The sequence below is a fragment of the Sharpea porci genome (genome assembly GCF_009695655.1).
In the GTDB taxonomy this organism is placed as follows: domain Bacteria; phylum Bacillota_I; class Bacilli_A; order Erysipelotrichales; family Coprobacillaceae; genus Sharpea; species Sharpea porci.
In genome coordinates this window covers 1-55,690 of the sequence record NZ_VUNM01000009.1, presented here as the reverse complement: position 1 = coordinate 55,690, position 55,690 = coordinate 1, and the positions used below count along the sequence as shown (strand labels likewise).

Here is a 55,690-nt window from a genome sequence, read left to right as displayed (position 1 = left end):
AAAGGCTTTGGTTCTGAGAATATGAGTCGTATTAAGATGATGAAGCCAAGTGATGGTATTGAAGGCGTTAAGCGTTTTATTCTTGAAACGGTTGAAGAAGCTGGTCCTAATCCTTGTCCACCTATTGTCATTGGAGTTGGCATTGGTGGCAGCTTTGACACAGTTGGTCTGTTAGCGAAAAAGGCGATGCTGGAAAATGCTAAAGCCCATCATCCTGATCCACGCTATGCAGCAATAGAAAAAGAAATGCTGGAGAAGGTTAATGCCCTTGGCATTGGACCTGCTGGCTTTGGTGGAGGGACAACCGCACTCGCATTGCATATTCAAACTGCGCCAACACATATTGCTGGAATGCCTGTGGCTGTTGCTATCTGTTGTCATGTCGCACGAAAGATGGAGGTGGAATTATGATCAGACTTACTACACCCCTGACTGAAGAAATGGTGCAATCGCTTAAAGCTGGCGATCAGGTCTTACTTTCAGGAGTGATCTATACTGGCCGTGATGCAGCTCATAAGCGTCTTGTTGAAGCACTTGATCACAATGAACCTTTGCCATTTGATCTTCAGGATGCAGTGATTTATTTTGTTGGACCGGCACCAGCCGCACCGGGTGAGATTATTGGGAGTTGTGGTCCAACAACAAGCTATCGTATGGATGCCTATTCCCCACGGCTTTTAGAAGTGGGCTTAAGAGGCATGATTGGTAAGGGAAAACGTAATCAAGAAGTCGTTGATGCAATCGTTGCTCATAAGGGAATTTATTTTGGGGCAATTGGTGGAGCAGGGGCCTTAATGGCTCATTGTATTAAGAAGGCCGAAGTGATTGCTTATGAAGATCTTGGTACTGAAGCCATTCGCCGTCTTGTTGTTGAAGATATGCCTCTTACTGTCATCATTGACACGCAAGGGCATGATTTATATCAGTTAGGAAGGGAGGCTTATTTACACTATGCGCGTAAAGACTGAAGTAAGAGACTATAATGAAATTGATATTCTCTATACCTTGATGACTTATATCAATGTCTCAAGTGTTGAAGATATGCATTATGTCATTGCTCATACTGTTTTGACTAATCTTGAACGTATTCCTTCAATCTCAATTAATGATCTTGCAGATCTTTGTTTTACATCGCCAGCAACAATCTCCCGTTTTTGTAAGGATATGAACTGTAAGAATTTCGCAAGCTTCAAGAAGGAACTTGCTATTGCATTAAAGATTGCCAGTGATGAGATTCATATTGATACCAATACGCTTCAGACAATTCAAGAAGATCCCCAGGAACTTATTCATAAAATCTATAAGGATACAAAGCTTTCTTTGATTGAAAGCCAGCAAAATGTGAAGATTGAAGATGTTGATCAGATTTGTCAGTATATTCATGATGCAAAGAATGTGCATATGATGGGCTATCAGTTCTCTAAGATTGTTTGTACTGATTTCCAGCTGAAGATGCTGAAGCTGAAGAAGTTTGTCTATGCTTTTGTGAATCGTGGGGGAGAAATTCAGAAGCTTGATATAATTAAGAAGGATGATCTGGTCATAATTGTGACTGTAGGAGCCCGTGAAGAACTGATGAATGCTCTTGTTAAGAAGATTAAAGAACGTGAAGCAAAGATTCTTATGTTGACGATGAATCATACATATAATAATCCAAGTGTTGATTATTATTACTATTTAGATGGTTATGAATCAAGCTATACCCAATCTTCCATCATGGGTTCTATTGATATGGTAAGTTTCTTGAATTGTATTTATGTACGTTATGGTTTACTCTATGATAATCATAAGTAAATATTGTCATGCTATTGGGGCAATGGTATAATGTTAATAAAGAATTTTTGATATAGAAATGGAGAAATGAAATGAAAAAATCTGATTTAGTTGCGAAAATTGCAGAAAAAGCAGACATCACAAAAACAGCTGCTGATGCGGCTCTTGTAGCACTTGCTGAAATCGTAGGTGAAGAGTTAAAGGCTGATGAAAAGGTTGCTCTTCCAGGACTTGGTACATTTGCGGTTAAAGAAAGAGCTGCAAGAACTGGTAGAAATCCACATACTGGTGAAACAATTGAAATTGCAGCTGCTAAAGTCCCATCATTCAAAGTCTCTAAGACTTTAAAAGATGCATTGAAATAATGATGTAAGAACAGTATGTGATGCTGTTCTTTTCTTATAGAGGGGGAATCATCATGATTGTTATCTTGTATCATAGTCGACATGGATCAACAGCTAAAATAGCAAGAGTCATTAATTCCTACTTGGAGGGGAAAGCTTATTTGATGGATCTTGAGGCAATTGAGTATGAAAAGCTAGATTGCGCTTCAACCATCGTTTTAGGTATGCCTATTTATAATGGTAAATTGGATGAAGATATGGTGAACTTCATTAAACATAATCAACCATTGCTTATTCCGCGCCATTATGCCATGTATATTGTCGGTTTACAGGCCAGTGAGTTTATGAGCTTTGTGAGTGCTGAGTTTGACTATCAGCTTTTAAAGGATGTTAAGGTTATTGCTGGGCTAGGGGGAGCTCTGTATTTTCCAAAACTTTCTTTAACGGAACGCTTAAGTCTGTCCGTCTTTAATAAACGCTATCCTATTATACCTAAGGCACATGATGATACAATATATGAGAATTTTAATAATGAAGAAATTGAAATTTTCGCAAAAAAAATAGCCCGTCTCGAAGAAGCTTCGAGATAGGGCCTTTTTTCTTACTTGATGATTTCGCCTTCCTTAGGTGCACCAGCAGCATTAGCTTCATCTGTATCAATATGCATAGCTAAAGCATATTTATCAGATACACGACATACCACGTCACCAAATGTTAATGAACGATCTGCTGTTTCTACCTTTACAGAAACAATCTGGCCATTTTCTACACCAAAGTGCTTTGCATCTTCAGTTGAGAAGTGGATATGACGCTTAGCGATGATTACACCTTTATCAATAGTGATTTCACCTTTAGGACCTCTAAGAACACAACCAGGTGTTCCATCAAGGTCACCAGATTCACGGACAGGTGCCTTGAAGCCAAGACCTCTTGCATCAGTTGCTGCTAATTCAACCTGGCTTTCTTTTCTAACAGGACCAAGCACACGCATTGTTGCTTCGCTTCTTGGACCAACAACTGTAACCTTTTCTTCAGCCGCATATTGACCTGGCTGAGAAAGATCTTTGAACTTTGTCAGTTCGTAGCCTTTACCAAATAATGCTTCTAGATCAGCTTGTGATAAATGAATATGTTTTGCTGAAGTTTCAACTAATATTTTTTCCATACATAACCTCCATAATTATTACAACTGTAGTGTACACCTCTTTTCATCATTTGAAAAGGTTTTCATTTTTTCACAAGCCTTAGGAAAGATAGCACAAGCAAAATACTGGAAACACCGGTAAACGTGGACATAATATAGCTTTACATCCCATAAAACAAAAAAAGAAAGCTATAGTCATGAAAAAAGTTAAAAAAACACTTGCAATGGGGATTTGATTTATGTATTATAAGCGTGTTGTGAAACGCAGGGATGTGCGAGGTTGCTGAAACGCTGATAGCCGTTGTCATGAACGGAAGAGCCTTCAGGGAATTCGTGCTGAGCGTTGTCTAACAAATAGACAAGGAGGAATAATCATGGCAAACAACAAAATCAGAATCAGATTAAAATCATTCGATCACAAGATTTTAGATGATTCAGCAGTAAAGATTGTAGAAGCAGCAAAGAAGAGTGGAGCACAGGTCGTTGGACCAGTACCTCTTCCAACTGAAAAGGAAATCTACACAATCTTAAGATCAGTTCATAAGGATAAAGATTCTCGTGAACAGTTCGAAATCCGTACTCACAAACGTCTTATCGACGTAGTGAACCCAACACCTGAAACTGTAGACGTATTAACTCGTTTAAGTTTACCATCAGGCGTTGATATTGAAATTAAGTTATAAGAAAGGTAAAAGGTGTAACTCATGAAAGGAATCTTAGGTCGTAAGATCGGTATGACTCAGGTTTTCACAACTGACGGTAAGTTAATCCCAGTTACTGTTGTAGAAGCAGCTCCTAACGTAGTTCTTCAGAAAAAGACAACTGAAACTGATGGTTACAATGCTATCCAGGTTGGGTTTGAAGACAAGAGAGAAAAATTAGCAAACAAACCAGAAATGGGACATGTTGCTAAAGCTAACACAGCTCCTAAGCGCTTCATCAGAGAATTTCGTTATGACGAAATGATGAGTTATGAAGTTGGCCAGGAGATCGCAGTAGACACTTTCACAGCAGGTGAAGTTGTAGATGTCACTGGTACAAGTAAAGGTAAAGGCTACGCTGGTACTATCAAGCGTTATGGTCATTCAAGAGGCCCTATGGGTCATGGTGCTGGTCCAGTTCATAGACATGCTGGTTCTATGGGTCCAATCGCGCCAAACAGAATTGCTCCAGGTAAGAAATTACCAGGACATATGGGTGCTGTAACAAGAACAGTTCAGAATTTGGAAATTGTTGCTGTTTACCCAGAAAAGAACGTATTATTAATCTCTGGTTCTGTTCCAGGACCAAAGAAGGGCTTAGTTGTTGTTAAGTCAGCAATCAAAGCTAATGGCAAAGTAAATGAAGCAGCAGATTTAGTTTCTTATGAAGCTAAAGAAGCTGAATAATGAAGCGGAAGGAGGAAAAACTAATGTTAAATGTTGCATTATTTAACCAAAATGGTGAAAAGATCAATGATCTTGAATTAAATGAAAATGTGTTCGGTATCGAACCAAATAACCAGGCAATCTTTGATATGGTCTTACTGCAGAGAGCTTCATTAAGACAGGGAACTCATCAGGTAAAGAATAGATCTGCTGTCCGTGGTGGTGGTAAGAAGCCTTACAGACAGAAAGGTACTGGTAGAGCTCGTCAGGGTTCAACAAGATCACCTCAGTTTGTTGGAGGTGGCGTTGTATTTGGCCCTACAACAAAGAGAAACTACAAGTTCAAATTAAATAAAAAAGTTGGTAAGTTAGCATTAAGATCTGCATTATCTCAGAAGGTTATTGATTCTGAATTAACTGCAATCGATAATATTGCTTTCGATGCACCAAAGACTAAGTCAATGGTTGCTGTATTAAAAGCTTTCAATGAACCAAGAAAGACATTATTAGTTGTTGATGAATTTGATCAGAACGTAGTACTTTCAGCTAACAATATTCCTAACTTAAAGGTTATTGAAGCTAAGGGTATTAATGTTTATGACATTCTTAACTGCACAAACTTAATGATGACTGAAAAAGCTATCAAGACTGTAGAGGAGGCTCTTGCATAATGGCACATATTACTGATGTTTTAAGAAGACCTGTTCTAACTGAAAAATCAATGAAGTTAATGCAGGAAGAAAATAAATATACTTTCTTCGTAGATACAAAATCAAACAAGACTGAAATCAAGCAGGCTGTTGAAGCTATGTTTGGTGTAAAAGTTACTTCAGTTAACACAATGAACGTTCATCCAAAGAAAAAGAGAGTTGGACGTTATGCTGGTAAGACTGCAGCTAAAAAGAAAGCTATTATTTCTTTAGCAGAAGGTCAGTCTATTAACTTATTTGGCGACGAAGCTGAATAAGACATTTCATTATCGGAGACTATCCGGAGAACAATAGGAGGAAAAGAAAATGGCTATTAAGACTTATAAGCCTACGACAAACGGTCGTCGTAACATGACAGCTCTTACTAAAGATGAGTTGACTGCTACAAAGCCTGAAAAGTCATTAACTGTTGCTTTCAAGAAAAAAGGTGGCCGTAATAACCAGGGCCAGATCACTACTAGACATCATGGTGGTGGACATAAGAGAAAGTACAGATTAATTGATTTTAAGAGAAATAAAGATAATGTACCTGGTAAGGTAGCAACTATCGAATACGATCCAAACAGATCAGCAAACATTGCTTTAATCCATTACTTAGATGGTGAAAAGAGATATATCTTAGCTCCTAAGGGATTAGAAGTTGGTCAGATGATCGTTTCTGGCGATACAACTGATATTAAGGTTGGTAACGCATTACAGATGGGTAATATGCCTGATGGTACTTTAATCCATAATATTGAAATGCATCCTGGCAAGGGTGGACAGTTAGTAAGATCAGCTGGTACAAGCGCTCAGATCTTAGGTAACGAAGGTCGTTATGTAACTGTTCGTTTATCTTCAGGTGAAGTTAGAAAATTCTTATCTGTATGTCGTGCAACAGTTGGTGTTGTTGGTAATGAAGACCATTCATTAGTTAACATCGGTAAAGCAGGACGTAACAGATGGAGAGGTATTAGACCTACTGTTCGTGGTTCTGTAATGAACCCTAACGATCACCCTCATGGTGGTGGTGAAGGTAAGACTTCAGTCGGCCGTAAAGCTCCACTTACTCCTTGGGGTAAGAAAGCTCTTGGTGTTAAGACTAGACCACACAAGAAACATTCTAACAAGATGATCGTTAGAAGAAGAAACGGTAAGTAAGGAGGATAGACAATGTCAAGAAGTTTGAAAAAAGGCCCTTTCGTCGATGAATACTTATTAAAGAAAGTTGACGCTTTAGACAAGGCTGGTAAAAAAGAAGTTATTAAGACTTGGTCAAGACGTTCTACTATTTTCCCAGCATTTATCGAACATACATTCGCTGTATACAATGGTAGAGAACATGTCCCTGTATATGTTACTGAAGACATGGTTGGTCATAAGTTAGGAGAATTCGCTCCTACAAGAACATTCAAAGGCCACACTGCTGGCGATGACAAGAAGGCCTAAGGAGGTAAAACATGGAAGCAAGAGCACAGGCTAGAAACATTCGTGTTGCCGCTCAGAAGGCTAGATTAGTCGCTGACTTAGTCAGAGGTAAAAGTGTTAATGAAGCACTTGGTATGCTTGACTATGTTAATAAGAAGGCAACACCTGCTATTCAGAAAACAATCAAATCTGCAGCCGCTAACGCAGTTGAAAACGAAGGCGCTGAACAGGATAAATTATACATTAAAGAGATCAGAGTTGACGAAGGTGTCACTTTAAAGAGATTCCGTGCGAGAGCAAAGGGTCAGGGTACTCAGATCTTAAAGAGAACTTGCCACATCACTGTTGTGGTTGAAGACAGATAATTAGGAGGAAGAAGCAAATGGGTCAGAAAGTAAGTCCAGTTGGATTACGTGTCGGCGTCAATCGTGATTGGAGTTCACGTTGGTATGCTGATAAGAAAGATTTTGCAACTTTACTTCATGAAGATATCAAGATTCGTAAGTTCTTAGAAGAAAAGTTAGCTAATGCTTATGTAGCTAAGATTGACATCGAAAGATCTAAGAAGAGAATCAACATTTTCGTACATACATCAAGACCTGGTGTAGTAATTGGAAGAAATGGCGAAGCCATTGATGCTTTAAGAAAAGAAGTTGTTAAGTTAGTAAATGACAAACAGGTTTATATCAATGTAGTTGAAATCAAGAATGCGGATACTAATGCAACATTAGTTGCTAAGAGAATCGCTGAACAGTTAGAAAACCGTGCCTCATTCAGAACAGTTCAGAAGAGAGCTATTCAATCAGCAATGAGAGCTGGTGCTAAAGGTATCAAGACTAAAGTATCTGGTCGTCTTGGTGGCGCAGATATCGCTCGTGCAGAAGGTTACTCAGAAGGTAACGTCCCTCTACACACATTAAGAGCAGACATCGACTACGCACAGGAAGAAGCTAATACTACTTATGGTAAGCTTGGTGTAAAAGTCTGGATCTGTAAGGGAGAAATTCTTCCTGGAAAGAATAAGGAGGCTGAATAAACCATGTTAATGCCTAAGAGAACTAAATATAGAAGACCTCATAGAATTAAATATGAAGGTAAAGCAAAGGGCGGTAAGTTCGTTGCATTTGGTGAATACGGTTTACAGGCACAGGAAGGTGCTTGGATCACTTCAAGACAAATTGAAGCAGCCCGTATCGCTATGAATAGATACATGAACCGTGAAGGTCAGGTATGGATTAGAATTTTCCCACACTTAGCTAAGACTAAGAAGCCATTGGAAGTCCGTATGGGTTCTGGTAAAGGTGCTCCTGAAGAATGGGTAGCAGTAGTTAAGCAGGGTCGTATCATGTTTGAAATCGGCGGCGTTTCAGAAGAAGTTGCCAGAGAAGCTTTAAGACTTGCATCTCATAAGTTACCTATCAAGTGCAAGATCGTTAAGAGAGGTGAGTAACTCATGAAAGTACAGGATTTAAGAGAATTAGAAACTGCAGAACTTAACAACAAAGTTGAAGAGTTCAAAAAAGAGTTATTTGGCTTAAGATTCCAGCAGGCAACTGGTCAGTTAGAAAATACTGCTAGAATTAAAGAAGTCAGAAAATCAATCGCAAAGATTAAGACAGTTATTAGAGAAAGAGAATTAAATAAATAGGAGAGATTATGGAAAGAAATAATCGTAAGGTTTATACTGGAACAGTTGTCTCTACTAAAATGGATAAGACTATAACTGTTCTTGTTGAAACTCATGTTAAACATAAATTATACGGTAAGCGTATGAAATCATCTAAGAAGTTCCATGCTCATGATGAAAATAACGAAGCTCGTGTTGGTGATGTTGTAACAATCATGGGTACAAGACCTTTATCTAAAACAAAACGTTTCCGTTTAGTAGAAGTTGTAAAGAAAGCAGACGTAATTGAGTAATTTCGAAAGGAGGCCAACTAAATGATCCAGAACGAAAGTAGAATGAAAGTTGCCGATAACTCAGGAGCTCGTGAAGTCTTAGTTATCAGAAACTTAGGTGGTTCAAATAGAAAAACAAGCAACATTGGTGATGTTGTTGTAGCTACAGTAAAACAGGCCATTCCTGGCGGTAGCGTTAAGAAGGGTGAAGTTGTTAAAGCTGTTATCGTAAGAACAAAATATGGTGTTAATAGACCTAATGGTTCATATATTAGATTCGATGACAATGCTTGTGTAATTATCAAGGATGATAATACACCAAAGGGAACACGTATCTTTGGCCCTGTTGCAAGAGAGTTAAGAGATCACGATTTCATGAAGATCGTATCATTAGCTCCTGAAGTATTATAGGAGGAAAAGAAACGATGAAATTACGCGTAGGTGATACAGTCATTGTTATAGCAGGTAGCGAAAAAGGCAAGACTGGTAAAATCTTAAAGATCAACCACAAAACAAACCGTATTATCGTTGAAGATGTCAATAAAGTTACAAAACATGTAAAGCCTTCACAGTCAGATCCTGATGGTGGCATTATTACTGTTGAAGCTGGTATTGACGTATCTAATCTTGCTTACTATGATTCAAAACTTAAGAGAGGCGTAAAGCTTGGTTATAGATTTGAAGATGGTAAGAAAGTACGTTTCAACAAAAAAACTGGTGAAACAATTAAGGAACAGAAGAGATAGGAGGCTAAATAATGAATAGATTACAGGAACGTTATAAGAACGAAATCAGTAAGAACTTAATGGAAAAGTTCGGCTATAAGTCAGTTATGCAGCTTCCTAAGATGGAAAAAATCGTTATCAACATCGGTGTTGGTGATGCAACTACAAACTCTAAGTACTTAGATGAAGCTGTAGAAGAATTAACAGCAATCGCTGGTCAGGCACCAGTTGTTACTAAAGCTAAGAAATCTATCGCAGGTTTCAAGATCCGTGAAGGTCAGCCAATTGGTTGTAAAGTAACTCTTCGCGGTGAAAAAATGTATGAATTCTTAGATAAATTAGTATCAATCTCTTTACCTCGAGTAAGAGACTTTAGAGGTGTACCTAAGAACTCATTCGACGGTAGAGGTAACTATACTTTAGGTATTAAAGAACAGTTAATCTTCCCTGAAATCGATTTCGATAAGGTTAACAAGACTAGAGGTATGGATATCGTATTAGTTACTACAGCTAAGACTGACGAAGAAGGTCGTGCTTTATTAACTGAACTTGGCATGCCTTTCGCTAAGTAAGGAGGACTAAATAATGGCAAAAAAATCAATGAAAATTAAGCAGATTCGTCCTCAGAAATATGAAGTTCGTGAATATACAAGATGCGAACGTTGTGGACGTCCACACTCAGTAATGAGAAAATTCAAGCTTTGCCGTATCTGCTTCAGAGAATTAGCTTATAAGGGTGAAATTCCTGGAGTAAAGAAAGCAAGCTGGTAGTCAATATATAAAGGAGGACATGTAGAATGGTTACAGATCCAATTGCAGATATGTTAACAAGAATTCGTAATGCGAATTCAGCACGTCATGATGAAGTGTCAATTCCTTATTCTAATTTAAAGAATCAGTTAGCTAACATTCTTCTTAATGAAGGTTTCGTAGCTGACGTTAAGGTAACTGGTGACACACCAGCAACAAAGAATATTGTTGTAACTTTAAAATATAAAGGAAATGAAAGAGTCATCTCAGGTTTAAAGAGAGTATCTAAGCCTGGTTTACGTCAGTATGCTAAGTGCAATGAAATTCCTAAGGTATTAAATGGTTTAGGTATCGTTGTTATGTCAACTTCAGAAGGTCTTATGACTGGTAAAGCTGCTAAGGCTAAAGGTCTTGGTGGAGAAGTATTAGCATACATCTGGTAATTAATAAAGAAGAAAACAGGAGGTCATACGATGTCTCGTATTGGTTTAAAGACAATCACTGTACCTGCAGATGTTGAAGTCACTATTGCTAGCGACAACACTGTTACTGTTAAAGGTCCTAAGGGAACTTTAGTAAGAGCTTTCTCTCCATTAATCACAATTAACCAGGAAGGTAACGAAATTAATTGTGTGAGAGCTAATGATCAGAAAACTACAAAACAGTTACATGGTACAACAAGAGCTTTATTAGCAAACATGATCGAAGGTGTTTCAAAGGGATTTGAAAAGAACCTTGAAATCGTCGGTATTGGTTACCGTGCTGCTATGAAAGGCAATACATTATCACTTCACATTGGTTATTCACATGAAGTTGATATTGAAATTGAAGATGGTGTTAAGGTAGAATGCCCAACTGCAACTACAATCAAAGTTTCTGGTATTTCTAAGGAACGTGTTGGCCAGGTTGCTGCTAACATCAGAGAAGTAAGAAAACCTGAACCATATAAGGGTAAAGGTATTAAATATGTTGATGAAGTTATCATCAGAAAAGAAGGTAAGACTGCTGGTAAGAAGTAGTCTCTGATAGGAGGAAAATCGAGTCATGGCAAACAAAGAATCTCGTAATGATGTACGTTTAAGACGTCACCTCAGAGTTCGTAAGAAGATTTCTGGTACACCAGAACGCCCTCGTCTTAATGTCTTCCGTTCTAATACTAACATTTATGCTCAGGTGATTGACGATGTTAATGGTGTTACATTAGCATCTGCTTCATCACTTGACATGAAGTTAGAAAATGGCGGAAACGTAGAGGCTGCTACAAAAGTCGGTGAAGAAGTAGCTAAGCGTGCTTTAGCTAAGAATATTGAAACAGTAGTATTTGATCGTGGTGGTTATATCTATCATGGTAGAGTCAAAGCTTTAGCAGAAGCTGCTAGAGAAGCTGGCTTGAAATTCTAACAGGAGGTTAAACAATGGAGCGTAATCCAAATACTAATGGTCCTAAAAACGATAAATTTAATAATAGACGTGGACCAAAGAGAAATGGACGTAACAATAAAAGAAGACCTAGAGAACAGAAGGAATTCGAAGAACGTGTCGTTACTATCAACCGTATTACTAAAGTAGTAAAGGGTGGTAGAAAAATGCGTTTTGCAGCTCTAGTTGTTATTGGTGATAGAAAAGGTAGAGTTGGCTTTGGTACTGGTAAAGCTAATGAAGTCCCAGATGCAATTAGAAAAGCAAGTGAAGCAGCTAAGAAGAACCTTATTACAGTTCCTATGAAGAATGGTACAATTCCTCATGAAATCACAGGTTCATTCAAGTCTGGTCATGTATTCTTAAGACCAGCTGCTAAAGGTACTGGTATCATCGCTGGTGGTCCAGTTCGTGCGGTTGTTGAATTAGCTGGTTATTCTGATATCTTATCTAAATCTCTTGGTTCAAGAACACCAATTAACATGGTAAGAGCTACAGTTAATGGTCTTGCTGAAATGAAGTCAGTAGAAAAAGTTGCTGAACTTCGTGATAAGACTGTTGAAGAAATTTATGGTTAAGGAGAACTAATATGGCAAAGGTTACAATTACGCTGACAAAGAGCCCTATTGGTGCTAAGAAAAACCAGAAGGATACTTTGAAAGCTTTAAAACTTACAAAAATGCACAAGAGTGTCGAATTAGAAATGAACGATTATGTTAAGGGTCAGATCCAGACAGTATCTCACTTAGTAACAGTCGTAGAAGAACAGTAGGAGGTGTATTTATGAAATTAAACGAATTAAAGTACACTGAAGGTTCTCGTCCAAAGAGAAACCGTGTAGGACGTGGAACAAGTTCTGGTAATGGTAAGACTTCTGGTCGTGGTCAGAAAGGCCAGGGCGCTAGAAGCGGTGGAGGTAAGAAACCTGGATTCGAAGGTGGACAGACTCCATTATTCATGAGATTACCAAAACGTGGTTTCACAAACGTAAACAGAAAAGAATATGCAATTGTGAATATTGAATCTTTAAATGCATTTGAACCTAATTCAGTTGTAGACTTAGAAGCATTAATGAATGCTGGCTTAGTTAAGAAGTCTTTAGATGGTTTAAAGATTTTAGGTGACGGTGAATTAAAGGTTGCTTTAACTGTTAAAGCAAACAAATTCTCTAAGAGCGCCGTAAAAGCAATTGAAGCAGCTGGTGGAAAAACTGAGGTGATCTAAGATGCTTAACTTTTTAAAGAGTGTCTTTAAAAAAGGAGAATTGCGTCGTAAGGTCGTCTTTACGTTAGGATTACTATTTGTATTCCGTTTAGGAGCAGCTATTACTATTCCGTATATTAACGCTGATGCCATTAGTGCATCAGCTACTAATAGCGGAATATTTGGCATTATGAACCTGCTCGGTGGTGGTACTTTAGAAAGATTCTCATTATTCTCTTTGGGTGTCTCTCCTTATATCACTGCTTCCATCATCATTGAATTACTTTCAATGGACGTTATTCCTGTTCTTGCAAGATGGAACAAAGAAGGTAATAACGGTAAGAAAAAGAAAGATAGAGTAACGAGATACTTAACCCTTGTGCTTGGTCTTATCCAAGGTGGTAGTTTAACATATGCTTTTGATAAAGGTTATGGTATCTTGACAAACCCTAGTTTCTGGACATATGCTTATGTTGTAATTATTATGATTACTGGTTCGATGTTTGCCATGTGGTTAGGTGATCAGATTACTGAGAAGGGTGTCGGTAACGGTACTTCTTTATTGATCTTCACTGGTATTGTGGCAAACTTACCACAGCAATTCATTGCTAGTTACAATTCTATGGTAAGCTGGAAGTCTACACAGGCTGCCATTACTTCAACTTTATGGTATGTACTGTTTATTATTGTTTATATAGCTATTGTGGTATTCGTTGTCTTTACAGAAAATAGTATTCGTAAGATTCCTATCTTCTATGCAACAAACAATACACAGACAGTTATGCGCACAAAGGAAAGTACAAACTTGCCATTAAAAATTAACTCTTCATCCGTTATCCCAGTTATCTTTGCGGCTTCTGTCTTAGCAGCTCCAAGAACTATTATTAGTTTTATGGACAGCACAAAGACAACGCAAATGATTGATAACATTCTTAATTATCAGAAGCCTGTTGGCTTTATTCTGTATGTTGTGATGATTGTGTTATTCACATTCTTCTATTCTAACTTACAGATTGATACAAGAAGAATTGCGGATGATTTAAAGAAGAGTGGCGGTGCCATTCCAGGTATCCGTACAGGTGATGATACAAAGAAGTTCATCGGAACTGTTCTTAATAGAATAACTGTTGCTGGTTCATTATTCTTAACAATCATCGCAGCTATTCCTATCATTGCTCCATTGATCTGGAGTGCTACAAGTGATAACCAATTAACACTCGGTGGTACTGGTTTAATCATTGTAGCTGGGGTTGCACTTGAAACAGTACGTCAGATCAGAAGTATTCTCACAAGAAGAGAATATCATGGATATATCAGACAGTAATAAAATCACATAAAAGAAGGAGCGAAATTATGAACATTATCTTAATGGGCCCTCCTGGTGCAGGAAAAGGGACACAAGCGGCAAAATTAGTAAAGGAATTCGGTTTAACGCAGATTTCTACGGGTGATTTATTCCGTAAGGCTCATCGCGAACAGACAAGTATTGGAGTTATCTCTGATTATTTCTCAAAGTTTGGTCGACTTGTTCCTGATGACTTCACTAATGAAATGGTTTATGACTATCTTAAAGAAAACATGAACAATTTCGGGAATGGATTTATTCTAGATGGTTATCCTAGAACAATTCTTCAGGCTAGAGAACTTGAATACTTCGAAGAATCATTAGGCTTTAAGATTGATGCAGTTATTAATCTTGATGTGGATTTTGATGTTTTGAAGAAGAGATTATCTGGAAGAAGAACTTGTAAGAACTGTGGTGCTACATTCCACATTATGTATAAACCACCTAAAGTTGAAGGTGTCTGTGACAACTGTGGTGGTGAATTGTACCAGCGTGAGGATGAAACAGAAGCTGCTGTTAAAGTCAGACTGAGTACTTATGAAGGACAGACAAGACCTTTGATCGATTACTATAAGATGAAAGGTATGCTTACAAACATTAATGGCGATCAGTCAATGGATGATGTCTACAAAGATATCAAGAAATGTTTGGAGGCTTTATAATGATTACAATCAAAGATTCAAGGGAAATTGAATTGATGAGACATGCCGGTCATGTGGTGGGACTTGTCCATAAAGAACTGGAAAAGTTCCTCCGACCAGGCTTAACAACGCAGGAAGTCGCTGATTTTTGTGAAAAAATCATAAGAAATGAAGGTTGTACGCCTTCCTTCTTGCATTTATACGATTTTCCTGGTAGTGTATGTACGTCGGTTAATGATACGGTTGTTCATGGCATCCCATCTAACTATGTTTTAAAAGATGGAGATATTCTCTCTGTTGATGTAGGAGCATGTTGGAAAGGTTATCATGGCGACAGTGCATGGACATATGCAATCGGCAATCCATCTGATGATGTGAAACGTCTCATGAAAGTATGTGAAGAGTCTCTCTATGCAGGTTTAGCGCAAGTTAAGCCAGGAAATCGTGTAGGTGACATTTCGCATGCAGTACAAGTCTATCTTGAAAGTCATGGCTGTACCACACCTAGAGATTATACCGGTCACGGAATTGGTACTGAAGTTCATCAGGATCCTAGTATTCCTAACTGGGGTGCTGCCCATAGAGGGCCACGCTTAAAGAAGGGAATGTGTCTTGCCGTAGAGCCAATGGCTCATCTAGGCGGTGAAGAAGTTGTTGTGCTTCGTGATGGTTGGACAACAAAGACAAAAGATCACTCTTTAGCAGCCCATTATGAACATACAGTAGCCATCACTGATGGCGGATATGAGATCATGACTAAAGTTTAGAAGGAGTAGAGTATGGCAAAGAAAGATGATGTAATTGAAGTAGAGGCAACAGTTGTTGAGACTCTGCCAAATGCGCAGTTTAAAGTTGCCCTAGAGAATGGTGTTACTATTTTAGCTCACGTTTCTGGTAAAATCCGTATGAATTACATTCGCATTTTACCAGGGGATAAAGTAACCGTTGAAATTTCTCCATATGATTTAACACGTGGGCGCATCACATTCAGAAAGAAGTAAATTTTACTTAGAGGAGTGAAGCAAGATGAAAGTAAGAGCATCTGTAAAACCAATCTGCGATAAATGCAGAGTAATTAGACGTAAGGGTAGAGTAATGGTCATCTGCGAAAACCCTAAACACAAGCAGAGACAAGGTTAATAGGAGGAAATTTAGCGAATGGCTCGTATAGCAGGTGTAGATATCCCACGTGATAAACGTGTTGTGGTATCATTAACTTATATTTATGGTATTGGTAATACTACAGCAAAGAATATTTGTAAGGCTGCAGGCGTATCTGAAGATACAAGAGTTAAGGACCTTACTGAAGCTGAAGAAACAAAAATCAGATCTGAAGTTGAGAAGATCAAGGTTGAAGGTGACCTTCGTCGTGAAACTCAGTTAAACATTAAACGTTTAATGGAAATCGGTTCTTATAGAGGTATGCGTCATAGAAAAGGCTTACCTGTAAGAGGACAGAGAACAAAGACAAATGCCAGAACAAGAAAAGGTAAAGCAAGACCTATCGCTGGCAAGAAGAAGTAGGACAGGAGGTTAAACAATGGCTCAGAAAACAACTCGTAAGAGAAGAGTAAAGAAGAATATAGCTAAAGGTGTTGCTCACGTTCATTCAACATTCAATAATACAATCGTAACAATCGCTGATGAACAGGGTAATGCTGTAACTTGGTCTAGTGCTGGTGCATTAGGTTTCAAAGGTGCAAGAAAATCAACTCCATATGCTGCTCAGATGGCTGCAGAAGCTGCTGCTAAGGCTGCAATGGTACATGGTATGAAGTCAATCGAAGTTGACGTTAAGGGTCCAGGCCCAGGTCGTGAAGCTGCTGTTAGAGCATTAGCTGCTGCTGGCTTAGAAGTTACTGCCATCACTGACGTAACTCCAATCCCACATAACGGTTGCCGTCCACCAAAACGCCCTCGTGGATAAGAATTTCTCATTCGCACTAATTGGATTAATTTCTTAGGAGGGAAATATGCAAAAGTTCGAAAAAGCAAACTTTTCAGTTGAAACTTATAATGAAGATGATAATTATGCAAAGTTTGTTGTTGAACCTCTAGAAAGAGGTTTCGGGACAACTATTGGTAACGCTCTGAGAAGAGTAATGTTATCATCTATGCCAGGTGCAGCTGTCTACGCTATTAAGATGGATGGAGCAATCCATGAATTCTGCGCCGTAGATGGTATTGTAGAAGATGTGACTCATATTATCCTTGCTATCAAAAAGCTTGTCTTTGAATTAGATAGTGATGAAGATGTGACAATGGTTGTCGATGTAGACGGACCTGCAACAGTCACTGGTGCTGACATTCAGTGCCCTTCTGAAGTGAAAATGATCTCTAATGACCTTGTCCTTTGCCATGTTGCAGAAGGTGGACATTTACACTTAGAAATGTATGCACGTAAGGATAGAGGTTATATGAGTAGTGACCAGAATAAGAAGTTTGTGGATACTGTTGGTGTTATTCCAACTGATTCCATCTTCTCACCTGTTGTTAATGTTGCATATGAAGTTGTTCCTACAAGAGTAGGTCAGACAGCTAAATATGACAAACTAACAATGGAAGTTACTACTGATGGTTCTATCAAGCCTCATGAAGTCTTAGCTTTAGCTGCTAAGATTTTAGTAGAACATTTAAATATGTTCGTTGAATTAACTGATGAAGCCATGAATATGGAAGTCATGAGTGAAGAAGAGGAAGATACAACAAATAAGGTCTTAGATATGACTATTGAAGAACTTGATTTATCAGTACGTTCTTATAACTGTTTAAAACGTGCTGGCATTCAGACAGTTCAGGAATTAGCTAATAAGACTGAAGACGATATGATCAAGGTAAGAAATCTTGGTAAGAAGTCTTTAAAAGAAGTCAAAGAAAAATTACTTGAATTAGGGTTAGGCTTCAAGCCTGTTGACTAATTCGTTAATACTTGAGAGGAGTTAGTTATGGCAAAGAATAGAAAATTAGGTTGGACTCAGTCTCACCGTAAAGCAATGTTACGTAACTTAGCTACTGATGTCATCATGTATGGTAAGATTGAAACTACTGATACAAGAGCTAAGGAAGTTAAGAGTGTTGTAGAACAGTTAATCACTTTAGGTAAGCGTGGCGATTTACACGCTAGAAGACAGGCTGCTGCAGTACTTCAGGACGTTGTAGATCCAAACACTGGTAAGACAGCTGTTCAGACTTTATTTGATGATGTTGCTCCTAAGTATGCAGATCGTAATGGTGGTTATACTAAAGTTGTTAAGACTTATAACCGTCGTGGCGATAATGCTACTATGGCAGTTTTACAGTTATTATAATCTTTAAGCGGGAATATCCCGCTTTTTCTTTTGGAGGAAAAATGAAATACTATTTTGCACCGATGGAAGGTATTACAAATTATATTTATCGCAATAGCCATCATTGCCTGTATAAAGGCATTGATCAATACTATATGCCTTTTATAGCCCCACATCACCATCACCACCTGAAAACAAGAGAAACATCTGATATAAATCCGGCTCATAACCAAGATATTAATGTTGTCCCACAAATTCTCTCAAATAATGCAGATGATGTGATTTATACATTGAAACAATTAAATGAACTTGGTTATCAAGAAGTCAATATCAATCTTGGATGTCCATCACCAACTGTTACTAAGAAGCATAAGGGGTCAGCTATGCTTGATGATCTTGATAATCTTGATGACTATTTAAAGGCTATTTTTCAGGCCCAGTTACCAATAAAAGTCTCTATTAAGACAAGAATTGGCTATCAGGATACAAGTTGCTTAGAAGCCCTTATTAAGCTCTATAATAAGTATCCTATTGAGAAGCTCATTATCCATCCACGTACTGGTATCCAGATGTATAAGGGCACAGTTGATCTTGCAGCATTTGAGGCATTCTATCAACATTCTACGATTCCTCTTGTTTATAATGGTGATTTGAAATGTATTGCCGATATTAAATCCATAGAAGAACATTATCCTCAACTTGAAGGCATTATGGTTGGTCGTGGACTGATTGCAAGACCTTATTTAATTGATGAATATGTGACGGGCAATCAAGAAACGCTTGAGCATTTTAAAAAATTCCATGATCAATTAGAAAGTGGGTTAATAGAAACATTAAAACATGAAAAAGATGTACTCTTTAAGCTTAAGGAACTTTGGGCACATATGTATGTCATGTTTAATGATAGTAAGAAACCACTTAAACATATCCGTAAGGCACAGAATTTAGAAGATTATCATAAAGCCCTTGATGAAATGTTGGATTGTGGTATTAATTATAGTGATGAATTTTAGAAATATTTAAGATTTATGTATGATATTTCTTAATACTTAGCATGTAAGATGAAAGCGGAAAGGTGACATATGGAACATACAGTATTAGTAGTAGAAGATGAAAAAGGTATTCGAGAAAGCTTGAAATTATTCTTAAAAAGCCATAATTACGAGGTCGTGGAAGCAGAAAATGGTGAAGAGGCATTAAAGAAGCTCTCACCAGAAATCCATTTAGCGATCGTTGATATTATGATGCCAGTCATGGATGGAATGACATTTGTCTCACGCTTAAGAGAAAGCTACGATTTTCCCGTTATTTTTCTTTCAGCTAAAGATGAAGATATTGACAAGATCACGGGTTTGAATATGGGTGCCGATGACTATGTTACAAAACCGTTTGAACCACTTGAACTTATGGCTCGTGTCAATGCACATTTAAGACGTTACGAAAAATTCTTAAATCAACCTACAGTAACAAAAAATGATAAACAGTATTTAGTGGTTGGTAATCTCAAACTAGATCTTTATAGTAGAGAAGTGAATGTCAATAACCAAATGGTACATCTCACAAAAAAAGAATTTGAAATTCTTAAGCTTTTAATGGAATCTCCTGGACGTGTTTATTCAGCAGAAGAAATCTATGAAAGAGTCTGGAGTCAAGATGCTATTAATACGGAAACAATAATGGTCCATGTGCGTAAATTAAGAGAAAAAATAGAACAAGATCCCAAACATCCACAATATCTTAAAGTTGTATGGGGGATTGGCTATAAAATAGAAAAACTCTAAGGTGAATACATGAATAAAGCAAAAAGAATCTATGTCCTCATCCTTTCATTACTTATTGCCTTTAGCTCATTTATCATGCTATCGACCTACTTTAGCCGTGAAAGCCAGACTAAATTTGATATCACCAACAGTATGATTTCAGATTTCTACGCCAGTTTTATTCTTTATGAAACAAAACAAGTAGATCCAGCATATGAATATCTCAGCTTTACTGATAATGTCGATGAAGTTACCAGAGCAGCCATTACAAAAGAATTCCAGAAACAGCTAGCCACAAGAGCTAAAGAAATTGAATTTAATGGGGATATTCTCTATCACGTCACAAATACCAAGACAAACAAGAGTGATATCTATACACGTAAACACAAAGGAGAATATTACAAGCTGACAGTCACATTTAATAGTGAAGGTGATGTGACAAGTACAGGCAATAATCTTAGCTTCTATGATTTTGATCTTGTCAAAGAAGATCTTGGTGATCAACTCGTTGATACTTATCCTGATTTAGGCAAGAATTTTGTTTCCATCAATAGACCTAAGAATATCTCTTTGACAATAACTATTCCTAAGGACTTAAAAAATGCCCAGACAAGAGATATGCTTTTCTATAATGAACATGATACATCGTTGACAAGTGCCTTGATAGCCGCAGCTATTTCTATGATATTGATTGTCATATTTGTCCTTCTATATCCATTGGAGATTGTTGAAAATATTAATCCTTATAAGAGCATCAAAGACTGGTATTTGCTTGGACATCTTATAGGCATTGGGATTATGGCTACAATAAGTGTTCTCTTGTTGATGGCGACAGGAAGCCTAGGCACTTCTGCAAATTATGCTGATCTAAAAATCACCGTCTATGCTTTCCCAATGCTCTCAATTATGAGTATTGCGATTATTTCTCTCGCCCTCTCTATTGTGACTTTTATCATCAAATATGTATTACAAACAGGATTGTTGCAATATTTAAAGACAAAAACTGTGATTGGGACAATCATTAAGAATACAAAAACAACCATTCATGATATTACTGTTATGCCAATATCAAAGATGAGAAAAAAACAAATAGGGAAATTAGTCAGTACCCAGATGGTGATTATTTTGCTTATTATCTTTTTACCCAAAGTGAGTGTTGTTGGCTATTCATATTTCAATGATCTGAATATCTATAAACGCTTATGGCTTGTGGCATGGGTTTTAATTAACCGTTATGCGACATTGGTGAGTATTGTAGGTCTTGTTATTTATGGTATTCTGCTTTATAAATGGCTTTTACATATCTATCAAGACTATCAAAGTGATTATAAAAAGCTAATTCAACAGGCTGAAGCCATGAGTGAAGGAGACTTTAGGGCCAATACAGATAGCTGTCGTCAATTCGATGATTTACGTGATGCCATGAATGATGTGTCAGAAGGCTTTAAGAAAGCTGTTGATCGTGAAACAAGGGCAGCCCGTTCAAAGAGTGAACTGATTACTAATGTCTCACATGACTTAAAAACACCTATTACAGTCGTTAAGAACTATACAACCCTATTAGAGGCTACACCACTTAATGACATCCAGCAAAATTATGTCCAGCAGCTTCTAAAATATACGAATCATCTTACAAGCTTGCTTGATGATTTATTGGATATTGCTAAAGCTTCTACAGGTAAGATGAACTTTGATCGAGTACAGCTCGATATTATTGCTTTATTAAAACAATCCATTGTGGAAAACAATGAAATCTTATTAAGTAAGAATATTGAAGTTGTTGAGAACTTTGATACCAATAGCTATATGTTGAAGCTTGATGGTGATAAGACATATCGTATTTTTGAGAACTTGTTAAGCAATGTCGCCAAGTATGCTTTAAATGGTACACGTGTTTATATTGATGTAGTAAGCAACGAGGAATCCATAACAATCAGTTTTAAAAATATCTCAGCGACTAAGATGGACTTTGATGAAAAAGAGATTGTTGAAAGATTTGTCCGTGGGGATAGCTCACGTACACAAGAGGGAAGTGGAATTGGTTTAGCGATTGTTAAAAGCTTTGTTGAAGCTCAAAATGGACATCTTGATATTTCCATTGATGGAGATCTCTTTAAGGTTAATCTGACGTTCGCGAAATCATAGCTGCGTTAATGCGATTAACAGAAAAATGTAAAATAAAGTTGAAGTTTGTAAATGGTATTAAAGATGTTAAGAGGTCTATTTACAAGGACATTTTCTTAGGTTATAGTACGGGTGTACTTGGAAATAAGTATTTAACTCATAAGTGTTATGTCTAAACTTCATACAAACTCCACTTTATATATCTTTCGACCACATCAATAAGGACATGACATGCAAGTGATTAGAGAGCAGCCTTGACCATCTGCTCTTTTTCATTACAAAAATCTGTGAAAATAGCGAAGAATAACGAATTTTGTTTGCGAAAATTTACACAATTAGATATAATAATCCCGTTTGAAAGGGAAAGATATATATATGATTATCAATAAGATTCAGAATACTCACTTTTCAGAGAGTGAGGAAGTTATTTTACGCTATATTCTAAGTCAATCAGAAGCCATTGAACCCATGACAATCCAAGATATTGCCAATGCCACATATACTTCCGCACCATTACTTGTGCGTATTTCTAAAAAGTTAGGCTACAAGGGCTGGAGTGATTTCAAAAAGGCCTTTTTAGAAGAACTTCATTATATGTTTCAGTCACAGGATATCGATGCGACAATTCCCTTTGTTGAAGATGATGATGTTGTGACTATCGCCAACAATATTCTTACACTTCATAGTGAAACAGCTGAAGATACAAGAAAACTGCTCAAACATGATGAACTCAATAAAGCGATCACTTTGCTTAGTGAAGCTGAAGTGATTGATGTTTATGCCAAAGCCTGCTATGAATACACGGGGCGTTTATTTCAAAATAAGATGCATACCATCAATAAAAACGTCCTGATGATGAGTGATCCTATATTACAGGCTGCCATGAGTAATGAAAAGCATGCTGCAGTTGTTGTAAGCTATAGTGGTGAAACGAGTAGAATGGTGAAAGTTGCACATATGTTGAAGGAACGCCATACACCAATCGTGGCCATTACTTCAATTTCACAATCAGAACTCTCACATCTCGCTGATGCCATCCTGCATATTTCTTCTAGAGAGATGCTGAATACGAAGATTGCTGACTTTGCTTCAACAGAAAGTATCAATTGTCTCTTTGATATTCTTTATGCCGGTATTTTTGCGAAAGACTATAATAAGAATTTAGACTATAAAATGACAATTGCGGAAAATATCGATGATAATTTCTCAGAATATGCATTTATTGATGAAGATAATTCTAAGCTTTAGACAGGTTCGCCTGTCTTTTTTGGTTTGACATAAAGATATGAAAATAATACAATTTAATGGCAATTAAGGGGATTAATATGGAAAACATGATTGAAGTCAAACATCTCTCGTTTGAATATGAAGCAGGTGCAAAAACAATAGAAGATATCTCATTTACTATTCCTAAGGGAAGTTATACAACAATCCTAGGACATAATGGTTCTGGCAAGAGTACTATTGCGAAATTACTTATAGGATTACTTGAAGGCCAGGGTGAGATTATCGTGGATCAAATACCTCTGACAATAGATCATCTTTATGAAGTGAGAAGTAAAATAGGCATTGTATTCCAGAATCCAGACAATCAGTTTATTGGTTCAACAGTCAGGGATGATATTGCTTTTGGTTTAGAGAATCTTTGTATTGAGCCTGATTTAATGCCAGGTATTATTGAAGAATATGCCCGAAAAGTGAATATGTATGACTTCCTTGATCATGAGCCTACTAAGCTGTCAGGAGGACAAAAACAACGTGTTGCCATTGCTGGTATTCTTGCTATGTCACCATCCATCATTATTCTTGATGAAGCAACGAGTATGCTCGATCCACTTGGCAAAAGAGAAATCAATGAACTGGTCCACCAGCTCAATAAAGAAAAGGGAATGACGATTCTTTCTATTACCCATGATATTGAAGAAGCAGCCATAAGTGATCAAGTCATTCTCATGGGAGATGGACATATTATTCAGACAGGTGCACCCGATGTTGTTCTTAAAGACGTAAAGACACTTGAATCATTAGCCCTTGATGTTCCTTTTGCCTACAAGATTACATCTGCCCTTAAGAAAAAAGGTTTTCCTATTGAAGAAACAATTGACCAGAAAGGACTCGTCGAAACATTATGGCAATTACATTCAAAGAAGTAGAATATACATATTCTCCCGATACACCTTTTGCCTATCATGCCCTCAAAGGCATTGATCTCAATATCCCAAAGGGATCATTTACAGCCCTCATTGGTCATACTGGCTCAGGCAAAAGTACCCTCATCCAACATATTAATGGCTTGTTGATTCCAACTAAGGGGGAAGTCTGTGTTGATGATTATATCATCACCGCCACTAACAAGCAGAAGCTTAAGCCATTACGTAAAAAAGCCGGCTTAGTTTTCCAGTTTCCAGAGTATCAGCTCTTTGAGGAAACGATTGAAAAAGATATTATTTTTGGCCCAATGAACTTTGGCATGAATGAAGAAAGCGCAAAGAAGATTGCACGTGAAATGTTGGTTAAAGTTGGACTTGATGAGAGCTATCTCGAACGTTCTCCCTTTGAACTTTCTGGGGGGCAGAAACGCCGTGTTGCGATTGCGGGCATACTGGCAATGGAACCCGATATTCTTGTTCTTGATGAACCAACAGCTGGCTTGGACCCACAGGGGACCAAAGAGATGATGCGTCTTTTTAAAGATTTCCAAGAAACAGGTAAGAGCGTTATTATGGTGACACATGATATGAATCAGGTTCTTGAATATTGTGATCATGCGATTGTCATGAATCATGGTCAGATTGAAAAAGATTGTTCAGTAACTGAACTCTTCAATGAGACAGAGTATCTTGAATCCCTCTCCATTGATTTACCAATCATTACTTCTTTTATTCATCAGCTCAACAAGAAAGGCTTCCATCTACCTGTTTCTATTAAAAGTGTTGATGAACTTATTGAAGCAATTGGAGGTGAGCTTTCATGAATGATATCGTATTTGGACAATATCTTCCAGGACATTCCATCATTCATCGCTTAGATCCTCGTCTCAAGATTGCCTCATTATTGTTATTGTTGATTGCGGTATTTTTTGATGCGGGTTTTATTGGATATGGCTTGATTGGGATCTTTGTCTTATGTGCTCTCTTTTTAAGTCACATACCTGTAAAGCGTGTTCTAAAGAGTATGAAGCCGATGATTTTTATGGTTATCTTTCTTACCATCTTTAATTTGTTTTTTGTAAGAATTGGGCATGTTGTCTATCGTGTTGGACCTTTTCCTATTTATTCAGGTGCTATTCGCCAAACAGAATATATTGTTGTGCGTTTAGTACTGATTATTTGTCTGACAACAATGTTAACGTCAACGACAAAGCCTTTGGATATGACACTTGGCTTAGAGCGTTTGATGAAGCCACTTGGTAAGGTTGGCTTTCCTGTGCATGAAGTCGCAATGATGATTTCCATTGCCTTACGTTTCATTCCTACTTTAATGGAAGAAACACAGCGTATCATGAAAGCCCAGGCTTCCCGTGGTGTTGATTTTAATGAAGGCACTTTTAAAGAAAAGATTGCCGCAATTGTCTCACTCATTATTCCTCTTTTCATATCAGCCTTTCAGCGTGCTGAAGATCTTGCGAATGCGATGGAAAGTCGTAACTACAATCCTTCAGCAAGACGTACTCGTTTTCATCAGTTACACTGGCACTATTACGATACGATTGCATTAACACTTGTGCTGGTATTATTTTTTGGAATCTGGGGGCTTAGTTTCATTCTATGAGAATACAATGTATTGTAAGCTATGATGGCACATCGTTCTATGGCTGGCAGAAGCAACCTGACTGTCGCAGCGTGCAGGAAGTGATTGAAACGGCCATCAATAAAATTACTGGCGAAAATAATATCATTCATTCATCCGGTCGGACGGATGCAAAAGTGCATGCTAGCAACCAGGTCTTTCATTTTGATACCCAAAAAGACATTGCCCCAAAGCAGTGGCAAAGAGCAATCAATCACTTCTTACCAGAAGATGTCTACATCAAACAAAGCCAACAAGTGAGTGATGATTTTCACTCACGTTATAGTGCAATGAAAAAGGAATATCATTATCGCCTTTCAACCAATCCCTATAATCCTTTTGAAAGACATTATATTTATCAATATCCCTATGGCACACTTGATCTAAAAAGCATGCAGGAGGCTTCAAAGATCTTTATTGGAACACATGATTTTGCTTCCTTTTGTGTTTATGATCAATTAGGTACAACAGTAAGAACAATCAGTTCCTTAGAAATCATTGAAGAGAATGGCTATTTTACTTTTAAAATAGTTGGAGACGGCTTTAGGCGATATATGGTAAGAATGATTGTTGGTGGTCTTATTCAGGTTGGGGCACACCGTCGCTCAAAAGACTTTTTATTGGAATTGTTGGAAAGTCGTGGAACAAAGAAATGCTTATTTAAAGCAGAACCTCAAGGCTTATATCTAGAACATGTTTATTATGAATAGGTCATAAATATGACGTTATTATAATTATCTTGTAAATTATGTGATGTTGTATATAATGAACATGAAAAGGGTGATGACATCATGAAGAGGCTCAATCAGTTAGCTGTGTATATCATACTTGTCTTTTTTATTGTCCTATCATTATTTGTCTTTGTCTATCACAAAGAACCAACAATCATTGCCCCACGTAGTGATACGACACAATTCACCATCACACCTAATGACTATTCTATGAATATTGTCAAAGATTCCTCAACACCAACAGGAATAAAAAAGGTATACTTTATGACAATGGATACAATCAATGATCGTAATGAATCATTATCATTCTTTGTCGTACATGAATATACGAGAGTATGGATTGATGGTGATCTTGTTTTCTCCGAACAGCCTTCTGCCAAAATGCCTCAAAATCATACATTGGGCTGTTATTGGGTACGTATTCCTTTAGTCAATCGTGATTCATTTAAAAGTATTGTCATTGAAGAGATACCTGTCTATAAATCTCTACAGAACCAAAAGCTTACATTCTATGTGGCTGGGGAAGATGATTTTTCGAATATCATTCTTAAAGAAAATGCCCCTCAAGTTCTTCTTGCTTTGTCATCAATTATTATAGGGATCATCTTATTGTTGATGACATTCATGCGCTATTGCTTACATCAAGCTAAGGAAAGTTCTGCCTTACTTGGCATTTTTGCGATTCTTATTGGCATATGGAAGATGGGTGATACAACATTCTTACCACTTGTATTCAATAAATCACCAAGATTTATTAGTTTTATGTCACTTACTGCTTTTTATCTCTCGCCATCAGCCTTAATGCTTTATATAAAATATGAATTTAAGCCACGTTTAGAAAAATATATCGATTATGGCATATTCCTATCCAATGCTTTTATTTTGGAAGTTTCACTTTTGCAAGTCTTACAAATAAGAGATTTTCGTGAACAATTAACGATGTTCCATATTGTACTTGCATTTGATGTTATTGTAGTGATGGTGAATATCATAGATAAATATCGCTCACATAAGGGAGATCGTGCCCAGAATGTGATGTTGTTGACATTTATCGTATGTGTTTGTGGTGTCATCATGGATATTGTGATGTATTATGCTTTCAACCATTCTGTTGGGGTCCTTTATACATTAATCACATTCTTGATTTATATTATCGTTAATGCGATTCTTTCAACATTCTTACTTGCTCATCAAGCAAGAATCGATGAATTAACAGGCTTAATGAACCGTTCACGCTGTAATGATGTTGTTTATAATACGCCTGTTGTTGCTGGTGATGCCATCATGATTTTTGATCTCAACGATCTTAAGTATACTAATGATACGTTAGGACATGAAGCAGGCAATCAGATGATAAAACATTTTGCCCATATCCTCTCTTCTCAACTACCAGGGATGGCTTTTTTAGGAAGATATGGCGGTGATGAATTCTTGGCAATGATTCGTCATTGCGATGAAGAACAGCTGCATCGGATTGCTGAAAACATTGCGTATGAAGTCAAACAGTATAATCAAAATGCACAATTTCCTATTAGCTATGCGACAGGATATGGTCTTGCCGATGAGCATACTCAAGCGCTCTTGGATGTCTTTAATTGCGCTGATCATAGAATGTATGAAAATAAAAAACGAATCAAAGAAGAAGATAAAAAATAAAGGGAAAAAGAAAGCTTTTTTCCTTTTTTCAATTGACAAGGCACTTTATCAAAGGTATTATAATTGATGTCGATTTGGGTGCTCTTTCGCGCCCTGAGAGATGTTTGTTTCTGATAGTTATGTCTTCAACTTATCAAGAAGATGGTATTTTTCTATCAGCAACTACCTTTTTATAAAGACCCCGGTAAGGTTAATTAAAAGGAGAAAAAGATGAGACAGACAACAATGGCTAAAGAAGCCACAATCGAAAGAAAATGGTATGTTGTTGATGCTGAAGGTCAGACTTTAGGTCGTTTAGCATCAGAAGTTGCTAGTGTATTAAGAGGTAAGAATAAGCCTACCTACACTCCTCACGTAGATACAGGTGATTATGTTATCGTTGTAAATGCTAGCAAAGTACAGATGACTGGTAATAAGTTAGATACTAAGAAATATTACCATCATACTGGATTCCTTGGTGGATTAAAAGTCAAAACTGCACGTCAGTTTAGAGAAAAGGATCCTGTAGGTTTTGTTGAAGCTGCAGTTAAAGGTATGCTTCCACATAATACTTTAGGTCGTAAGCAGGGAATGAAATTATATGTTTACGCTGGCGCAGAACATCCACATGCTGCACAGAAACCAGAAGAATTAAAGATTAAAGGATAGGGAGGAACAGTAAATGGCAGACGTAATGTATAGAGGAACTGGAAGAAGAAAATCTTCAGTAGCTCGTGTAATGTTAACACCAGGTACTGGTACAATCACTATCAATGGCGTTGACGCAAGAGAATATCTTGAAAGCGACATCTTAATGATGGTCGTAAATCAGCCACTTGAATTAACTGGTACAAAAGATAAGTTTGATGTTAGAGTAAACGTTAGAGGTGGCGGTTACTCAGGACAGGCTGGAGCTATCAGACATGGTATCTCTAGAGCTTTATTAGAAGCAGGATCTGATTACAGACCTGCACTTAAGGCTGCTGGCTTCTTAACACGTGATTCACGTATGAAAGAACGTCGTAAATATGGTCTTAAGAAAGCACGTAAAGCACCACAGTTCTCAAAACGTTAATTTATACGTTTTTGGAGAAATGCAAAGAAACTCAAATCAATGGGAGCATTCATTTGCTCTTATTTGATTTGAGTTTTTTTCTTTCTAAAAAAATAGAACTTTAGGAAACTCATTATAAAATAGTAAATAAGGATGGTAAGAATATGGAGAAAGTGAATAGTCTTTCATATTGTAAATTATTATAATCAAACCATCCTATAAACAAATACTTTTGTGATATTTGTGATAGTGTTTGTTGACTTTGGATTATGCTGTTAATAAAAAACTATGGAATCATATGCTTTTGGCATATATGACTCCATAGTTTTTAATTATTCATTGGTAAGATAACGACAACCCTAAAATTATTCTTTAATTGCATAAACTTAACTATGCCATTATTCTTTTTTACTAATTGCTTGATACTTGTTATGCCTTGACCATGATTAATACTGTTCTTTCTTGAAGATGATAGATCAATATTATCAGTTGTAAGAATGGTATTCGTGATTTTGAAATAGTATCGATCATCAGTTGTTTTTCCTGCTTCAATATTAACCTTTTTGATTTTATCACTATCACAATGTTCTATCGCATTTTCAAGAATATTACCAAAAATGATGTAGAAATCCAATTTATCAATATTTGGTTGATCTTCAAAATAGTTGCATTTTAAATCAATATTACTTTCTTTAATCAATGGAAGATAGTGTGAAATAATGAAATTCATAGACTCATTTCCTGTATTAATTGCATATTTAAGCTCATCAATATTCTTTAATTGATTATTGAGCGTATTTTCTATATTTTTCAAATCTTCTTTCTCTGTATATTCTTTTAACAACAATAATAAGTGTTTATAATTATGTCGTATTTTTCTTGTTTCATTTTCGTTTGATATGATTTTTTGATAGTTATTCTTTTGGAATGCAATTTCTTTTTCTAATAGTTTTTGATTTGAGATAGCAATTAAGTTTTGCTTCTGAATTTCAAACAATTTATAAATAACGAGTACAAGCAAAGACAAAATAACAGTATTGATTAGAAAATACTGAACTTTAATGAGTTTATGAAAATAGCTATCAAAGAGTAATGAATATAAAGAAGTTACTAATAGAACTGATAAATTGAATAAGTTTATTTTTGAATTATTATAATGGATGTTACGCTGGATGAGTCTTCCGATAGTTTCTACTAGTAGCCATAACAATAATTTCGATATAATAAGCATGACATAAAAATGAAGTTGCATATTAAAGAAATAATGGATTGCATAATTCAAGATGACAGTAGAGCTATTTGCAATAAGAATAAGAAGATTTAATGTGAAACCTAGGAAAACACTGTTTGGCAGTGAACTTAATGTGTTATTAAAACTAAAAAGTGTATAGTTGAAAACAATGATAAATGTAGACAAGAAAGAATCAAAATTAAAAAGGAATGCTAGATATGAGAATGTGCATTGAATTAAAGTATAAACAATCAGTGAAGCAGTTTTTCTATTTTTATTAATGGCGGTCATTGATGTAAAGCGAGATATTAATAATCCCTCAACAATACTAATGAATAAATTCATAATAATAATCCTTTCTTACTTATAACTTTAAGTTTCTTATGCCATAGATAACCATGTTTCAATTGTCTCAAAAGGTTATAATGACTGACTTTGCGATGCGTGATATTTTACATCAATTGCATTGTCGATTATTAATGTTGATGCGATCTCTAAAGCAATGTTTTTTTACAAATAAAATCATTATAGGTTTTTTGAAATTTTTTGGTTTGTCCACGTTGTATTGATACTTCTAAATTGTTTTTTAACGTGACCTTACCATTCTGGATCTTTTTAATTTCATTGAGATTAATGATATAGGAACGATTGACGCGATAGAAATAAAAGGCAAGATCTTTGATAACATGGTACATGCTTATTCTCGTTTTATATGGATCAGGACATCCCTTTGTATAGATATAGCAATAATGTTTAAATGACTCGATATAAATGATATCGCTTTGTTGGATTGTAATAGCATGTCCTTTATCACTTATGATCAGTTCCTTTTTATTTAACTTTATTAAGTCAAGCAGATCATGTAAGCTATCATTGAGTTCAATATGCATATACTCTTTTCTTATGAAGCTATAGGGATGAACTTTAAAAGTATCAAATACAAGTTCATTATGTGTAGTTATAAAAATAACTTTAGAATTTGGATGCATTTTAAGGTATTCATTAGCAAAATCTATTCCGCTTTGTTCGGGTAAATCAATATCTAATAATAAAATATCAAAGTTATCTGTGGATAAATGAATCTGATTTGGTGAATAAAATGTTTGTATTTCTAAATGATCATTTAAATAATGATCTGATTTGATACATTCAACAATCTTATTTAAATCTTCATTATTATCTTCCAGTACACAACATCTCATCATCTTTCTTCTCTCCCTAAAATTACATCAGTTAAATATTGAACTATGTTTAAAGTAAACATAGTTCATTTTACTAGGAATACAAAATGCCATTGGTCAGACATAAGTCGTAATTCTTACTTTCGTATCTTAGCAATACATAGTCCACATTTCTATTTTCAATAAAGAAGTTCATGGAAATCAAAGGAAAATCGTTATCATGATCCTTGTATGGAATATACTATATCACACATTGTAAATGATAAACAACTCGATTATTTGCACAGGAAGCGATCATTAAGAAGCTATTTATACGACATTAAAAGAAGCGATTATCCTATTTGCCTATTTCAATATCCTAAAATGCATTTTATGCTCATTAAAATTCATTTCAGGACATAGCTATTAAATGCATTGATGCATATGTTAGGATGTAAATGTAGCAAAAATATGGATATTGTTGTTTTGAGGATGAATAACTTATGACTTGCTTAAAGCAAAAAATGAAATTGTTGAACGTCATGCAATTAATGAATGTGTAAAAATGCAAGTTAGTGTAGTAAATGTCATAGGATATTATGAATGCAAACACTATTAATAGAGGGAGAATACTTAAGAATCATGCGGCTATAGTACCAAACAGTTAGAATGAAATGGAGGATGAGTGTATTGAGATTATGATTAAACAAATTAAAATTGAAATAAAGAACTCAATAAATCAGATTGAGTTCAAATTTGTATTTGCAGCTATTCTTTTTGTAAGTTTAATGAGTATCATTCTGAATTGTTATCATGACTATGGTCAAAATATTTTATATATCAAATCATATATTGATAATTCCATGTATGTCAGCATTAAAGCTAGGGCTATAGTTAATATTTTTGAGTATTTATCGCCTCTTCTTGTGATGATTATTTATTCTTCAAACAAGTGGAAAGAAGAAAAAAATGGCATGCAAGCAATGGTCATCACGCGAATAAGCAAGAAAGATTATTATTTATCTAAGTTTATTGCGAATTTTATTATCGTTTTTAGTGTTGTTTTGTTTTCAGGATTAGTTAATCTGTTGATTACTTATATTGTATATCCAACTGTTGGCTTTGATAATCGATGGGGTATACCTGTCTATGATCTTATTCAAAGATATGATAAAAAAATATTATTTGACTTTCTAAGAATTCAATATCCATTGCTCTATATATTGTCCAAAAATATACTCACTAGTCTTTTTCTAGCAACAATTTCCAATATTCCTTATGCTTTGAGTTTTATTAAACCATTTAAAAATTTGGAATTTATTCAAATAGCTATTATGACATTTATTGGAATGGCAATTACTAGTATCATTGGCATCATTTTCAATATGAATTGGTTAAATTATATTTCCTATATGGGGATTGATGTAGATGTATCCCTCTTTAGTGTTTGTATGTCAATCATATTATTAAATGTGGTAGAAATCTTTATTTTGATCAAGGGAATGAAGAAATATGAATCGATTCATTAATAAAAGTCAAATCAATAACTATTTGTTTATCGTAATAGTGGAATTAGTGATTTTATTTATGTTTAAAGGATCAGTCAATACGAATAACATCATGGTGAATACTTTTTCCATTATCATTATTGTTGTTTTTATTATTCCTGTAGTACTGTCATATTTTTCTACTGACATCTTACCAATATTTAATAATATGATTATGCCGAGATTTCAAACAAAGAAAAGATTTTTTTCTTTTATTATGGGGAAAATGATTTTGGACGCATTTACAATAACATGTGCATTATTGTTACCATTGCATGTTATTTCTGTCTTGGTTTATCACATAGATTTCTTTCTGATCATGCGCTATTACCTTAGCTTCTTTATAACTATTATGATGATTTGCATGATATATATCATTGTACATATCAGAGTAAGGAATAAAACGATATCAATTATCATAACTTATTGCTTAAGTAACATTACTAATTTGTTAAGTGGCTTGTTGAGAGAAAGGCGCATTCCTAATTTAGTAGCACTTATGCTTTTCGAATATGAGAATAAGACTGTCCTCATTGTTTCTATATTATTATCCATCATGCTATTAACAGCTTTTTTATATAGAACTATTGATCAATTTGAAATGTTAGGAGAATCTAAGCATGTACTATAAATTCATCACAAAGAATAAAGGAATATTGATAAAAATCATCGCTCTCATAGCTTTGTCTTTTATACTGAAATATATCAGTCATAGAAATTTTCTACCTGATAGTCTATTGGGCACATATCAAATGTATATGGGAGGAACTTTTTTAGAAGAGAGTACATCCATTCTTCAAATTATTTCATTATTGTTGATATCTGTCTTGTTCATCTATTTCATACCCTATGAAATTGTTAAGGAAATAAAAGAAAATGAAATCTATATAAAGTACAGATTTGAAAAAAACACGAAAATACTTTTATTTTTTGCTATAAAGAATGTGTTTTACTCATTATTCTACCAGCTTATTCAAATACTCATCATTGCTTTTATAACATTCCAATTTCATCCTATTCAAATAATTGGAGGTGAATTGATTAAACTGCTTATAACATCAACTATGCAGCTATTAATTATATTATTCATAAGTGAATTCTTTCTTTATTACATGAAATTTGAAATTGGTATGGTCTTTTCATTACTCGTCATTGTAAGTCCAATTATTATAACAGGGATTGTCTTTCATAATTCTCCATCTTATTTAGAACTTTGTAAGTATATCCCGTTTAATCATGGTAACTACAATTACTATTATGTTTCTAAATATACCTTTTATGGTACGTCAATAACTTATTCTGTATTTCCTCATTATAAATATGTTTTTTCTTTTATATGTCAGATGATTGAGTTAGTGATAAGTGTTGTTGGATTAATGTGCATTATCAATAGAAAAGATTTATTAGGAGGAAATTATGAAAATTAGTGTAAAAGATGTTACTAGAGAAATCAAAGGAAATATCATTTTAAATAATATAAATTTAGAATTTGAAAGTGGGAAAATATATTGTCTATGTGGCCATAATGGATCAGGCAAGACTATGTTGTTGCGTGCAATCGCAGGATTGATTCGCATTGATCAAGGGGAAATTAGTATTGATCATAAAATATTACATAAAGATATGGATTATCCACCTGAAATGGGATTAATCATTGAAACACCTTCATTCTTTAAATACTATACGGGGATGGAAAATTTGCTGTATTTAGCAGAAATAAGAGATAAAATTTCCAAACAGGATATTATTGAGACATTAAAACGTGTAGGCTTAGATCCTCATGATCAAAGAACCGTGGCTAAATACTCACTTGGCATGAAGCAAAGATTAGCAATTGCACAAGCCATTATGGAGAAACCTGACCTCATATTACTAGATGAGCCAACAAATGCACTAGACCAAGATGCTATTATTCAATTCAAGAATATTATAACTGAAGAAAAGAGACGCAATGCTTGTATTATTATTGCTACTCATAATCAACAAGATATTGATGAGTTATTTGATGAAAAGATTTATTTGAATTCTGGAAAAGTAGAAAGAGTAGAGAAAAATGACTAGAAACACGAAAATATATTTTTTAACTCTTTTCATTTTCATAAGTGCAACTATTGGATATGCATTAGCAACAAAACATTCTTTTACTGGAGAATATCATTTACGTCAAATCAAAAAACAATACCATCTTGATCATTTCATATATTCTGATGATGAAGATAGCTTATACTTTGATGATTCAATAAATACTCTTGATGAATTAGAGAAACATAGTGATTTAATTGTTAAAGTTCAATCATTTAATAATAGCGAATTATTTCTTAATAGTGTAAAGACACCTGTTAAAATCCTTGATGTTTATAAGACAAAAGATCATTTAGAGAAAGGTGATCTGATCTATATTCAAGAACCAGTATCCATCTCGTATCAAAAAGGTATGGAAAATATGACTTCAATTAGAGGATATGTTTTGATGAATGATCATCAGGAATATTTATTATTTCTCAAACATCTAGATAAAGTGAAAGGATACAAATATAAGAAGAGTGAAGAAATGACTTATATTCCAGTGTCAACACGATTTAGTAAATACTGTAAAGAGGAGTCACCTCTATTTATTGAATCAAAGCGGATTGAGGAGGGAGAAATCCACTATCGTGACTTTAAAGATGCATCAGCGATTTTCATAAAAAGTGATGAGTTAAAACAATATCAATCCATTTCATTACTGGTTTATGATAAATATCAATAAAGTCAATTTTAAACATATTTTGATAACAAGAACCTTCATTATTCATCCTTTGATGATAAGTAAAGCGTTTTCTTTCTAAATAAAATAAGTGAAAATATATGATTAGGCTAAATTAATATATGACTAATTGTATTTTATCAAAAAATATGTTGACAATAGTGAATGTGCGTTCTATTATATGGTCGTTGAATAACTCAAGTAAATTCTTTGAAGGGAATAAGTTATTTGTGTAAGACAGGATAGAGAGCTAGCGGTTGGTGGAAGCTAGTTTGCAGCACAAATAATATCATCTCTAAGAAGCAGGCTGAATAAAGTAAGCTGTGCCGGCTTTCTACCGTTAACAAGAAAGTGTATGATAGTACACGCTGAGTGCTAGGATAACTAGAATAAGGATGGTACCGCGATTATAAGTCGTTCCTTGATAGGAGCGGCTTTTTTGTACTCATATACAATAGGGGGGCAGAGTATTCAATAATAGGGGGTAAATATTTATGAAGTTCTTGCAAAAAGTATCAAAATTTCTAGCTGACTACACAGTCTGGGTTGTCATTGCGATTGCTGTATTCGCATTCTTCCTTCCCCGGATGATGGCATGGGTGAATTTATCTATGTTCTATGATTTTGTGGGTAATAAGTTTACTGTGCAGTCATTAATCATCGGTGTGATCATGTTCTCAATGGGTCTTTCTCTAACAACAGAAGACTTCAAGATTCTTGCTAAACGTCCATTTGATATCTGTATTGGTGCAGCAGCACAATATTTGATTATGCCATTTAGTGCTTATTTCTTCTCACGTCTTTTACATCTTTCACCAGCACTTTCTCTTGGCTTGATTCTTGTTGGCTGCTGTCCTGGTGGTGTTTCATCAAATGTCATGTCATACCTTTGTGGTGGTGATGTTGCTTTCTCAGTTGGTATGACAACTGCTTCAACAATTCTTTCACCAGTGATGACACCATTCATGGTAGCTTTGCTTGCCGGTGGGGCAACTATTAAGATTCAGGCTTTCCCAATGTTTGTTTCCATCATTGAAACAGTGCTCTTACCAGTTGCTGTTGGTTTCTTCTTAAATTATAAGCTTGGTAGAAACAAAGTATTCCAGGAAGTACAGAAAGTTATGCCAGGTGTTGCTGTTCTTGGCTTAGCAGCTGTTGTTGGTGGGGTTATGTCATCACAGGGTAAAGCTTTCATCACTTCTGGTGTTGTTGTCTTTGTCGCAGTCTTCTTACATAACTTTGTTGGTTATTGCTTAGGCTATCTTGCTGGCGTGCTTACAGGTATGAGTACACCTAAGAGAAGAACAATCTCTATTGAAGTAGGTATGCAGAATGCCGGCCTTGCTACAAACCTTGCGACTTCTACAGCACAGTTTGCAACAATGCCACAGGCAACAATCATTGCTGCCGTATCATGTGTATGGCATTCAATCTCAGGTACGCTTATTGCAGCCTTCTTCGCTCATCTTGATAAAGCTAAAGAAGCTAAGGCTGGAAGTGAAGAAACAGTTGCTGCAAAAGCATAATTTATTAAAGGATATCCATCTAATTGCAGGGATGGGTATCTTTTTTTAAGGAGGTCTTATATGAAAATCGCAATGTATCAGATGTATAATGAAGGTAATATACATGACAATCTCAAAAAGAGCTTATTAGCTATTGAAGAAGCGGCAAATCATCAAGCTGATCTCATTCTCTTTCCCGAAGTATTCCTAACGGAATTCTTTCCCCAATATCAAAACAAAGATGTTACGCATTATGCATTAACCTTAGATTCACCCATTGTAAAAGCTTATTGTGAGGCGGCTAAAGAATATCATATCAGTGTTGTACCTAATATTTATCTTAAGGAAGATGCTGCATGTTATGATGCTAGTCTTTTTATTAATCAAGAGGGAGAAATACAAGGTGTGCAAAAGATGGTCCATGTCAGTGATGCACAATATTTTCATGAACCAGCCTATTACACACCATCAAATGATGGCTTCCATGTTTTTGAAACACCACTTGGCAAGATTGGGATTGTAGTATGCTTTGACCGCCATTTTCCTGAAAGTATACGGACAGAAGCTTTGATGGGTGCAAAGCTCATTCTCGTGCCAACCGTCAATACAAAGCAAGAAAATATGGAACTCTTTGAGCAGGAAATGCGGGTGCAGGCATTCCAGAATTCTGTCTTTGTCGCTATGTGCAATAGAGTGGGAAAGGAAGATGCAATGGACTTTGCTGGTGAATCTCTTGTGGTTGATTACAAAGGTTCAACCTTGATCAAAGGCAGTGATCATCAGGAACTTCTTTATTGCAATCTTGACTTGAATGAAATCAAAAAACAGACTTATCTAAGTCTAAGAAGGAAATCTTTCTATCTTTAGATGATGAACTTTCATCATCTTTTTGTGTTTTTCTTGTCTTTTGCATACATTTCGGTAAACTGTAATCGAGGTGTATGACATGCAAAAATATCAAAAATATATTCCAATTGCGATTGTTGCTTTTATTTTCTATCTTGCAACACTTTACTGGAAAAGTTTTGTATCTTTGTTAGGTGCAATTATTAAAGCTTCTAGTGCTATTATTATTGGCTTGTTGATGGCCTATGTTGTTAATATTTTGATGATTCAGTTTGAGAAGCTTTATCAATATATTTTTAAAAAGAAATATCAAAAAGCAAAAAGACCGCTCTGTATTATTCTATCTTACCTGAGTGTTGTCGCTCTTTTCGGATTGCTTGTAGCCATTATTGTGCCACAGATCATCGATGCAACAGAACTGCTTTTGAAAAACAGTTTCAAGGCCTTATCGCCTTATCTCAACAACTTATCAAAATATCCCCAGCTCAGAACTTTCATTACTCCCATTGAGACCTTCTTAAGTGATTTAAGCAAAGGTTCATTGTCTTCAACAAGTACGGATATGCTGAAGCATCTTTTTACAGGGGCTTCCGGTTTACTGACAAATATGACAAAAGTGCTGACATCAATTGCTGGAATTGTGACTACGCTCTTTTTTGGCTTTATGTTTTCACTCTATCTGCTTGGCTCAAAAGAAACACTATTAGCCCAGCTCAATCGTGTCTTAAAAGTCTATCTGCCTAAAGCTTACCCCACAATAAGTTATGTTGCGCATGTATTTAATGAGTCCATCAAGAACTTTGTGATTGGACAAGTGACTGAGGCACTTATTATTGGTGTTCTTGCTGCATTGGGATGTACCATCCTGCGTTTCCCTTACGCATTGATGGTCGGGGCATTGATTGGTACAACAGCACTCATTCCTGTCCTTGGCGCCTATCTAGGTGCACTTGTTTCAGCTTTTCTTATTTTTACTATTTCCCCAGTCAAAGCCATACAGTTTTTGATCTTTATTGTTATTCTTCAGCAGTTTGAAGACAATCTGATCTATCCAAGAGTTGTAGGAACATCGCTTGGCTTACCTGGTATCTGGGTGCTTGCTTCTATTACGGTATTTGGTGGTGTTTTTGGTTTTGGTGGTGTCATCTTTGGTGTCCCAATCACTAGCGCCCTTTATACATTGTTACGTAATGACTTACATAGACGCATGAAGCAGCGTCGTAAAGAGGTGATGACAAGTGAAGAATGATCTTATTGAAGGCCATGTTGGCAAATCTATTCTTTATTTCACAATCCCCTTATTAATAGGTAACTTCTTTCAGTTACTTTATAATACCGTTGATTCCTATGTTGTCGGAAACTATGTTTCACCCAATGCCTTGGCTGCTGTTGGTCAATCTACGCCTATTATTAATGTTATTGTTGGGGCGTTTCTTGGCTTATCGACAGGAGCGGGTGTGGTTATTTCACAGTATTATGGAGCTAAAGATGACAAGCGTATGAGCAAGGCTGTTCATTCTGCGGCGGCATTGACTTTAGTGCTTTGTGTCATCTTTACGATTGTTGGTATTTTTGTTGCTAGACCAATTCTTGAACTCATTCGTTCACCACAATCCATCATGCCCCTTGCCACGCTCTATTTAAAAATCTATTTCTATGGTGTCAGCTTTGTCTTGATTTATAACATGGGTTCAGGTATCTTGCGAGCTATTGGGGATTCGAAAAGACCACTTTATTATCTCGCTATTAGTTCTATCGCGAATGTGATCTTTGATTTTGTCTTTGTTCTCTATTTACATCTTGGCGTTGCAGGTGTTGCCTATGGGACATTGATATCGCAAGGCTTAAGTGCTTTATTTGTGGCCGTTCGATTGTTGCGTGTTCAGGCTAACTATCGCTTGATTGTCTCTCATATACGTTTTGATCGCCATATGACAAAGAGAATTATTCAAATAGGTGTCCCAACAGCTATTCAGAACTGTATTGTGTCCTTCTCCAATGTCTGGTCCACATCCTATATTAATCGCTTTGGAGCCAATGCTGTAGCAGGTTATGCGGCTTATACAAAGATTGATCAATTTGTCATATTGCCTGTTCAGTCATTCTCTCTCGCCATTACAACATTTGTAGGGCAGAATGTTGGGGCAAAGAAGTATGAGCGTGTTAAGAAAGGTATTCGTCAAACTCTGATTATGAATGAAATAATAGCTTTCTTCTTCATGGTTGGGCTTTTCTTCTTTGGTCATCGTATTATAGGCTTGTTCACAAAAAAGCCGGATGTTATTGAAAGTGGCTTTTTAATGGCCAAGGTCATGTGCGCGGGATATATCTTTATACCAATTACGAATATTCTTGCTGGAGCACTCAGAGGTGTGGGCATTTCTAAGATTCCAATGTATACCATGGTTGGCTGCTATGTTGTTATTCGTCAGATCTATCTGGCAATAGCCTATCACTTCGATCATTCCATTGTCGTTGTCTATCTTGGCTGGCCGTTGACATGGGTGATTTGTGCAATTCTGCTTGTTGTCTACTTTAAGAAAGCAAACTGGCTAGCTCATCATCAATAATAGAAAGCATATTGATTGACCACAATCTAATAAATTTCTATACTGTAGTTGTAAAAGAAAAAAGAGAGGTAAAAATTATGAGTAAAATTATTAATGCAAGTGAATTTCCAACAGAAGTATTAAATGCGAGTGAACCAGTATTAGTAGACTTCTATGCTGACTGGTGTGGACCATGTAAGATGATGTCACCAGCCTTAGATAAAATTTCAGAAGAATATGCAGGTAAAGCCAAGGTTGTGAAAATCAATGTTGATGAAAATCCTGAAGTCGCACAGCAGTATGGAGTTATGTCTATCCCTAACTTCAAATTCTTCAAGGGTGGACAGGTTGTTGATGAGGCCCTTGGTGCTATGCCAGCAACTGCTCTTACAAACAAACTTGACCAGTTATTATAATGAAAAGGGATATTGGTTAAAGCCAATATCTTTTTTTGATTATTAAAATTGTACAAAATTAAGTTGACAACAATTGAAATAATGATAAAATAGAATTAACAAATGGAGGTCATTATATGAGTCAATTTTATACCTATACAGTTCCAACAGCACATGGCGAAGAAAAATCAATGGAAGATTTTAAAGGCAAAGTTGTCCTTGTCGTCAATACTGCAACGGGGTGTGGCTTTACACCACAATATGAAGATCTTGAAAGCATCTATGAAAGATATCATGATCAAGGCTTAGAGATTCTTGATATCCCTTGTAATCAGTTTGCCGGACAGACACCAGGAACAGATGAAGAAATTCATGAATTCTGCACACTTAAATACAATACACAATTTCCTCAAATGAAAAAGAGCGATGTCAATGGGGAAAATGCATTACCTCTCTATACGTACTTAAAAAGCCAGCAAGGTTTTAAAGGCTTTGGTAAAGGACCTAAAGCTTTAGCTATGAGTGTTATGTTGAAGAAGATTGATAAGGATTATAAGAATAATCCGGATATTAAGTGGAATTTCACAAAATTCTTAGTCAATAGAAATGGTGAAGTTGTAGGTCGCTTTGAACCAACTGTTTCTATGAAGAGCGTAGAAGAAGCTGTTGCTGAATTAATTTAACTCCCTTGGGAGTTTTTTCTTTTGCATTTTCTCCTAAAGGTATAACATAGTATATATAGATAATCTTTACCGCATGTTAATATGATTTTTACTTTGATGTTGTAGAATGTGTTTACTATGGGAGGGATATTGAAAATGAAAGATTATATGGATAATCGTGAGCTTTCCTGGCTCAAATTTAATGATCGTGTATTAAAGCAGGCTAATGACAGCATGGTGCCTTTAGCAGAGAAGATGAGCTTTGTTTCCATCTATCAGACAAACTTAGATGAATTCTTTAGAGTACGTCTTGGCTTTCTTTATGACCAAATGCTGTTTTATCCAGCCATGATTGATAATAAGAGTGAGATGACAGCTGAAGAACAGCTGAAGGCTTGCTTCACAAAGATTAGACGTCTCAATCATAAGAAAGATAGCTATTATCAGAAGATTATGAATGAGCTCTTAAATTACAATGTCAAGCTGGATACTTTTGAGGAAATTAATAATAAGGATGATAAGCGCTTGTTGGAGAACTACTTTGATCGAGAAATCATGCCACTTCTATCACCACTTGTTGTCTCTAAACGTACACCATTCCCATTTATGAATAATGGTGAACTCTTTGTCGCTGCCCAGCTGACAAGTCATAAAGGAAAGAGAAAGCTTGGTGTTGTTTCACTTGCGAATGTGATGGATGAACGCTTGATGGAACTGCCGGTCACAAGAAGGCATTATATCTTAGTTGAAGAGCTTGTTGCTTCACAATTGCCAAAGCTCTTTAAAAAATATAAGGTGGAAAAATCATCCGTCATCAGATGTACAAGAAGTGCGGATATAGATGAAGATGATATTATTGAAGGTAATAGCTATCGTGAAATTATGGAGAAGCTGATTAAGGAAAGACGCCATCTTCATCCGGTTCGCTTAGAATATACAGAAGGACTTGAGGATATTGAAATTTCGATGATCACAAAATTCCTTGATCTTGATGAAAGACAGGCCTTTATCAGTGCTTCACCACTTGATTTCTCATTCTTTGGTAAACTGCGTGATGTTTTAAAGATTGCTCACCCAGAACTTTTCTATACACCATTGCCACCAAAGAAATCACCTCTTGTCAATGACAAGAAACCAATGATAGAACAAGTGATGAATCATGATATTCTGCTTGCTTACCCATATAATTCAATGGATTCTTTCTTACGTATGCTTGATGAAGCAGCTGTTGACGAACGTGTTGTTTCTATTAAAATGACACTCTATCGTGTTGCTAAGAATTCAAGAGTTGTTAATGCATTGATTAAAGCGGCAGAAAACGGCAAGGAAGTGATTGTTCTTGTCGAATTGCGTGCACGTTTTGATGAAGAGAATAACATTGGTCAGTCTAAAGCATTGGAAAAAGCGGGCTGTACAGTCATCTATGGCCTAGAGGGCTATAAAGTCCATAGTAAGCTCTGTCTGATTACTTTAAAAGAAGACCATATTCAATACATCAGTCAAATTGGAACAGGGAACTATAATGAAAAGACAAGCAAGTTCTATACTGATCTCTCTTTGATGACAGCTCGCAATGAGATTGGTGAAGAAGTCAATGATATCTTTACTCATCTCTTACAGGGTGAAACTGAGCATCATACGAATTATTTGTTTGTTTCACCACACTGTATGTTGGATCATATCTTTAATAAGATTGATGAACAGATTGCCTTGGCAAAAGAAGGCAAGGATGCCTATGTTGGCTTCAAATGCAATTCTGTGACAAGTAAGCCAATGATTGAAAAGCTTATTGAAGCAAGCCAGGCTGGTGTTCATATTGATATGGTTGTCAGAGGTATTTGCTGTATTGTCCCAGGTGTCAAAGGCTATACGGATCATATTCGTGTGATTTCGATTGTTGGACGTTATCTTGAACATTCTCGTATCTATATCTTTGGGCGTACAAGTCCTGATGTCTATATTTCTTCAGCTGACTTGATGACAAGAAATCTAGAACGCAGAGTGGAAGTGGCAGCACCTCTTCTTGATGAACGTATTCGCAATCAGGTCATTTCTATGTTCAATGCCTACTTTAAAGATAACGTGAAGGCTTGTGAGCTCTTAAGTGATCGTAGCTATAAACGTGTGAAAAATAAAGAACCTAAATTTAATGTGCAAGAATATTTTTTGAAATAATTGGAGGTGTGCTTTATGCGTGTTGGTATTCTTACAAGTGGAGGAGACTGTCAAGCGCTCAATGCGACCATGCGAGCTTTGGCAAAAACGCTCTATGCGAATGTGAAAGATTTGGAAATTATTGGTTTCAAGAATGGTTATAAGGGATTGATGTATGAAGATTATATCAAGATGAAGCCGACTGATTTCTCGGGCATTATTGCTCAGGGAGGTACGATTCTTGGCTCTTCTCGCTGTCCTTTTAAAATGATGCGTGTTGTCGAAGATGGCTTTGATAAGGTCAAGGCGATGAAACGTACTTATAAAAAACTCAATCTTGATGCACTTGCTGTACTAGGTGGTAATGGCTCACTTAAGACTGCTAATCTCTTAGCCCAGGAAGGTCTTAATGTCATTGGCTTACCTAAGACCATTGACAATGATACTTATGGAACAGATTATACATTTGGCTTTTCAAGTGCCGTTGAAGTAGCCACAAGATATCTTGATGAAATCCATACAACAGCAGCTTCTCATAATCGTGTCTTTATTGTGGAAGTCATGGGCCATAAGGTTGGCCATATCACACTCGCTGCCGGTCTCGCAACTGGCTGTGAAATCATCCTTTTACCAGAAATTCCCTATGATCTCAAAAATATCGAAAAGAAAATCAAACAGCGTAAAGCACAGGGCAAGAATTTTACGGTTATTGCCTGCTCAGAAGGTGCTTTGACAAAAGAAGAAGCAACTTTCTCAAAGAAGAAATATAAAGCCTTAGTAGCAGCACGTGAAGGTCGTTCTGTTGTCGAATATATTGCAAAAGACTTGGCTAACGACATGCCTGAATTAGAAATTCGTACATCCGTTATTGGCCATGCTCAGCGTGGTGGTGCACCAGATGCCTATGACCGTATGATTTCTACACGTTTTGGCATTGAAGGCGCTCGTCTTATTATGAATCGTAGCTTTGGTCAGCTTGTTGTCTTGAAGCAGGGAGAAGTTGGCTCCATTCCTATTGAAGATACAGCTGGTAAGCTTAAATATGTTGACCCAGCAGGTAAGCCTGTGATGAATGCAAAACTCATGGGAGTATGTTTTGGTGATTAAGAGCGTATGATACGCTCTTTTTCTTTGCTTACTTTCTTTTTCTTTTCTATAATCAATATAGGGTGGTGAGAAAGATGGAAGAGAATACTTATCTTGAATTTAAAAGACAATATACCGATAACATTAAGAAAGAAATTGTCTCATTTCTTAATGCTGGTGGGGGAAAGATAATTATTGGTATTGATGATGAAGGTAGAGTTGTTGGTGTTGAAAATCTTGATGACTGTATGCTTCGTATTATTAATTCAATCAGAGCTATTTCCCCTGATGCAATGAGCTTTGTCTCTGTTCAGCCAGTTGTCAAAGCAGGCAAGACATGTATTGAGGTTGTTATTGAAGTGGGAACGAATCGTCCCTATTATTTACGTAAAGCGGGTATGACATCACGTGGGGTCTATATGCGTATTGGCCCTAGCTGTCAGCCAATGAGTCAAGAAAGCATCATGAAGATGATTGAGGACTATGGTGTTGGTAGCTTTGAGGAAAATCGCTCTTTAGAACAAAAGCTTACCTTTAATACTCTAAACAAGAAGATGGCCAAGATGAATATGCCCTTTGATCGTGATATCTTGCTGAATATGCGTATTCTTGATGATGTAGACCAGTATACCAATCTTGGTCTTTTGTTAAGTGATCAAAATCCCTTTACAACAAAAGCAGTCCATATTCAATCATCAACAAAGACTGATCTCGATTCAAGACGTGAATTTACGGGTTCACTGTTGAAGCAGTTAGACGATGCTTCAATGTATCTTTCTTCCTACAACAAAGATCATGGCTATCCAACTTCTGCCTTATGGGAAGTCTTAACGAATATGTTTATCCATCGTGACTATACAAAACATGGATCCAACTACATCTATATCTATAATGATCACATGGAATTTCGTAGCCGTGGTCAGCTGATCGATGGGATTTCCCTAGAAACGGTGCGGGTGGGCTTTAGTGAGAGTCGTAATCGTTATCTTGCCGAATTCTTCTATCATCTCCAGTTGACAGAAAGCTATGGGACAGGTATTCATAAGATTCTAGATGGATTTGATGATGACCATGAGCCGCTCTTTGTCGAAGTGCCAGGAGAGTTTGTTGTTACGCTCTATAATATGCATGTTTCGACAAACAAGAAAGGCAAAGAAGAACATGAAAATGTTGATGAAAAGTTACTTGCTTATCTTAAGAAGCATCCATTTATTACACGTTTGAAATGTGAGCAGCTTTTAGATTGTGGTCCAACCAAATCGTACCGTGTTCTTTCGCATCTTGTTGAAAAGGGAAAGGTCAAGAAAATTGGAAATGGCCGTAATACAAAATATGCCTTAACGAATGAACATTGAAAACTTGCTTACTTCGTATTATGATAGCTCAAAGGGGTGATGTGGATGAAGGAAAAAGTCTATGAGAGAATAAATCAGTTACCTCGTGGTAAGGCATCTAAAAACATAACGGAAGGATGTCTTGTTTTAGAAGGTGGAGCTTTTCGCGGTCTTTATACGCAAGGTGTGCTTGATGCACTGATGGAAGCTGATATTAATATGCAATGTGTTATTGGTGTCTCAGCTGGGGCAATGAGTGGTCTAGGTTATCTTGCTGGACAAATCGGTCGTTCTGCTCGTATTAATTTGCGTAATCGTCATAATTCAGCTTATGTTGGTATTGAGGCTTATAAGAATAATGGAGGCATTATTGGCTTTGATTTTGTTTTGGATAAGGTGAATGATGTGGATCCTATTGACTTAGAGGCATTACGTGATGAAAGAAGGCGCTTTGTAGCTGTAGCTACAAATTGTAAGACCGGCAAGGCAACCTATTTTGAAAAAGGCAAGGTTAATTTAAATAAAGCCATTCAGGCTTCAGCATCAATGCCCTATGTCAGTCAGATGGTCTATATTGATGGAGAACCTTATCTAGATGGTGGCTGTTCAGATCATATTCCTTATAAGTGGGCACTTAGGGAAGGTTATGAAAAGATTATTGTCGTTAAGACAAGGACACATAGCTATCGTAAAGATTTAACAGAACGTCATCCACTTTATACACGTTTTGCCTATCGCCATTATCCAGCTTTTGCGAATACGCTTATTCAAAGCGATGCCCAATATAATGTCGATCTTGATCAGCTTGATCGTCTAGAAGAAGAAGGCAGAGTCTTTGTCTTTACGCCAAGCAAGAATCTAGGTATATCGAGAGTTGAAGGGGATATGGATAAGCTAGGTGAGATGTATTATCTTGGCTTGTTTGATGCCAAAAGACGTATTGATGAGTTAAAGGCTTATTTAAAGAGAAGGGAAAAGTAAATATATGGAAATTATTATAAATATTGGAATGCTCGTTATCGGCTTTCTAATGCTGATCAAAGGAGCAGACTGGCTTGTCTCAGGAGCAAGTGGAATTGCCAACAAACTTGGAATTCCTTCCCTGGTCATCGGTCTAACAATCGTTGCCATGGGAACAAGTGCACCAGAAGCAGCAGTCTCCATCACTTCAGCCTTCAAGCATAGTGCGGATATTGCGATAGGTAATGTTCTAGGATCGAATATCATTAATATTTTGGTCATTCTTGGCATTACTTCTATTATTACACCACTTGCCTTAAAGAAAAATACCATCAATTATGAAATACCATTCCTGATTGCTATTTCAATCATACTTCCTGTTTTAGGCTTAAGAAAACAAAAGCTTGTCCTAACTGATGGGATTATTCTGACAGTCTTATTCGTCGCTTATCTCAGCTATCTCTTCTTTATGACAAAGAATGGCTTGATTGAGGAAGAGGATGAAGGTCCTATTCAGGAAAGAAATATTGCAGTGTTATTGTTGATGACGGTTGTAGGGATTGGAGTCGTTGTTGTGGGCAGTAATTTTGCGGTTGATGGAGCAAGCAATATCGCTAGAATACTAGGTGTCAGTGAACGTGTCATTGGTTTGACGATTGTCGCCTTTGGGACATCGCTTCCTGAACTTGTCACATCTCTAACTGCTGCCAAGAAGGGATCCGCGGATATCGCTATTGGTAATATTGTTGGTTCCAACATCTTCAACATTCTCTTTATTCTTGGCTTATCATCATTAATTACACCAATTGCATACCAACCTCAATTCTTTGTGGATTCCATTATGGCCATTGCGGCAACAGTCATCTTAGCTTTACTTGTACTCAATAAGGATCACAAACTGAAACGCTATGGTGGTATTGCTATGCTTGTTGTTTATAGTATTTATCTTGTTTATTTATTGAAGTAGGTCTTGATGGCCTGCTTTTTTTCATTGTAAGTGCTTTTCTTTGATAATGTTTCATGTTATCATTATTCATGAAAATATATTTCGTGGAGGGATAAACATGAGTGATCAATTAACGGTAATGGATCATATTTCAGTTATGTATGATCAATTTTTTGATTCAGAAAAGAAGATTGCAAAATACATCCTGAATAATCATAAGAGAGTTGTCGATATGACTGTATCAGAACTTGCCAAAGAGAGTGATGTTTCGGAAGCATCCGTATCAAGATTCTGTAAGCGTATTGGTGTTAAAGGCTTTCATCAATTAAAAATTGGGTTAGCCAAGGAAATGGTAGAAACATATGGCGAAGGCAATATCTCGAATGACATAAGTTGTGATAATATTGGCCAGTCTTTACAAAATATCCTCGCTAATAAAATCGAAGAACTCAAACAAACGGTCAATATGATTGATCCAAAGGAATTTGAAGCCTTGCTTCACGCTATCCTAGATGCACGAGCAGTACAAATTGTGGCCGTAGGAAATACTATTCCGGTTGCGATTGACGGGGCCTTTAAGCTCAATGAACTTGGCATACCAACAACAGCTGGTACTATCTGGGAGACACAGCTTTCCTATACGCATACGCTTGGTGAAAAGGATGTTTTAATCGCTATCTCGAATTCGGGTGAATCCAATAAGGTTGTTGAAGCGGTGGAAATTGCGAATAAGAATGGTGCTACAACGATCGGTATTACGAATAATCCCCATTCAGCTATTGGTGATCAGGTGACTTATCATATCACAACAGCATCACGTGAAAAACTTTTTCTTGATGAATTCTGCTTCAGCCGTGTTTCAGCGACAACAGTGATGGAAATTATTTTCTTGTTTTTAACAGTGATGGTGCCTGATTCCCATAATCGTATGGCTACATGCGAAGAAATGTTTGCGGTGGATAAGCGCTAATCTTTCATTATATGAAAGTAAATTTCGTGAAAATGATATTGACGAAAATATTGTGTCGTTATAAAATGAAGCTGAAATATAGCAGAAAGGAAAAAGAAAAATGATTTACACAGTTACTTTTAATCCTGCTTTAGACTATGTGATCAGTGTCGATCACTTTCAAACAGGTGTCGTGAATCGTGTCAACGAAGAACATATCTTCGTTGGGGGTAAAGGCATTAATGTGTCATTTATCTTGAAAGAACTTGGTTATTCTACAAAGGCTTTAGGATTTACTGCTGGCTTTACTGGTGAAAAGGTTAAAGCTGGAGTGAAGGAAATGGGTGTTGATGGTGACTTCATTGATGTTGAAGAAGGCATGAGCAGAATTAATGTTAAGCTTAGAAGTGATGAGGAAACAGAAATTAATGGTATGGGTCCTCATATTACTGAAGCAGATCTTTACAAACTTTTTGCGAAGCTGTATAAAATGGGCAAGAGTGATGTGCTTGTTTTATCAGGATCTATTCCATCATGTGTCCCTAATAACATCTATGAAACTATTTTAGAAAAGCTTGCCAGCAAGAATATCTATGCGGTTGTGGATGCAACAGGACAGTTACTTGTGAATGTCTTGAAGTATAAGCCATTCTTGATTAAGCCAAATAATTTCGAAATTGAAGATATCTTTAATGTGAAATTACAAGGCGAAGAAGATATCGTAAAATATGCGAAGAAACTTCAAGAAATGGGCGCAAGAAATGTACTTGTGTCATTAGCTGGAGATGGTAGTCTTCTCGTTGATGAAAATGGCGAAACACATCGTATGGGTGTTTGCAAGGGTAAAGTTAAGAATTCCGTTGGTGCTGGTGATTCAATGGTAGCTGGCTTTATTGCTGGATACTTAAAGAATGGGGATTATGAAGAAGCACTTGAACTTGGTACGGCCAGTGGTGGTGCGACTGCATTTAGTGATTCACTTGCGACAAAAGATTTTATTTATGAAAATTTGAGAAATTTAAGGGGAAACAAATAATATGAAAATCACAGAACTATTGGATGTTCGTGCGATTGACTTAAATGTTTCAGTTGCTAGTAAAGAGGAAGCAATTGATCACTTAGTTGATCTTATGGACAAGTCAGGCAAGATTTCTGATAAGGCTGCTTATAAGAAAGGTATTCTTGCCCGTGAAGCACAGACTTCAACAGGTATTGGCGAAGGCATCGCTATTCCACATGCTCAGGTTGCTGCTGTTAAAAAAGCAGGACTTGCTTCAATGACAGTACCAGATGGTGTTGATTATGATTCACTTGACGGCCAGCCTGCAAAGTTATTCTTCATGATTGCTGCACCAGAAGGTGCTGGTAATGTGCATTTACAGGCACTTGCTAAATTATCAATGCTTTTAATGAATGAAGAATTCAGAACAAGATTAATGGCTGCAAAAACACCTGAAGAATTCCTAAGCATCATTGATGATGAAGAAAGCAAGAGAGATGCTGAAGAAGCAGCTCAGAAAGCTGAAGAAGAAAAGAAGACAACGGGCTATAAAGTCTTAGCTGTAACAGCATGTCCTACAGGTATTGCTCATACATTCATGGCTGCTGAAAACTTGACAAAGGCCGGCGAAGCAATGGGTTACCCACTTAAAGCTGAAACAAATGGCTCTGAAGGTGTTGGCAATGCCTTGACACCAGAAGAAATTGCTGCAGCTGATGGTATTATTATTGCGGCTGACAAGAATGTTGAAATGGCACGTTTTGATGGCAAACCATTAATTTCAGTACCAGTTACTGAAGGTATCAGACATCCAGAAGAATTAATCAATAAGATCAGAAATGGTCAGGCTCCAATCTATCATGCTGAAGAAGGTGCGACTGCTTCAACAGACTCTTCTAAAGCTCAGGGCTTCTATAAGCACTTAATGAATGGTGTATCACATATGCTTCCATTCGTAGTTGCTGGTGGTATCTTGATTGCCATTGCCTTCTTAGTTGATGATAAGAATGCTGGTGCTAACTTTGGTTCATCTACACCATTAGCAGCTTGGTTCAAGGCTATTGGTGGTGTTGCCTTTGATATGATGTTACCAATCTTATCTGGTTTCATTGCTATGTCTATTGCTGATAGACCAGGTCTTGCTGTTGGTTTTGTTGGTGGCTTACTTGCAAAGAGCGGTGCTACATTCGCTGATCCATTCGCTACAAAGGTTTCTGCTACTCCAGGTTTCTTGGGTGCGCTTCTTTATGGCTTTGTTGCTGGTTGGATTATTCTTTTATTAAAGAAAGCTTTAAAAGGCTTACCTAAATCACTTGAAGGCGTTAAGCCAATTCTTCTTTATCCATTATTAGGTGTTGCCTTAATGGGTGTATTTGCTTCAGCAGTTAACCCAATTATGGGTGTAATCAATGGTGGCTTAACATCATTCTTAAATGGTTTAGGAAAATATGGTATTATTCTTGGTATTGTTGCTGGTGGTATGATGTCTATTGACATGGGTGGTCCTTTCAACAAGGCTGCATATGTTACAGCTACAGGTTTACTTGCTTCAGGTAACTATACATTAATGGCATCAGTTATGGCTGGTGGTATGGTTCCACCTCTTGTTATCGCTTTATCAACAACATTCTTTAAAGATAAATGGACTGAAGAAGAACGTAATGCTGGTTTAGTTAACTATGTTATGGGCTTATCATTCATTTCAGAAGGAGCTATTCCATTTGCTGCTAATGATCCAGTTCATGTCATCCCTTCATGTGTTCTTGGTTCAGCTATTGCTGGCGGTTTATCAATGGCCTTCAACTGTACATTAAGAGCACCACATGGTGGTATCTTCGTTATTGCTACAATTGGTAACTGGCCATTGTATCTTGCATCAATTGCTATTGGTTCAGTTGTTGGTGCACTAGTTCTTTCATTCTGGAAGAAACCATTAGAAAAATAATCATGAGAAGTGTCTTTCGACACTTCTTTTTTTCTAGACAAGTTTGATGAAATCTATACAATAGGCATAAGGGAGGAACTTATGCATAAACATACATATCGCAATAGCTATTTGGCTTATTTTCTAGTCTATAACTTTTATTATCTTTCTTGGGCTATGTTTTCATGCCTGATTTCTGTTTATTTAATGGGGAAGGGATATAAGGCGGCAGATGTCTCTTTAGTTGTCTCTATTTCCTACTTTACTTCACTTATTGCCCAGCCCTTTGTTGGCGAGCTTAGCGACCGTTATTCTGTGAAGAAGGTGAATATAATTTCATTGATTCTTGCAATGATAGGCTCAGCGCTCTTTGTCTTTTCACAAAATCTGATTCTCATCACCATCAACTATTCTCTTGTCCTTACTGTGATGAATAGTATTTGTCCAGCAATGGAGAAGATTGCAACTGCCTCACCATATCGCTATGGCAAGATTCGCATATGGGGAACGATTGGCTATGCCATCGGTACCCAAATGGCTGGCTTACTTTATGATTTCATTGCGCCTGGAGCTATCTTTGTGGCTTGCATTATCACTATTGCTTTAGCCATTGTCGGTTTACTTGGCACCCATCCGCATATTGATACAGTGGCTAATGCTGATCATGATGTTCATACAAAAGATTTATTCGTCAACAAGAAATATCTCATCTATCTTATTATTACTGGCTTATTCTTTGGGGTAAGTTCACTTGGCAATACCTATATTCCTTCAATGCTGACGCATGATGGCCTTTCGACATCCTTTGCTACAACATTGTTAAGTGTCGCGGTTGTCTGTGAAGCACCCTTAGTATTCTTCTCATATACATTTATGGACAAGCTTTCTAACAAGACCCTGATTATCATTGCCTATATCATGATGCTGATTCAATATGGAATCTATGCCTTTGATACAACACTATCATTAAAAGTTATTGCGACATTTATTGGCAAGCATCCTGCTGGCATGTTATTGACAATGATTAATCTTAAGGTTGTCTTTACGATTGTCGATAAGCACCAACAAATTACAGCCTTGGCTTTTATTCAGACAATGCGTAATCTCTCATCGATTGTCTTTACGAATATTGGTGGTCATCTTCTTGATGCCACAAGCTATACTATGATGTATCGTGTCTGCTTACTCATATTAATTATAGGAATGGTTATTGTGCTCTTCTATCGTATTCCTAGTGGGAAAAATACAAAACTCTTTAGAAAGGTATAAGGTGATGCTTATACCTTTTCTTATGGAAAATGAGAAAAATAGTTGTAATTTTGTTGAAAAAGCCTATAATAAATAAGCCTTTATAATTGTATGAACATTGATACAATAATAAAGAAGTTTGTTTGGGAGTATATTTATGAAAGAAAGAAGTAAATTTTCCGGGAAGCTCGGATTTGTTTTAGCGGCGGCAGGGAGTGCTGTTGGCTTAGGGAATATCTGGCGCTTTCCTTATCTTGCAGCCAAGTATGGCGGTGGTATTTTCTTGTTGATTTATCTCATTCTTGTCTTAACGTTTGGCTATGCAATGATTATGAGTGAATCAGCCATTGGTCGTATGACAAGAAAATCACCTGTTGGTGCCTTCCAGTTCTTTGGCAAAAGCCTGCCTTTAAAATTTGGTGGCTGGATTAATGCCATTATTCCAATGCTGATTGTACCTTACTATTCCGTTATTGGTGGCTGGGTCTGTAAGTACCTTTATGAATATGCCATCGGGCATGTTCATCAGGTCGCAAGTGATACTTATTTTTCTAATTTTATTAAAGATGGATGGAATGTTGAATTATTCTTTATCATCTTCTGCTTAATGACATTAGTGATTATCTTTGGTGGAGTACAGAATGGTATTGAAAAAGTGTCTAAGATTATGATGCCTATTCTTGTACTGTTAGCCGTTATTGTTGCTGTCTATTCCGTTACACGTCCGGGCGCATTAGCCGGTGTGAAGTATTTTTTGATTCCTAATTTTAAGAACTTTTCACTTATGACGCTTGTAACAGCGATGGGACAGATGTTCTATTCCTTATCCATTGCGATGGGTATTTTGATTACTTTTGGCAGCTATATGAAAAAGGAATTTGATATTGAATCCGCAACATCCAATGTTGAAGTCTTTGATACAGTCATTGCGATTCTTGCTGGCTTAATGATTATTCCTGCTGTCTTTGCCTTCTCAAATGGAAATGCCAAGGCATTAGGGGCAGGTCCTTCGCTCATGTTTATTACATTGCCAAAAGTCTTTAACTCCATGGGAGCAGGAGGATTCGCTGGTGTCGCATTCTTCTTACTTGTCTTGCTCGCTGCCTTGACTTCTTCCATTGCCTTGACTGAGTCTGCTGTATCCACATTTGAAGATGAATTAGGCTGGGACCGTAAGAAATCAACGGTCTTAATGGGTGTCATTATGATTGCTTTAGGTACACTTTCATCACTTGGCTTTGGTCCATTGCATTTTATCAGTATTCTTGGTATGGATTTCTTAGATTTCTTTGACTTCCTGACGAATTCCGTGATGATGCCAATAGCAGCTCTTTCAATTTGTTTCTTGGTGACAAGAGTTATTGGTATTGAAAAGATCAGTGCTGAAATAGAACACTCATCAAAGTTTAAGAGAAAGAAGATTTATATCTTGATGATGAAATATATTGCACCTATCTTTATTATTGTGATATTGATCAGTTCAATATTAAATGTCTTAGGTATTATTTCAATGTAAAAAGTATGGCATAACACCATACTTTTTCTATTCTTTGATATGGACACCAAGTAGACCAATTAAAAGAACAGCCTGTTCTTCATTAATGATGGCACCGCGTAAATCTTGCGGGTGAATACGCAAACCTTCAATACTACAGCTTGATAAATCAATCGTATGAAGTGAGGTATGAAGAAATTCGCTTCTTCTCAATTGACTATGTGTGAATACTGTATTCTTGAATGTACATTCCATCCAATAAGCTTCAGATAAATCACATTCTTCAAAGCTGACTGTGCGCATCTGTGTTCTTGCGAGATTGAGATAATTTGCTTTACAGTTATCAAAGCTTACAAATTCTAGCAAACAGTTATCAAAAACTGTGCCAATCATCTTACAATCAATAAAAGTACAACGCCTCAATAGCGTATTATCAAAGGATACATTGGAGAAATCACAATTGACAAAGACATCTTCAATAAAATGACAGTTATGAAACTGATCGTTACTGAGATTCATCGTTGTAAGTTTACAATGAGTAAAATCAGTTGCATCTATTTCTAAATAGTCAAAGTCATCATCATCAAATGCAACATTTTTAATCGTCTCTTGGCTAGTAAAGAGACTGTAGGAAGGTATAAGTTTTTCTTTAATCATATACTTGTTCATGAATTGATTATAATATAAATGGGAAGCGATGAAAATGATGAATATTCAGTTGTCAAGCGAATTTGAAAATGTCCTGAATATTTTTAATTATGAGCACCATATAAATGAGCTTTGATTGAAGAAGAATATAACTTCCAGCTGTTCTGTCTCCAAGGATGGTTTACTGGCGGTATATAC

70 protein-coding genes and 1 other annotated feature (1 of these 71 cut by a window edge) are annotated in these 55,690 nt (G+C 36.4%); of the genes, 66 read left to right on the top strand and 4 right to left on the bottom strand.

Annotation, left to right across the window (positions count from 1 at the left end):
- The 5 genes from FYJ79_RS05805 to FYJ79_RS05785 form a co-directional block, all read left to right on the top strand.
- Positions 1-411 carry the final stretch of a fumarate hydratase gene (locus FYJ79_RS05805; RefSeq protein ID WP_154515332.1) on the top strand. The gene continues 432 nt to the left of window position 1, outside the view, so only the last 411 of its 843 coding nucleotides appear in the window; its start codon lies beyond the left edge, outside the window; its stop codon occupies positions 409-411.
- Positions 408-968: a Fe-S-containing hydro-lyase gene (locus tag FYJ79_RS05800; protein WP_154515330.1), complete on the top strand. Its 561-nt coding sequence runs from the start codon at positions 408-410 to the stop codon at positions 966-968. The genes FYJ79_RS05805 and FYJ79_RS05800 overlap by 4 nt, the downstream gene beginning before the upstream one ends.
- Positions 952-1,794, top strand: coding sequence for a MurR/RpiR family transcriptional regulator (locus tag FYJ79_RS05795; protein ID WP_154515328.1), 843 nt, complete (start codon positions 952-954; stop codon positions 1,792-1,794). The genes FYJ79_RS05800 and FYJ79_RS05795 overlap by 17 nt, the downstream gene beginning before the upstream one ends.
- A gap of 71 nt (positions 1,795-1,865) precedes the next feature.
- Positions 1,866-2,138 (top strand): HU family DNA-binding protein, encoded by a 273-nt coding sequence (locus tag FYJ79_RS05790; RefSeq protein WP_154515326.1) that lies wholly within the window; start codon positions 1,866-1,868, stop codon positions 2,136-2,138.
- 53 nt (positions 2,139-2,191) lie between these two features.
- Positions 2,192-2,707: a flavodoxin domain-containing protein gene (locus tag FYJ79_RS05785; RefSeq protein ID WP_154515324.1), complete on the top strand. Its 516-nt coding sequence runs from the start codon at positions 2,192-2,194 to the stop codon at positions 2,705-2,707.
- A gap of 11 nt (positions 2,708-2,718) precedes the next feature.
- On the opposite strand, the gene FYJ79_RS05780 is transcribed toward FYJ79_RS05785, so the two are convergent.
- Positions 2,719-3,282: a PduL/EutD family phosphate acyltransferase gene (locus tag FYJ79_RS05780; protein WP_154515322.1), complete on the bottom strand. Its 564-nt coding sequence runs from the start codon at positions 3,280-3,282 to the stop codon at positions 2,719-2,721.
- 353 nt (positions 3,283-3,635) lie between these two features.
- Between FYJ79_RS05780 and rpsJ the strand changes: the two genes are divergently transcribed.
- From rpsJ to rpsI, 41 genes are all read left to right on the top strand, one after another.
- Positions 3,636-3,944, top strand: coding sequence for a 30S ribosomal protein S10 (rpsJ, locus tag FYJ79_RS05775; RefSeq protein WP_154515320.1), 309 nt, complete (start codon positions 3,636-3,638; stop codon positions 3,942-3,944).
- Positions 3,945-3,965: 21 nt separating this feature from the next.
- A complete protein-coding gene (gene rplC, locus FYJ79_RS05770) occupies positions 3,966-4,649 on the top strand; it encodes a 50S ribosomal protein L3 (protein ID WP_154515318.1) in 684 nt (227 codons plus the stop codon).
- Between the two features lie 23 nt (positions 4,650-4,672).
- Positions 4,673-5,299 carry a 50S ribosomal protein L4 gene (gene rplD / locus FYJ79_RS05765; protein WP_154515316.1) on the top strand — a complete coding sequence of 209 codons (627 nt, stop codon included), beginning with the start codon at positions 4,673-4,675 and terminating at the stop codon, positions 5,297-5,299.
- Entirely contained in the window at positions 5,299-5,595 is a 297-nt protein-coding gene (gene rplW / locus FYJ79_RS05760) for a 50S ribosomal protein L23 (protein WP_033163051.1), read from the top strand. The genes rplD and rplW overlap by 1 nt, the downstream gene beginning before the upstream one ends.
- Before the next feature lie 49 nt (positions 5,596-5,644).
- Positions 5,645-6,478, top strand: a complete 834-nt coding sequence (rplB, locus tag FYJ79_RS05755; RefSeq protein WP_154515314.1) for a 50S ribosomal protein L2 — start codon at positions 5,645-5,647, stop codon at positions 6,476-6,478.
- 12 nt (positions 6,479-6,490) lie between these two features.
- Positions 6,491-6,766: a 30S ribosomal protein S19 gene (rpsS, locus tag FYJ79_RS05750; protein ID WP_033163049.1), complete on the top strand. Its 276-nt coding sequence runs from the start codon at positions 6,491-6,493 to the stop codon at positions 6,764-6,766.
- 11 nt (positions 6,767-6,777) lie between these two features.
- Positions 6,778-7,110, top strand: coding sequence for a 50S ribosomal protein L22 (gene rplV, locus FYJ79_RS05745; protein WP_154515312.1), 333 nt, complete (start codon positions 6,778-6,780; stop codon positions 7,108-7,110).
- Positions 7,111-7,127: 17 nt separating this feature from the next.
- Positions 7,128-7,781, top strand: a complete 654-nt coding sequence (rpsC, locus tag FYJ79_RS05740) for a 30S ribosomal protein S3 (protein ID WP_033163047.1) — start codon at positions 7,128-7,130, stop codon at positions 7,779-7,781.
- A 3-nt stretch (positions 7,782-7,784) separates the two neighbouring features.
- Positions 7,785-8,195, top strand: coding sequence for a 50S ribosomal protein L16 (rplP, locus tag FYJ79_RS05735; RefSeq protein ID WP_033163046.1), 411 nt, complete (start codon positions 7,785-7,787; stop codon positions 8,193-8,195).
- Between the two features lie 3 nt (positions 8,196-8,198).
- Positions 8,199-8,393: a 50S ribosomal protein L29 gene (gene rpmC / locus FYJ79_RS05730; protein ID WP_033163045.1), complete on the top strand. Its 195-nt coding sequence runs from the start codon at positions 8,199-8,201 to the stop codon at positions 8,391-8,393.
- 8 nt (positions 8,394-8,401) lie between these two features.
- Positions 8,402-8,665, top strand: coding sequence for a 30S ribosomal protein S17 (rpsQ, locus tag FYJ79_RS05725; protein WP_033163044.1), 264 nt, complete (start codon positions 8,402-8,404; stop codon positions 8,663-8,665).
- 21 nt (positions 8,666-8,686) lie between these two features.
- Complete coding sequence (gene rplN, locus FYJ79_RS05720) at positions 8,687-9,055, top strand: 50S ribosomal protein L14 (protein ID WP_033163043.1); 369 nt, start codon at positions 8,687-8,689, stop codon at positions 9,053-9,055.
- Between the two features lie 14 nt (positions 9,056-9,069).
- Complete coding sequence (rplX, locus tag FYJ79_RS05715) at positions 9,070-9,390, top strand: 50S ribosomal protein L24 (protein WP_154515310.1); 321 nt, start codon at positions 9,070-9,072, stop codon at positions 9,388-9,390.
- Between the two features lie 11 nt (positions 9,391-9,401).
- Positions 9,402-9,941 (top strand): 50S ribosomal protein L5, encoded by a 540-nt coding sequence (rplE, locus tag FYJ79_RS05710; RefSeq protein WP_074731370.1) that lies wholly within the window; start codon positions 9,402-9,404, stop codon positions 9,939-9,941.
- A 13-nt stretch (positions 9,942-9,954) separates the two neighbouring features.
- Complete coding sequence (locus tag FYJ79_RS05705; RefSeq protein WP_033163040.1) at positions 9,955-10,140, top strand: type Z 30S ribosomal protein S14; 186 nt, start codon at positions 9,955-9,957, stop codon at positions 10,138-10,140.
- Between the two features lie 26 nt (positions 10,141-10,166).
- Positions 10,167-10,562, top strand: a complete 396-nt coding sequence (gene rpsH, locus FYJ79_RS05700) for a 30S ribosomal protein S8 (RefSeq protein WP_033163039.1) — start codon at positions 10,167-10,169, stop codon at positions 10,560-10,562.
- Positions 10,563-10,592: 30 nt separating this feature from the next.
- Positions 10,593-11,138 (top strand): 50S ribosomal protein L6, encoded by a 546-nt coding sequence (gene rplF, locus FYJ79_RS05695; protein WP_154515308.1) that lies wholly within the window; start codon positions 10,593-10,595, stop codon positions 11,136-11,138.
- A gap of 25 nt (positions 11,139-11,163) precedes the next feature.
- Complete coding sequence (rplR, locus tag FYJ79_RS05690) at positions 11,164-11,520, top strand: 50S ribosomal protein L18 (protein WP_033163037.1); 357 nt, start codon at positions 11,164-11,166, stop codon at positions 11,518-11,520.
- A 14-nt stretch (positions 11,521-11,534) separates the two neighbouring features.
- On the top strand, positions 11,535-12,116 hold the full coding sequence (gene rpsE, locus FYJ79_RS05685; RefSeq protein WP_154515306.1) for a 30S ribosomal protein S5: 582 nt from the start codon (positions 11,535-11,537) through the stop codon (positions 12,114-12,116).
- An 11-nt stretch (positions 12,117-12,127) separates the two neighbouring features.
- The gene (gene rpmD, locus FYJ79_RS05680) at positions 12,128-12,310 is read left to right on the top strand and encodes a 50S ribosomal protein L30 (RefSeq protein ID WP_033163035.1); all 183 of its coding nucleotides are present in this window, start codon (positions 12,128-12,130) and stop codon (positions 12,308-12,310) included.
- Positions 12,311-12,321: 11 nt separating this feature from the next.
- A complete protein-coding gene (rplO, locus tag FYJ79_RS05675; protein ID WP_154515304.1) occupies positions 12,322-12,762 on the top strand; it encodes a 50S ribosomal protein L15 in 441 nt (146 codons plus the stop codon).
- A gap of 1 nt (position 12,763) precedes the next feature.
- Positions 12,764-14,065 carry a preprotein translocase subunit SecY gene (secY, locus tag FYJ79_RS05670; RefSeq protein ID WP_154515302.1) on the top strand — a complete coding sequence of 434 codons (1,302 nt, stop codon included), beginning with the start codon at positions 12,764-12,766 and terminating at the stop codon, positions 14,063-14,065.
- Between the two features lie 29 nt (positions 14,066-14,094).
- Positions 14,095-14,748 (top strand): adenylate kinase, encoded by a 654-nt coding sequence (locus tag FYJ79_RS05665; RefSeq protein ID WP_154515300.1) that lies wholly within the window; start codon positions 14,095-14,097, stop codon positions 14,746-14,748.
- Complete coding sequence (map, locus tag FYJ79_RS05660) at positions 14,748-15,494, top strand: type I methionyl aminopeptidase (protein ID WP_154515298.1); 747 nt, start codon at positions 14,748-14,750, stop codon at positions 15,492-15,494. The genes FYJ79_RS05665 and map overlap by 1 nt, the downstream gene beginning before the upstream one ends.
- Positions 15,495-15,506: 12 nt before the next feature.
- Positions 15,507-15,728 carry a translation initiation factor IF-1 gene (infA, locus tag FYJ79_RS05655; protein ID WP_033163030.1) on the top strand — a complete coding sequence of 74 codons (222 nt, stop codon included), beginning with the start codon at positions 15,507-15,509 and terminating at the stop codon, positions 15,726-15,728.
- 25 nt (positions 15,729-15,753) lie between these two features.
- The gene (rpmJ, locus tag FYJ79_RS05650; protein ID WP_074731372.1) at positions 15,754-15,867 is read left to right on the top strand and encodes a 50S ribosomal protein L36; all 114 of its coding nucleotides are present in this window, start codon (positions 15,754-15,756) and stop codon (positions 15,865-15,867) included.
- Between the two features lie 18 nt (positions 15,868-15,885).
- The gene (rpsM, locus tag FYJ79_RS05645; RefSeq protein ID WP_154515296.1) at positions 15,886-16,251 is read left to right on the top strand and encodes a 30S ribosomal protein S13; all 366 of its coding nucleotides are present in this window, start codon (positions 15,886-15,888) and stop codon (positions 16,249-16,251) included.
- Positions 16,252-16,267: 16 nt separating this feature from the next.
- Entirely contained in the window at positions 16,268-16,654 is a 387-nt protein-coding gene (rpsK, locus tag FYJ79_RS05640) for a 30S ribosomal protein S11 (protein WP_154515294.1), read from the top strand.
- Between the two features lie 46 nt (positions 16,655-16,700).
- Entirely contained in the window at positions 16,701-17,645 is a 945-nt protein-coding gene (locus FYJ79_RS05635; protein ID WP_033163027.1) for a DNA-directed RNA polymerase subunit alpha, read from the top strand.
- A gap of 27 nt (positions 17,646-17,672) precedes the next feature.
- Positions 17,673-18,035 (top strand): 50S ribosomal protein L17, encoded by a 363-nt coding sequence (gene rplQ / locus FYJ79_RS05630; protein WP_033163026.1) that lies wholly within the window; start codon positions 17,673-17,675, stop codon positions 18,033-18,035.
- A gap of 41 nt (positions 18,036-18,076) precedes the next feature.
- Positions 18,077-19,027: a tRNA dihydrouridine synthase gene (locus FYJ79_RS05625; protein ID WP_154515292.1), complete on the top strand. Its 951-nt coding sequence runs from the start codon at positions 18,077-18,079 to the stop codon at positions 19,025-19,027.
- A gap of 69 nt (positions 19,028-19,096) precedes the next feature.
- Entirely contained in the window at positions 19,097-19,795 is a 699-nt protein-coding gene (locus tag FYJ79_RS05620; protein ID WP_154515291.1) for a response regulator transcription factor, read from the top strand.
- A 9-nt stretch (positions 19,796-19,804) separates the two neighbouring features.
- On the top strand, positions 19,805-21,919 hold the full coding sequence (locus tag FYJ79_RS05615; RefSeq protein WP_154515289.1) for a sensor histidine kinase: 2,115 nt from the start codon (positions 19,805-19,807) through the stop codon (positions 21,917-21,919).
- Between the two features lie 354 nt (positions 21,920-22,273).
- Entirely contained in the window at positions 22,274-23,146 is an 873-nt protein-coding gene (locus FYJ79_RS05610; RefSeq protein WP_154515287.1) for a MurR/RpiR family transcriptional regulator, read from the top strand.
- A 77-nt stretch (positions 23,147-23,223) separates the two neighbouring features.
- Entirely contained in the window at positions 23,224-24,051 is an 828-nt protein-coding gene (locus FYJ79_RS05605; protein WP_154515285.1) for an energy-coupling factor transporter ATPase, read from the top strand.
- Positions 24,027-24,872: an energy-coupling factor transporter ATPase gene (locus tag FYJ79_RS05600; protein WP_154515284.1), complete on the top strand. Its 846-nt coding sequence runs from the start codon at positions 24,027-24,029 to the stop codon at positions 24,870-24,872. The genes FYJ79_RS05605 and FYJ79_RS05600 overlap by 25 nt, the downstream gene beginning before the upstream one ends.
- A complete protein-coding gene (locus FYJ79_RS05595; RefSeq protein WP_154515283.1) occupies positions 24,869-25,669 on the top strand; it encodes an energy-coupling factor transporter transmembrane component T family protein in 801 nt (266 codons plus the stop codon). The genes FYJ79_RS05600 and FYJ79_RS05595 overlap by 4 nt, the downstream gene beginning before the upstream one ends.
- Entirely contained in the window at positions 25,666-26,397 is a 732-nt protein-coding gene (gene truA / locus FYJ79_RS05590; RefSeq protein ID WP_154515281.1) for a tRNA pseudouridine(38-40) synthase TruA, read from the top strand. Before FYJ79_RS05595 ends, truA begins: the two co-directional genes overlap by 4 nt.
- A gap of 81 nt (positions 26,398-26,478) precedes the next feature.
- On the top strand, positions 26,479-28,074 hold the full coding sequence (locus tag FYJ79_RS05585) for a GGDEF domain-containing protein (protein WP_154515279.1): 1,596 nt from the start codon (positions 26,479-26,481) through the stop codon (positions 28,072-28,074).
- A 210-nt stretch (positions 28,075-28,284) separates the two neighbouring features.
- Complete coding sequence (gene rplM / locus FYJ79_RS05580; protein WP_033163019.1) at positions 28,285-28,722, top strand: 50S ribosomal protein L13; 438 nt, start codon at positions 28,285-28,287, stop codon at positions 28,720-28,722.
- Between the two features lie 13 nt (positions 28,723-28,735).
- Positions 28,736-29,128: a 30S ribosomal protein S9 gene (gene rpsI, locus FYJ79_RS05575; RefSeq protein WP_033163018.1), complete on the top strand. Its 393-nt coding sequence runs from the start codon at positions 28,736-28,738 to the stop codon at positions 29,126-29,128.
- A 307-nt stretch (positions 29,129-29,435) separates the two neighbouring features.
- On the opposite strand, the gene FYJ79_RS12415 is transcribed toward rpsI, so the two are convergent.
- Complete coding sequence (locus tag FYJ79_RS12415) at positions 29,436-29,921, bottom strand: GHKL domain-containing protein (protein WP_195837025.1); 486 nt, start codon at positions 29,919-29,921, stop codon at positions 29,436-29,438.
- Between the two features lie 911 nt (positions 29,922-30,832).
- Positions 30,833-31,543 (bottom strand): LytR/AlgR family response regulator transcription factor, encoded by a 711-nt coding sequence (locus FYJ79_RS05565; RefSeq protein WP_154515275.1) that lies wholly within the window; start codon positions 31,541-31,543, stop codon positions 30,833-30,835.
- A 653-nt stretch (positions 31,544-32,196) separates the two neighbouring features.
- On the opposite strand from FYJ79_RS05565, the gene FYJ79_RS05560 reads away from it, so the two are divergent.
- From FYJ79_RS05560 to FYJ79_RS05465, 20 genes are all read left to right on the top strand, one after another.
- Positions 32,197-33,027 (top strand): hypothetical protein, encoded by an 831-nt coding sequence (locus FYJ79_RS05560; protein WP_154515273.1) that lies wholly within the window; start codon positions 32,197-32,199, stop codon positions 33,025-33,027.
- Between the two features lie 638 nt (positions 33,028-33,665).
- Positions 33,666-34,472 (top strand): hypothetical protein, encoded by an 807-nt coding sequence (locus FYJ79_RS05555; protein ID WP_154515271.1) that lies wholly within the window; start codon positions 33,666-33,668, stop codon positions 34,470-34,472.
- Positions 34,462-35,106 carry an ABC transporter ATP-binding protein gene (locus tag FYJ79_RS05550; protein WP_033162216.1) on the top strand — a complete coding sequence of 215 codons (645 nt, stop codon included), beginning with the start codon at positions 34,462-34,464 and terminating at the stop codon, positions 35,104-35,106. Before FYJ79_RS05555 ends, FYJ79_RS05550 begins: the two co-directional genes overlap by 11 nt.
- Positions 35,099-35,794, top strand: coding sequence for a hypothetical protein (locus FYJ79_RS05545; protein WP_154515269.1), 696 nt, complete (start codon positions 35,099-35,101; stop codon positions 35,792-35,794). The genes FYJ79_RS05550 and FYJ79_RS05545 overlap by 8 nt, the downstream gene beginning before the upstream one ends.
- Positions 35,795-35,992: 198 nt before the next feature.
- Positions 35,993-36,216: a binding site (T-box leader), on the top strand.
- A 69-nt stretch (positions 36,217-36,285) separates the two neighbouring features.
- Positions 36,286-37,317, top strand: coding sequence for a bile acid:sodium symporter family protein (locus FYJ79_RS05540; RefSeq protein WP_154515267.1), 1,032 nt, complete (start codon positions 36,286-36,288; stop codon positions 37,315-37,317).
- Positions 37,318-37,377: 60 nt separating this feature from the next.
- Positions 37,378-38,163: a carbon-nitrogen hydrolase family protein gene (locus tag FYJ79_RS05535; RefSeq protein ID WP_154515265.1), complete on the top strand. Its 786-nt coding sequence runs from the start codon at positions 37,378-37,380 to the stop codon at positions 38,161-38,163.
- 79 nt (positions 38,164-38,242) lie between these two features.
- Positions 38,243-39,391 (top strand): AI-2E family transporter, encoded by a 1,149-nt coding sequence (locus tag FYJ79_RS05530; protein WP_154515263.1) that lies wholly within the window; start codon positions 38,243-38,245, stop codon positions 39,389-39,391.
- The gene (locus FYJ79_RS05525) at positions 39,381-40,712 is read left to right on the top strand and encodes an MATE family efflux transporter (protein ID WP_326803404.1); all 1,332 of its coding nucleotides are present in this window, start codon (positions 39,381-39,383) and stop codon (positions 40,710-40,712) included. The genes FYJ79_RS05530 and FYJ79_RS05525 overlap by 11 nt, the downstream gene beginning before the upstream one ends.
- A gap of 77 nt (positions 40,713-40,789) precedes the next feature.
- On the top strand, positions 40,790-41,107 hold the full coding sequence (gene trxA, locus FYJ79_RS05520; protein ID WP_154515261.1) for a thioredoxin: 318 nt from the start codon (positions 40,790-40,792) through the stop codon (positions 41,105-41,107).
- A gap of 116 nt (positions 41,108-41,223) precedes the next feature.
- Positions 41,224-41,769, top strand: a complete 546-nt coding sequence (locus FYJ79_RS05515; protein ID WP_154515259.1) for a glutathione peroxidase — start codon at positions 41,224-41,226, stop codon at positions 41,767-41,769.
- A gap of 135 nt (positions 41,770-41,904) precedes the next feature.
- A complete protein-coding gene (gene ppk1 / locus FYJ79_RS05510) occupies positions 41,905-43,923 on the top strand; it encodes a polyphosphate kinase 1 (RefSeq protein ID WP_154515257.1) in 2,019 nt (672 codons plus the stop codon).
- Between the two features lie 15 nt (positions 43,924-43,938).
- Positions 43,939-45,009, top strand: a complete 1,071-nt coding sequence (locus tag FYJ79_RS05505) for a 6-phosphofructokinase (protein WP_154515255.1) — start codon at positions 43,939-43,941, stop codon at positions 45,007-45,009.
- A gap of 74 nt (positions 45,010-45,083) precedes the next feature.
- Positions 45,084-46,343 (top strand): RNA-binding domain-containing protein, encoded by a 1,260-nt coding sequence (locus FYJ79_RS05500; protein WP_154515253.1) that lies wholly within the window; start codon positions 45,084-45,086, stop codon positions 46,341-46,343.
- A gap of 45 nt (positions 46,344-46,388) precedes the next feature.
- Positions 46,389-47,303 (top strand): patatin-like phospholipase family protein, encoded by a 915-nt coding sequence (locus FYJ79_RS05495; RefSeq protein WP_154515251.1) that lies wholly within the window; start codon positions 46,389-46,391, stop codon positions 47,301-47,303.
- A gap of 4 nt (positions 47,304-47,307) precedes the next feature.
- On the top strand, positions 47,308-48,249 hold the full coding sequence (locus tag FYJ79_RS05490) for a calcium/sodium antiporter (RefSeq protein ID WP_154515249.1): 942 nt from the start codon (positions 47,308-47,310) through the stop codon (positions 48,247-48,249).
- Positions 48,250-48,346: 97 nt separating this feature from the next.
- Entirely contained in the window at positions 48,347-49,198 is an 852-nt protein-coding gene (locus FYJ79_RS05485) for a MurR/RpiR family transcriptional regulator (protein WP_154515247.1), read from the top strand.
- 100 nt (positions 49,199-49,298) lie between these two features.
- Complete coding sequence (gene pfkB, locus FYJ79_RS05480; protein WP_154515245.1) at positions 49,299-50,213, top strand: 1-phosphofructokinase; 915 nt, start codon at positions 49,299-49,301, stop codon at positions 50,211-50,213.
- A 1-nt stretch (position 50,214) separates the two neighbouring features.
- A complete protein-coding gene (locus tag FYJ79_RS05475) occupies positions 50,215-52,122 on the top strand; it encodes a PTS fructose transporter subunit IIABC (protein ID WP_154515243.1) in 1,908 nt (635 codons plus the stop codon).
- A gap of 81 nt (positions 52,123-52,203) precedes the next feature.
- Positions 52,204-53,370 carry an MFS transporter gene (locus FYJ79_RS05470; RefSeq protein WP_154515241.1) on the top strand — a complete coding sequence of 389 codons (1,167 nt, stop codon included), beginning with the start codon at positions 52,204-52,206 and terminating at the stop codon, positions 53,368-53,370.
- 136 nt (positions 53,371-53,506) lie between these two features.
- On the top strand, positions 53,507-54,865 hold the full coding sequence (locus FYJ79_RS05465; RefSeq protein ID WP_154515239.1) for a sodium-dependent transporter: 1,359 nt from the start codon (positions 53,507-53,509) through the stop codon (positions 54,863-54,865).
- 27 nt (positions 54,866-54,892) lie between these two features.
- On the opposite strand, the gene FYJ79_RS05460 is transcribed toward FYJ79_RS05465, so the two are convergent.
- The gene (locus FYJ79_RS05460; RefSeq protein ID WP_195837024.1) at positions 54,893-55,501 is read right to left on the bottom strand and encodes a pentapeptide repeat-containing protein; all 609 of its coding nucleotides are present in this window, start codon (positions 55,499-55,501) and stop codon (positions 54,893-54,895) included.
- Positions 55,502-55,690: the final 189 nt, after the last annotated feature.

Excerpts from the sequence above, each read along its gene's own strand:
- rpsQ (WP_033163044.1), top strand. The coding sequence starts at position 8,402 with ATGGAAAGAAATAATCGTAAGGTTTATACTGGAACAGTTGTCTCTACT.
- rplB (WP_154515314.1), top strand. The coding sequence starts at position 5,645 with ATGGCTATTAAGACTTATAAGCCTACGACAAACGGTCGTCGTAACATG.
- rplD (WP_154515316.1), top strand. The coding sequence starts at position 4,673 with ATGTTAAATGTTGCATTATTTAACCAAAATGGTGAAAAGATCAATGAT.
- rpsE (WP_154515306.1), top strand. The coding sequence starts at position 11,535 with ATGGAGCGTAATCCAAATACTAATGGTCCTAAAAACGATAAATTTAAT.
- FYJ79_RS05565 (WP_154515275.1), bottom strand. The coding sequence starts at position 31,543 with ATGATGAGATGTTGTGTACTGGAAGATAATAATGAAGATTTAAATAAG.
- FYJ79_RS05560 (WP_154515273.1), top strand. The coding sequence starts at position 32,197 with ATGATTAAACAAATTAAAATTGAAATAAAGAACTCAATAAATCAGATT.
- rpmC (WP_033163045.1), top strand. The coding sequence starts at position 8,199 with ATGAAAGTACAGGATTTAAGAGAATTAGAAACTGCAGAACTTAACAAC.
- FYJ79_RS05785 (WP_154515324.1), top strand. The coding sequence starts at position 2,192 with ATGATTGTTATCTTGTATCATAGTCGACATGGATCAACAGCTAAAATA.
- pfkB (WP_154515245.1), top strand. The coding sequence starts at position 49,299 with ATGATTTACACAGTTACTTTTAATCCTGCTTTAGACTATGTGATCAGT.
- rpsM (WP_154515296.1), top strand. The coding sequence starts at position 15,886 with ATGGCTCGTATAGCAGGTGTAGATATCCCACGTGATAAACGTGTTGTG.
- FYJ79_RS05545 (WP_154515269.1), top strand. The coding sequence starts at position 35,099 with ATGACTAGAAACACGAAAATATATTTTTTAACTCTTTTCATTTTCATA.
- FYJ79_RS05595 (WP_154515283.1), top strand. The coding sequence starts at position 24,869 with ATGAATGATATCGTATTTGGACAATATCTTCCAGGACATTCCATCATT.
- FYJ79_RS05500 (WP_154515253.1), top strand. The coding sequence starts at position 45,084 with ATGGAAGAGAATACTTATCTTGAATTTAAAAGACAATATACCGATAAC.
- FYJ79_RS05620 (WP_154515291.1), top strand. The coding sequence starts at position 19,097 with ATGGAACATACAGTATTAGTAGTAGAAGATGAAAAAGGTATTCGAGAA.
- FYJ79_RS05635 (WP_033163027.1), top strand. The coding sequence starts at position 16,701 with ATGCAAAAGTTCGAAAAAGCAAACTTTTCAGTTGAAACTTATAATGAA.
- FYJ79_RS05705 (WP_033163040.1), top strand. The coding sequence starts at position 9,955 with ATGGCAAAAAAATCAATGAAAATTAAGCAGATTCGTCCTCAGAAATAT.
- FYJ79_RS05505 (WP_154515255.1), top strand. The coding sequence starts at position 43,939 with ATGCGTGTTGGTATTCTTACAAGTGGAGGAGACTGTCAAGCGCTCAAT.
- FYJ79_RS05535 (WP_154515265.1), top strand. The coding sequence starts at position 37,378 with ATGAAAATCGCAATGTATCAGATGTATAATGAAGGTAATATACATGAC.
- FYJ79_RS05605 (WP_154515285.1), top strand. The coding sequence starts at position 23,224 with ATGGAAAACATGATTGAAGTCAAACATCTCTCGTTTGAATATGAAGCA.
- FYJ79_RS05495 (WP_154515251.1), top strand. The coding sequence starts at position 46,389 with ATGAAGGAAAAAGTCTATGAGAGAATAAATCAGTTACCTCGTGGTAAG.
- rpsS (WP_033163049.1), top strand. The coding sequence starts at position 6,491 with ATGTCAAGAAGTTTGAAAAAAGGCCCTTTCGTCGATGAATACTTATTA.
- rpmD (WP_033163035.1), top strand. The coding sequence starts at position 12,128 with ATGGCAAAGGTTACAATTACGCTGACAAAGAGCCCTATTGGTGCTAAG.
- rplX (WP_154515310.1), top strand. The coding sequence starts at position 9,070 with ATGAAATTACGCGTAGGTGATACAGTCATTGTTATAGCAGGTAGCGAA.
- FYJ79_RS05490 (WP_154515249.1), top strand. The coding sequence starts at position 47,308 with ATGGAAATTATTATAAATATTGGAATGCTCGTTATCGGCTTTCTAATG.
- FYJ79_RS05665 (WP_154515300.1), top strand. The coding sequence starts at position 14,095 with ATGAACATTATCTTAATGGGCCCTCCTGGTGCAGGAAAAGGGACACAA.
- FYJ79_RS05625 (WP_154515292.1), top strand. The coding sequence starts at position 18,077 with ATGAAATACTATTTTGCACCGATGGAAGGTATTACAAATTATATTTAT.
- FYJ79_RS05610 (WP_154515287.1), top strand. The coding sequence starts at position 22,274 with ATGATTATCAATAAGATTCAGAATACTCACTTTTCAGAGAGTGAGGAA.
- FYJ79_RS05465 (WP_154515239.1), top strand. The coding sequence starts at position 53,507 with ATGAAAGAAAGAAGTAAATTTTCCGGGAAGCTCGGATTTGTTTTAGCG.
- rplN (WP_033163043.1), top strand. The coding sequence starts at position 8,687 with ATGATCCAGAACGAAAGTAGAATGAAAGTTGCCGATAACTCAGGAGCT.
- FYJ79_RS05470 (WP_154515241.1), top strand. The coding sequence starts at position 52,204 with ATGCATAAACATACATATCGCAATAGCTATTTGGCTTATTTTCTAGTC.
- rplE (WP_074731370.1), top strand. The coding sequence starts at position 9,402 with ATGAATAGATTACAGGAACGTTATAAGAACGAAATCAGTAAGAACTTA.
- FYJ79_RS05475 (WP_154515243.1), top strand. The coding sequence starts at position 50,215 with ATGAAAATCACAGAACTATTGGATGTTCGTGCGATTGACTTAAATGTT.
- rpsK (WP_154515294.1), top strand. The coding sequence starts at position 16,268 with ATGGCTCAGAAAACAACTCGTAAGAGAAGAGTAAAGAAGAATATAGCT.
- FYJ79_RS05530 (WP_154515263.1), top strand. The coding sequence starts at position 38,243 with ATGCAAAAATATCAAAAATATATTCCAATTGCGATTGTTGCTTTTATT.
- rpsI (WP_033163018.1), top strand. The coding sequence starts at position 28,736 with ATGGCAGACGTAATGTATAGAGGAACTGGAAGAAGAAAATCTTCAGTA.
- map (WP_154515298.1), top strand. The coding sequence starts at position 14,748 with ATGATTACAATCAAAGATTCAAGGGAAATTGAATTGATGAGACATGCC.
- FYJ79_RS05780 (WP_154515322.1), bottom strand. The coding sequence starts at position 3,282 with ATGGAAAAAATATTAGTTGAAACTTCAGCAAAACATATTCATTTATCA.
- FYJ79_RS05795 (WP_154515328.1), top strand. The coding sequence starts at position 952 with ATGCGCGTAAAGACTGAAGTAAGAGACTATAATGAAATTGATATTCTC.
- FYJ79_RS05600 (WP_154515284.1), top strand. The coding sequence starts at position 24,027 with ATGGCAATTACATTCAAAGAAGTAGAATATACATATTCTCCCGATACA.
- FYJ79_RS05555 (WP_154515271.1), top strand. The coding sequence starts at position 33,666 with ATGTACTATAAATTCATCACAAAGAATAAAGGAATATTGATAAAAATC.
- rpsH (WP_033163039.1), top strand. The coding sequence starts at position 10,167 with ATGGTTACAGATCCAATTGCAGATATGTTAACAAGAATTCGTAATGCG.
- FYJ79_RS05800 (WP_154515330.1), top strand. The coding sequence starts at position 408 with ATGATCAGACTTACTACACCCCTGACTGAAGAAATGGTGCAATCGCTT.
- rpsJ (WP_154515320.1), top strand. The coding sequence starts at position 3,636 with ATGGCAAACAACAAAATCAGAATCAGATTAAAATCATTCGATCACAAG.
- rplO (WP_154515304.1), top strand. The coding sequence starts at position 12,322 with ATGAAATTAAACGAATTAAAGTACACTGAAGGTTCTCGTCCAAAGAGA.
- rplC (WP_154515318.1), top strand. The coding sequence starts at position 3,966 with ATGAAAGGAATCTTAGGTCGTAAGATCGGTATGACTCAGGTTTTCACA.
- FYJ79_RS05585 (WP_154515279.1), top strand. The coding sequence starts at position 26,479 with ATGAAGAGGCTCAATCAGTTAGCTGTGTATATCATACTTGTCTTTTTT.
- rplW (WP_033163051.1), top strand. The coding sequence starts at position 5,299 with ATGGCACATATTACTGATGTTTTAAGAAGACCTGTTCTAACTGAAAAA.
- FYJ79_RS05550 (WP_033162216.1), top strand. The coding sequence starts at position 34,462 with ATGAAAATTAGTGTAAAAGATGTTACTAGAGAAATCAAAGGAAATATC.
- trxA (WP_154515261.1), top strand. The coding sequence starts at position 40,790 with ATGAGTAAAATTATTAATGCAAGTGAATTTCCAACAGAAGTATTAAAT.
- FYJ79_RS05515 (WP_154515259.1), top strand. The coding sequence starts at position 41,224 with ATGAGTCAATTTTATACCTATACAGTTCCAACAGCACATGGCGAAGAA.
- infA (WP_033163030.1), top strand. The coding sequence starts at position 15,507 with ATGGCAAAGAAAGATGATGTAATTGAAGTAGAGGCAACAGTTGTTGAG.
- rplM (WP_033163019.1), top strand. The coding sequence starts at position 28,285 with ATGAGACAGACAACAATGGCTAAAGAAGCCACAATCGAAAGAAAATGG.
- FYJ79_RS05460 (WP_195837024.1), bottom strand. The coding sequence starts at position 55,501 with ATGATTAAAGAAAAACTTATACCTTCCTACAGTCTCTTTACTAGCCAA.
- rpsC (WP_033163047.1), top strand. The coding sequence starts at position 7,128 with ATGGGTCAGAAAGTAAGTCCAGTTGGATTACGTGTCGGCGTCAATCGT.
- ppk1 (WP_154515257.1), top strand. The coding sequence starts at position 41,905 with ATGAAAGATTATATGGATAATCGTGAGCTTTCCTGGCTCAAATTTAAT.
- rplF (WP_154515308.1), top strand. The coding sequence starts at position 10,593 with ATGTCTCGTATTGGTTTAAAGACAATCACTGTACCTGCAGATGTTGAA.
- rplP (WP_033163046.1), top strand. The coding sequence starts at position 7,785 with ATGTTAATGCCTAAGAGAACTAAATATAGAAGACCTCATAGAATTAAA.
- rpmJ (WP_074731372.1), top strand. The coding sequence starts at position 15,754 with ATGAAAGTAAGAGCATCTGTAAAACCAATCTGCGATAAATGCAGAGTA.
- rplR (WP_033163037.1), top strand. The coding sequence starts at position 11,164 with ATGGCAAACAAAGAATCTCGTAATGATGTACGTTTAAGACGTCACCTC.
- truA (WP_154515281.1), top strand. The coding sequence starts at position 25,666 with ATGAGAATACAATGTATTGTAAGCTATGATGGCACATCGTTCTATGGC.
- FYJ79_RS05540 (WP_154515267.1), top strand. The coding sequence starts at position 36,286 with ATGAAGTTCTTGCAAAAAGTATCAAAATTTCTAGCTGACTACACAGTC.
- rplQ (WP_033163026.1), top strand. The coding sequence starts at position 17,673 with ATGGCAAAGAATAGAAAATTAGGTTGGACTCAGTCTCACCGTAAAGCA.
- secY (WP_154515302.1), top strand. The coding sequence starts at position 12,764 with ATGCTTAACTTTTTAAAGAGTGTCTTTAAAAAAGGAGAATTGCGTCGT.
- rplV (WP_154515312.1), top strand. The coding sequence starts at position 6,778 with ATGGAAGCAAGAGCACAGGCTAGAAACATTCGTGTTGCCGCTCAGAAG.
- FYJ79_RS05485 (WP_154515247.1), top strand. The coding sequence starts at position 48,347 with ATGAGTGATCAATTAACGGTAATGGATCATATTTCAGTTATGTATGAT.
- FYJ79_RS05790 (WP_154515326.1), top strand. The coding sequence starts at position 1,866 with ATGAAAAAATCTGATTTAGTTGCGAAAATTGCAGAAAAAGCAGACATC.
- FYJ79_RS05615 (WP_154515289.1), top strand. The coding sequence starts at position 19,805 with ATGAATAAAGCAAAAAGAATCTATGTCCTCATCCTTTCATTACTTATT.